At 56.4% G+C, this 42,034-nt stretch carries 31 protein-coding genes and 1 pseudogene (1 of these 32 running past the window's edge); 6 read left to right on the top strand and 26 right to left on the bottom strand.

Annotated features, from left to right (window positions below):
• The 3 genes in view from VAE57_RS00235 to VAE57_RS00245 are tightly spaced (at most 29 nt apart) and all read right to left on the bottom strand, a layout consistent with a single transcriptional unit that may run on beyond the window.
• Positions 1-2,196: the 5' portion of an FAD-binding oxidoreductase gene (locus VAE57_RS00235; protein ID WP_322819910.1), read on the bottom strand. 438 nt of this gene lie to the left of the window's left edge; the window shows 2,196 of its 2,634 coding nt (coding positions 1-2,196); its start codon is at positions 2,194-2,196; the stop codon falls past the left edge of the window.
• Positions 2,197-2,225: 29 nt separating this feature from the next.
• Positions 2,226-3,506 (bottom strand): FAD-binding oxidoreductase, encoded by a 1,281-nt coding sequence (locus VAE57_RS00240; protein ID WP_322819911.1) that lies wholly within the window; start codon positions 3,504-3,506, stop codon positions 2,226-2,228.
• Between the two features lie 5 nt (positions 3,507-3,511).
• The gene (locus VAE57_RS00245) at positions 3,512-4,960 is read right to left on the bottom strand and encodes an FAD-binding oxidoreductase (RefSeq protein ID WP_322819912.1); all 1,449 of its coding nucleotides are present in this window, start codon (positions 4,958-4,960) and stop codon (positions 3,512-3,514) included.
• Between the two features lie 598 nt (positions 4,961-5,558).
• On the opposite strand from VAE57_RS00245, the gene VAE57_RS00250 reads away from it, so the two are divergent.
• Together VAE57_RS00250 and VAE57_RS00255 are read left to right on the top strand one after the other, a co-directional pair.
• Positions 5,559-6,554 carry a small ribosomal subunit Rsm22 family protein gene (locus VAE57_RS00250; protein ID WP_322819913.1) on the top strand — a complete coding sequence of 332 codons (996 nt, stop codon included), beginning with the start codon at positions 5,559-5,561 and terminating at the stop codon, positions 6,552-6,554.
• Positions 6,555-6,618: 64 nt separating this feature from the next.
• Complete coding sequence (locus tag VAE57_RS00255; RefSeq protein WP_322819914.1) at positions 6,619-9,714, top strand: PAS domain-containing protein; 3,096 nt, start codon at positions 6,619-6,621, stop codon at positions 9,712-9,714.
• Here VAE57_RS00255 and VAE57_RS00260 read toward each other — a convergent pair.
• The 23 genes from VAE57_RS00260 to VAE57_RS00370 form a co-directional block, all read right to left on the bottom strand.
• The gene (locus tag VAE57_RS00260) at positions 9,703-10,938 is read right to left on the bottom strand and encodes a glycosyltransferase family 4 protein (protein WP_322819915.1); all 1,236 of its coding nucleotides are present in this window, start codon (positions 10,936-10,938) and stop codon (positions 9,703-9,705) included. The genes VAE57_RS00255 and VAE57_RS00260 overlap by 12 nt on opposite strands.
• A 4-nt stretch (positions 10,939-10,942) precedes the next feature.
• Positions 10,943-12,328 carry a phenylacetate--CoA ligase family protein gene (locus tag VAE57_RS00265; protein ID WP_322819916.1) on the bottom strand — a complete coding sequence of 462 codons (1,386 nt, stop codon included), beginning with the start codon at positions 12,326-12,328 and terminating at the stop codon, positions 10,943-10,945.
• Entirely contained in the window at positions 12,328-13,194 is an 867-nt protein-coding gene (locus tag VAE57_RS00270; RefSeq protein ID WP_322819917.1) for a carbohydrate deacetylase, read from the bottom strand. The genes VAE57_RS00265 and VAE57_RS00270 overlap by 1 nt, the downstream gene beginning before the upstream one ends.
• Positions 13,191-14,417 (bottom strand): glycosyltransferase family 4 protein, encoded by a 1,227-nt coding sequence (locus VAE57_RS00275; RefSeq protein WP_322819918.1) that lies wholly within the window; start codon positions 14,415-14,417, stop codon positions 13,191-13,193. Before VAE57_RS00275 ends, VAE57_RS00270 begins: the two co-directional genes overlap by 4 nt.
• Positions 14,339-15,151: a glycosyltransferase family 2 protein gene (locus tag VAE57_RS00280; protein WP_322819919.1), complete on the bottom strand. Its 813-nt coding sequence runs from the start codon at positions 15,149-15,151 to the stop codon at positions 14,339-14,341. Before VAE57_RS00280 ends, VAE57_RS00275 begins: the two co-directional genes overlap by 79 nt.
• Complete coding sequence (locus tag VAE57_RS00285; protein WP_322819920.1) at positions 15,148-16,338, bottom strand: glycosyltransferase family A protein; 1,191 nt, start codon at positions 16,336-16,338, stop codon at positions 15,148-15,150. The genes VAE57_RS00280 and VAE57_RS00285 overlap by 4 nt, the downstream gene beginning before the upstream one ends.
• The gene (locus tag VAE57_RS00290) at positions 16,335-17,690 is read right to left on the bottom strand and encodes an O-antigen ligase family protein (protein WP_322819921.1); all 1,356 of its coding nucleotides are present in this window, start codon (positions 17,688-17,690) and stop codon (positions 16,335-16,337) included. The genes VAE57_RS00285 and VAE57_RS00290 overlap by 4 nt, the downstream gene beginning before the upstream one ends.
• 12 nt (positions 17,691-17,702) lie before the next feature.
• Positions 17,703-18,608, bottom strand: a complete 906-nt coding sequence (locus tag VAE57_RS00295; RefSeq protein WP_322819922.1) for a glycosyltransferase family 2 protein — start codon at positions 18,606-18,608, stop codon at positions 17,703-17,705.
• A gap of 1 nt (position 18,609) precedes the next feature.
• On the bottom strand, positions 18,610-19,617 hold the full coding sequence (locus VAE57_RS00300; protein ID WP_322819923.1) for a GDP-L-fucose synthase: 1,008 nt from the start codon (positions 19,615-19,617) through the stop codon (positions 18,610-18,612).
• Positions 19,618-19,638: 21 nt separating this feature from the next.
• Positions 19,639-20,679, bottom strand: a complete 1,041-nt coding sequence (locus VAE57_RS00305; RefSeq protein WP_322819924.1) for an NAD(P)-dependent oxidoreductase — start codon at positions 20,677-20,679, stop codon at positions 19,639-19,641.
• Positions 20,680-20,700: 21 nt separating this feature from the next.
• A complete protein-coding gene (locus tag VAE57_RS00310; RefSeq protein WP_322819925.1) occupies positions 20,701-22,221 on the bottom strand; it encodes an efflux RND transporter periplasmic adaptor subunit in 1,521 nt (506 codons plus the stop codon).
• A 3-nt stretch (positions 22,222-22,224) separates the two neighbouring features.
• Positions 22,225-23,634 carry a polysaccharide biosynthesis tyrosine autokinase gene (locus VAE57_RS00315; RefSeq protein WP_322819926.1) on the bottom strand — a complete coding sequence of 470 codons (1,410 nt, stop codon included), beginning with the start codon at positions 23,632-23,634 and terminating at the stop codon, positions 22,225-22,227.
• A 218-nt stretch (positions 23,635-23,852) separates the two neighbouring features.
• The gene (locus tag VAE57_RS00320; protein WP_322819927.1) at positions 23,853-25,148 is read right to left on the bottom strand and encodes a glycosyltransferase family 4 protein; all 1,296 of its coding nucleotides are present in this window, start codon (positions 25,146-25,148) and stop codon (positions 23,853-23,855) included.
• 5 nt (positions 25,149-25,153) lie between these two features.
• On the bottom strand, positions 25,154-26,134 hold the full coding sequence (locus VAE57_RS00325; protein WP_322819928.1) for a glycosyltransferase family A protein: 981 nt from the start codon (positions 26,132-26,134) through the stop codon (positions 25,154-25,156).
• A gap of 3 nt (positions 26,135-26,137) precedes the next feature.
• Positions 26,138-26,827: an acyltransferase gene (locus VAE57_RS00330; protein WP_322819929.1), complete on the bottom strand. Its 690-nt coding sequence runs from the start codon at positions 26,825-26,827 to the stop codon at positions 26,138-26,140.
• Positions 26,828-26,867: 40 nt separating this feature from the next.
• A complete protein-coding gene (locus VAE57_RS00335) occupies positions 26,868-27,650 on the bottom strand; it encodes a sulfotransferase domain-containing protein (RefSeq protein WP_322819930.1) in 783 nt (260 codons plus the stop codon).
• Positions 27,651-29,360: a bifunctional sulfate adenylyltransferase/adenylylsulfate kinase gene (locus VAE57_RS00340; RefSeq protein ID WP_322819931.1), complete on the bottom strand. Its 1,710-nt coding sequence runs from the start codon at positions 29,358-29,360 to the stop codon at positions 27,651-27,653.
• 60 nt (positions 29,361-29,420) lie between these two features.
• Complete coding sequence (locus VAE57_RS00345) at positions 29,421-30,152, bottom strand: polysaccharide deacetylase family protein (protein ID WP_322819932.1); 732 nt, start codon at positions 30,150-30,152, stop codon at positions 29,421-29,423.
• A gap of 48 nt (positions 30,153-30,200) precedes the next feature.
• A complete protein-coding gene (locus tag VAE57_RS00350) occupies positions 30,201-31,100 on the bottom strand; it encodes a glycosyltransferase family A protein (RefSeq protein ID WP_322819933.1) in 900 nt (299 codons plus the stop codon).
• Positions 31,101-31,190: 90 nt separating this feature from the next.
• Positions 31,191-32,513 (bottom strand): nucleotide sugar dehydrogenase, encoded by a 1,323-nt coding sequence (locus tag VAE57_RS00355; protein WP_322819934.1) that lies wholly within the window; start codon positions 32,511-32,513, stop codon positions 31,191-31,193.
• 45 nt (positions 32,514-32,558) lie between these two features.
• Entirely contained in the window at positions 32,559-34,073 is a 1,515-nt protein-coding gene (locus tag VAE57_RS00360) for a VanZ family protein (protein ID WP_322819935.1), read from the bottom strand.
• Positions 34,057-35,325: an ABC transporter ATP-binding protein gene (locus tag VAE57_RS00365; protein WP_322819936.1), complete on the bottom strand. Its 1,269-nt coding sequence runs from the start codon at positions 35,323-35,325 to the stop codon at positions 34,057-34,059. The genes VAE57_RS00360 and VAE57_RS00365 overlap by 17 nt, the downstream gene beginning before the upstream one ends.
• Before the next feature lie 3 nt (positions 35,326-35,328).
• A complete protein-coding gene (locus VAE57_RS00370) occupies positions 35,329-36,216 on the bottom strand; it encodes an ABC transporter permease (RefSeq protein WP_322819937.1) in 888 nt (295 codons plus the stop codon).
• A 268-nt stretch (positions 36,217-36,484) separates the two neighbouring features.
• On the opposite strand from VAE57_RS00370, the gene VAE57_RS00375 reads away from it, so the two are divergent.
• From VAE57_RS00375 to VAE57_RS00390, 4 genes and pseudogenes are all read left to right on the top strand, one after another.
• Positions 36,485-38,815, top strand: coding sequence for a xanthine dehydrogenase family protein molybdopterin-binding subunit (locus VAE57_RS00375; RefSeq protein ID WP_322819938.1), 2,331 nt, complete (start codon positions 36,485-36,487; stop codon positions 38,813-38,815).
• Positions 38,816-38,818: 3 nt separating this feature from the next.
• The gene (gene glp / locus VAE57_RS00380) at positions 38,819-40,048 is read left to right on the top strand and encodes a gephyrin-like molybdotransferase Glp (RefSeq protein ID WP_322819939.1); all 1,230 of its coding nucleotides are present in this window, start codon (positions 38,819-38,821) and stop codon (positions 40,046-40,048) included.
• Positions 40,049-40,189: 141 nt separating this feature from the next.
• Positions 40,190-41,308: a 3-dehydroquinate synthase gene (aroB, locus tag VAE57_RS00385; RefSeq protein WP_322819940.1), complete on the top strand. Its 1,119-nt coding sequence runs from the start codon at positions 40,190-40,192 to the stop codon at positions 41,306-41,308.
• Positions 41,309-41,663: 355 nt separating this feature from the next.
• Positions 41,664-42,034 (top strand): annotated as a pseudogene (locus VAE57_RS00390) (site-specific DNA-methyltransferase); the annotation flags it as partial.

Genomic DNA, 42,034 nt, shown 5'->3' on the forward strand with positions numbered 1-42,034 from the left:
ATCGTGCCGGTGAGCCAGCGCGGTCGCTTCGCGCATGTGACGTTCAACCGCTGCTGGATGACCTTCGGCACGCATTGCAACCACAATGGCCTGCCTATCAGCCAGATATTCAACGGCTGTCGGCAGGAGACGACTAGCCGCCAGATGATCGATCAATGCCCAGGCTGAGATTGGCGTGGGCAGATGAGCAAGCAAGGTTGCACTCGCCGGTGGCTGTGGAAACACCTTCAGCGCTACTGCTGTAATCAGACCAAGCGTACCGGCACTACCAACGTAGAGCTTCACCAGATCGTAGCCGGTCACGTTCTTGACCACCTGTGCACCAAGACGTACCGGTGTGCCGTCGGGTTCAATCACATCGAGGGCCAACACCCAATCACGGAACGAGCCATAGCCCAGGCGTCGTGGCCCATCAACAGCGGTAGCGACCAGACTGCCTAAACTCCGCTGGGCATCGGCCACATCGAGGGGGATCATCTGACGATGTGGCGCAAGTAAGCTCTGCAATTCGGCCAGCGTGGTACCGGCGGCAACTTTGATGGTCAGGTCGTCCGGTTCGTAGACGAGCGCACCACGCCAGTGCTGCGTCGAGACGGTCACAGCGGTGGGTGATCGTGCGGTACAACCACCGGTTGGCACAACGGGAAGACCGGCGTGATGGCAGGCCCGCAGCAATTCGGCAGCAGCATCTGGTGTTGCTGGCGCGATGCACGACCCAGGGGCAGGAGCTGACGTCACACTCGCCGGATCGCGCTGTTGCAGCCGCATCGCCCGAGCCGCAGCCAGATCAGCCGGTGGCATATCGGATGGAAAGATTTTAGCCGGATTGAAGCAACCGGTCGGGTTAAAGACCTGATGAATCGTGGCGTGCAATTGCAATTCAGCAGGTGAAAAGAAACGGGGCAGATATTCACCCTTTTCCAGGCCAATCCCATGCTCACCGCTGACCACACCACCGTGCTCGATACTCAACTCGAGAACTCCGGCAGCAATTGCGTGTGCGCGCTGACGTTGATCAGGATCACGAGGATCGTACAGCACCAGTGGGTGCAAATTACCATCGCCGGCGTGGAAGACGTTACATACTTCCATACCGTATTCGGCTCGTAAACGCTCAACGTGTTCCATCATCAGCGGTAATCTGGTACGCGGTACCACGGTATCAACCAGATAATAAGCCGGTGCCAGCCGACCAATTGCCCCAGCCACCGATTTGCGCACCATCCAGACCCTGGCCTGAGTCGCCGGATCACGAGCTGGACGGATGTCGAAAGCGCCATGATGGCGACAGATGGCAATAATCTGATCCAGTTGGTCATCGAGACCGTCTTGAACGCCATCGACCTCAATAATCAGGGCTGTTGTACCGGTCGTTTCAGGTAACCCCAGAGCATACGCACTGTTCACTGCCCGAATTGCATTGTGATCCATGACTTCGAGCGAAGTAGGCAGCGAACCAGACGCAATCACAGCGCTCACTGCCGCCGCTGCAGCAACAACCGTCGGAAAGAGGGCTAACACGACACGCACCGCTTCAGGGAGTGGCGTTAGCCGCACAATCGCCGCCGTGACAACCCCCAACGTTCCTTCACTTCCAACAATCAGACCGGTCAAGTCATACCCGACCGGATCGATCACCCCATCACCTGTCCAGTAACGCTGACCGGTATGATCAACCACCTCAACGGCGAGCACGTGATTGCTGGTTACCCCATACTTCAGGCAATGTGGGCCGCCGGCGTTGGTTGCAATATTGCCGCCAATCGTGCTAGCACGCTGCGATGAGGGATCGGGAGCAAACTGATAGCCAAGGGGGGCAAGATAGGCATTCAAGTCGGCGTTTACCACACCGGGCTGAACAACGGCCAGCCGTGAACGAACATCAACGGTCGTGATGTCGGTCATGCGAGCGGTACTGATCAGCAGGCCACCACAGAGAGGCACAGCTCCGCCTGCAATACCCGTACCGGCACCACGCGCTACCACGACCAACCCTTCACGAACGGCCAAACGCACCGCAGTCGCGACCTGACCGGCATCTTTCGGTAGCACTACAAGCTGTGGCGGATGGGAGACAATCATGCTGCCGTCGGAGTCGTAGGTCAGCAATGCCTCCGGCGCAGTCACTACGGCATCAGCGCCAAGGACAGCTCGCAACTCGGCAACAAGTTTATCCGGCACGACAACCGGGGTCACGGTATACTGCTCCTTTGCCTGCATGGCCATCAGACCACAAAACGACCGGGATTCAGGAGATGTTCGGGATCGAATTCTTGCTTGATACGCTGCATCAGATCAAGATTCGCGAGCTGTGCGCCAAACACCGGCACCTCAACCACGAGGACTGCTGGCGCCGCCATGATCGTTGTCTGCGGGGCAGCCGGCAGGATGGCAGCATGCCACTCGCGCAACTGATCTACATCACCACGCACTCGCAGATAGGCAACCCCATTCAAAGCCCTGATCGACCCCTGTAACGGTACATTCAGGCGTTGTGCTGCCGTGCGCACCGTACCCAGGACGGACGACATCGTGGCGGGTAAACAGGTAATGCGGACAACCAGCTCATCTTCCGCAACCGTTGTCGTCTGCGGAATATCGTTGATCGCCGTCCAGAGACTACTATGCGCTTCATCGCGTAGCACTTCACTCCGAAGCCCAGCCTGCGTCGCGAACGAGGTTACATCGCGCAAGTGGCGTTCAACTGCGGCTGGTAAGCCCTCGCTGCGCACGGCCAGTGCGAACGTTGCGCCGGTCAGTTCAACGCCTTCAAGGTATTCCACCGCCACCGGTGTCAGTTGACTGGCAGCAATAGCATTGACCACCTTCCACAATGGTTCAGGGCTTGTGGCACGGCATAGCATACTGGCAGCCGCTCGCGGTTGGGGGATCAGCTTGAAGTTCGCGGAAGCGATAATTGCCAGCGTCCCAAAGCCGCCGAGGTAGAGCTTCATCATATCGAAGCCACTGACATTCTTGACCACCATCCCGCCGGCTTTCGAGATACGACCGGTCGCCTCGACAACCCGAATCCCGATCAACAGATCGCGCACCGAGCCGTAGCCCAACCGACGCGGGCCATCCATTGCTGTAGCCAGCAACCCACCAATCGTCGCTCGTTCAGGTAGTGGTGCATCAATAGGCAACATCTGACCGTTGGCCGCCAGCGCAGTGCTGAGTGCACCCAGCGTCATCCCGGCTTCAACTGAAATAGTTAGATCGTCGGGTGTATAGTCCAGAATACGGCTCAAACGATTGGTAAGTACAACCGCAAAAGGACGGGCAGGCGGACGGCCCCACATCTGCTGCGTACCACCACCCCACGGCACAATCGCCACCCGCTCCGCTGCCAGGCGAGCGATTGTCTGTGCTAATTCCTCAAGCGAGCCGGGGGCAACCGTTAGTAATGGCGATTGACCGTAGATTGCGTACCCAGTGGGATGATCAACTACGTATTGTTCACCAACCAGCGCTGTCAGATCAGCCAGCAATGATCCGTCATTCATCTGCGTTAACTCGACTTCAAAGCACTCCAGGCCACACCCGAACGTCGCAACGCTGCCAGTTCACCACAACCACGGCCTTTTGGAAACACCTTGCCGGGATTAAACAAATCATGCGGGTCGAAACTCTGATGCAGGCCGGCCATCGCAGCCAGATCATCGGTCGAGAAGAGCAGCGTCATATAATCCTGCTTTTCGACCCCAATCCCATGCTCGCCACTGATTACCCCGCCAAGATCAATACTCACCTGCATCACACTGGTCGCTGCCTCCAGCGCACGCTGATTCTGTGAGCGGTCACGGCGATCAAAGAGAATAATAGGATGGAGATTGCCATCACCGGCATGAAAGACATTGGCAATCGGCAGCCGGAATTCGCGTGAAATGCGACCCACTTCGTCCATGGTTTGAGGCAGTTTCGTGCGCGGCACGACCGTATCAACCAGATAATAGGTTGGCGCGAGACGTCCCATTGCGCCAAAGGCATTCTTGCGCGCAGCCCAGACCTGGTTCTGTTCAGCTAGAGTACGGGCCGGACGCACATCAATTGCTCCGTTGCGCCAACAAATCGCTGTAATATCGTTTAACAACTCATCAAGGCCGTCTTCGACACCATCCACCTCAATCAGCAGAGCAGCACCGGCAGCTTCGGGTAAACCCAGCCGGTACATATCATTCACTGCTTTAATCGCCAGGCGATCCATAATTTCGAGCGCTGCCGGTAGTAAACCACTGGCAATTACCTGCGAAACGGTATTCGAGGCACCGGCAATGTCAGGGAACAGAGCGAGCACAACTCGCACCGCTTCGGGCAGGCGAGTGAGTCGCAACCATGCGGCAGTGACAAAACCGATAGTACCTTCCGAACCGGTGATTACACCGGTCAGATCGTAACCGGGGGTATGCGCACTGCCGTCCCCCGTCCAGACAATCGAGCCATCGGGCAACACAACCTGCACAGCCAATACATGGCTGGCCGTAATCCCGTATTTCAGGCAGTGCGGCCCACCCGAATTATTGGCAATATTCCCACCAATCGTACAGGCTTTCTGAGAAGAGGGATCGGGAGCAAATTGATAGCCGAACGGCTTCAGATACTGCGACAACTCCCAGTTAATCACACCAGGCTGACAGAGCACGCGCCCATTGGCAGTATCAACCTGCAAAATCTTGTCCATGCGAGCGGTGGAGATAACGATGCCACCCTGCATTGGTGTAGCACCACCGGCCAGACCGGTACCGGCACCACGGGGCACAATCGGCATGCCAGCCCGCGCAGCCAGCCGGACAATCGCCGCCACCTGCTCGGCGCTGGTTGGCAAAGTCACTACATGCGGCTCGTGCGTATCCATCACACAGCCATCGGCGTCGTAGGTAAGCAATGCATCAGGGTTAGCCACAACACCGCGTGGGCCGAGGATACGCTCAAGCTCTGCGATTAGTTCAGCACGGTTCATTCCGCACTCCTGCGGCCAGCCGGGCCGCACCCTGTGGGGTTGTAATAGGAAATACTTTCAAAAGTAACTGATTATGTATGTAGTATACCATAAATGCGGTCTGACACCAGAGATCGCCAATAGGTCGTGGGAAGTCCAGCCTACCGCTTCCTTCCCAACATACCTTCAGGACAGGCAGCATATTTTGACTAACGCAACTTCTGCTTCATCAGGAAGACCAATCGGGGGTGAGGGCATGTAGGGCATCTCTAAGACCTGTTTGCTGAGTACGCTCCCATATTCTATTTACCATTAGCAGTGGCGTGATAGTGCAAAACGTTTAGAGTATGCGCAAAGTTCTACCCATCAATCAGCCTCGGCCCAGCGGCATTGCCATCTGCACTCCGGCCTCTGGTCACGGATGAACGGATCGCTTGTTAATCACCACCTCTCATCATTGGTATAATGCAGCACGTGCTGTGCAGAGCGTGCGGATGTATCATTGTCGTCCGTTTGTACCTTCGTCATTGGTTTGGAATAGAGATGAGTTCAATCCAGGCCCGGTGAAAAATATTTCGCTTCTGGATAGGGTTGGCCTGACCGATAGCACTGGAAGATTATGCAACTACCGACAACTCTGCAGAACGCACTGGAGCGAATGATCGCCTCGCAACCAGCTTCGGCACTTGAGCGGGCTGCGCTACAACTATCGGCCCGCTATCGCGAGACGGGTGCCGGAGCGCCGGTCATTGCCACAACACTTGAGGCAGTAGCCTACGCGGCGTGGCGCATGCCGGCCACCTACGCTGCCCTGCGTGCTGTTTTCCGCCGATTAGCCGAAGTGCAGCCCGATTTTACGCCCAGACGGATGCTTGACATTGGTGCTGGCAGCGGTGCTGCGATCTGGGCCGCGACCGAACAATGGCCTTCCCTGCAACAGGTGGTAGCAATCGAACGGCAACCGGCGATGGCGCGGATTGGTAAACAACTCACAGCCAATGCCGACCTCCCCACTATCGTGTGGCAACAGCAGGATGTGCTGAGCATGGATCACCTGGCCGAAAGTGATCTGGTAGTTACCGGATATGTCTACGGCGAAATCGAACCAACAGCCCGTACCCTTGTGCTGAGCCGACTGTGGAAGGCTGCTGGTGGCGCATTGGTATTGGTTGAACCGGGAACACCGACCGGCCACACAACCATCTTGCACGCACGTAGCGAGCTGCTCAAACGGAATGCTCATCTGCTGGCGCCATGTCCGCACACCGCATCCTGTCCATTGGCTGAGGGACAGGATTGGTGCCATTTCGCACAACGCATTGCCCGACCGGCGTTTCTTCGTCGGTTAAAAGCCGCCGAAGCACCGTTTGAAGATGAGAAATTTGCGTACCTGATCGCATCGCGCCATGAGGGCAAGCCAATTGACGGGCGAATCGTCCGCCATCCGATCATTCACAGTGGGCGGAAAGAACTCCAGGTGTGTACAGAGCGGGGACTGCAAGTGATGACCATCACCCGCAGTCAAAAAACACTCTGGCGCCAGGCCCGTGACAGTGGTTGGGGCGATCCCTGGACAGACAATCCCACCACGGGTGGAAGCGATCACGAAGACTGAGGTGATATAATAGTAGACACCCGGTGCGATCTGTCGCCTCGGTTACATATTTAAGGATACCGTTATGGCTGACGCTCGCACCCACCTCATTCTCTTCGCAGTTGACGATCTGCGTGAGCCGATTACCCAAACCCTCGCCCCCTTCCCCTCTATCAGTTACTTGTTCGCGACAACACTGCCGGAGTTGCTTGATATAATCAACCAACATCACGCCGCCATAGTTCTGTGTCGCGCAGAAGATTACGTCAATATTCCAGTTGGCCTCGCACTCATCATCCTCTGCGCAGATGAGGATGTGCCACTCGCGCATTTTGACAATCAACCGGCCATTGTAGACGTGCTATTTGAAAATCGTCTTCAGCGCCTGCCATTCATCGTCCAACGAGAGATACGGCAACAACAAGCCATTGACCGGGAAACCCGCCGGCTGCGGATGATTGTTGAGCACGCGCCACACGGTGTGATTGAAGTGGAAACGAGCAACCGGCTTATTCGCTGGACGAATCCAGCCATGAGTCAGCTCTTCGGGTATTCGGCGGCAGAAATGCGCTCGCTACGCCTTGAAGAGATACACCCGGAAGAAGAACGGGCAACTGCTGTTGAGACATTTCACCGGATGGTCGCAGGTGATGAGTCTCCCATGCTGAACGTGATCTGTCAACGACGCGACGGTTCCACCTTTTACTGCAACATTGCCCCAGGAGGTGTATATGGCAATGGTCAGCGACTGATCTTTATCTTTTTTACCGATGTTACCGACGAATACCAGAGTCTGCAAACGCTACGGGTAAACGCCTATCGGCTGGAACTGGCTTTACGTGCTGCCAATCAGGGACTATACGATATCGATGTGCGCAGCGGGTTAACCGTTGTCAGCGACGAATATGCCACGATGTTGGGGTACGATCCAGCCACATTCACCGAAACAAACCAGCATTGGCGCGAACGGCTACACCCCGCCGACGCGGCGATGGTGTACCAGACGTATCTCGACTATCTTGCCGGACGAATCCCTGAATATCGGGTGGAATTTCGCTCGCGGATGCAACAGGGTGGTTGGAAATGGATTCTCTCGGTTGGCGCTATTGTCGAGCGTGATGCTCAGGGTCAGCCATTACGTATGCTCGGTACACACACCGACATCAGTGCATTGAAGCGTCTGGAATTTCAGGAACGTTTGCGGGTTCAGCTCTTCACCAGCCTGCTAGGAGGTGAAAGTTTGGAGAACCTTATGGACATTCTGCTAAAGGCTTTTGAGGTGGAGCAGCCCGACACGCGCTGTGCCCTCGCCCTCTTCGATACGACGAGTCGCCGACAAACGCATGTCATCGCCTCAAACCTGCCATCAGGGTTGAACGAGCTGCTTGAAGAGGAGTTACGACAACCATCACAATCGCGCTGGCAACCTCTTCTCGCCAGACAACAGCTCTGGATACCGGATTTACGACTCGATCCGCAGTGGACAGCGTATGCTGCCTCTGCTCAACGCCACGGTTTCACAACCCTCTGGGCAGAACCGATTTCCGGGGCAGGTGGAACAATCATCGGTGCATTTACCGTCTGGTCGGCACGCAACACACTGCCACAGCGCGAAGATCAAATGCTTCTCCAATTTGTCGGGCATCTGGCCGGGCCGGTGATCGAGCAGCACATGATCGCCGAACGCCTTCGGCTCAGTGAAGAACGCTACACACTGGCCGAACGGGCCGTACAGGATGGGGTATGGGATTGGGATATTATTAACGGCGTTACCTACCTTTCGCCGCAGTGGAAAGCGCTCTTCGGCTTCGGTGAAGATGAATTACCGAATGCGATTACGACCTTTTTCGAGCGCATTCATCCCGATGACTGGCCAGAGGTAACCAAAGCCCTCGACCGTCACTTTGCCGGATACGAACCATTCCACATGGAATTTCGCATGCGTTACCGTGATGGCAAATATCGCTGGGTGCTGGCACGCGGTGAAGCATTGCGCGACAATGAGGGAACTGTCACCCGCATGGTTGGTGCATTGAGTGATGTTACCGAACGCAGACAGCTTGATGAACGAATCCGTGAGACCCAGAAACTGGAAGCTCTCGGCCTGCTGACCGGTGGTCTGGCCCACGATTTTAATAATCTGCTCGGTATTATCATCGGTAATCTTGATCTGTCGCTGAGCGACTGGCAAGGGGATGAAGCAACCCGCCAGGCCATTGGCTCTGCGCTGCAAGCAGCACTTCGTGGTGCCGAATTAACCAAAAGCCTGCTGGCAGTTGCCCGTCGCCAGCCGCTGGCCCCGACCAGTATTGATGTATTGCAGGTTATCCGCGAGTTTTTGCCGTTGATTCAAGTTACAGTTGGATCGGCGATTAAGGTTCAGTTGATCGAGCAAGCCACCAGCCCGGCTCGTGCCGACCGGGCCGGCTTTGAAGCCGCAATCCTTAACCTCGTCATCAATAGCCGCGATGCCATGCCGCAAGGTGGCTCACTGACTATCAAAATCAGAGAGCAGCATGTGACGCCAGAAGATACCATGTTGCTGGCGATCCTGACGCCTGGCTGCTACGTCTCTATCGATGTCACCGATACCGGAACGGGTATGACCCCGGAAATTGCCGAACGGGCATTTGAACCGTTCTTTACGACCAAAGAGCGCGGACGCGGCACCGGGCTTGGCCTGGCAATGGTCTACGGCTTCGCCCGTCAATCAGGGGGGACGGCGCAAATTTATTCGACATCTGGACTGGGTACCACAATCCGGTTATACCTGCCGTGTGCCCGAGGGGTCGTGCCGGAAGTTGCGTCGCCCGTGCCACTCGCAGCACGGCGTGAGGCGCGGATCCTGGTGGTTGACGACGACGCCGATCTGCTTCAGATCACCGCAACTACGCTCCACAATCTGGGCTACACTGTCTTCACAGCTATCTCCGGCAAAGCTGCGCTAACGATTCTGCGAGAGGAAACGATTGATTTGCTCTTGACCGACGTGGTTATGCCTGAAATGGATGGTCGTATGCTGGCCGCAGCAGCCCAACAGATCAGCCCACCCCTTAAAGTACTGTACATGAGCGGTTTTGCAGCATTGCAAGGCACCGACATGAGCAATCTGGCGGTTATTGAGAAACCGTTTCGCGCCAGCACCCTCGAAGTTGCCGTGCAACAGGCGCTAAACGCATAGCTCTTGATGGACTGCCGCCTCTAACACGGCCAGCACCTCGGACGCCAATCGGCGACGATCAAAGCGCTGTTCGGCCAGCAGGCGGGCATTCCGCCCGGCCTGTCGGGTATATTCTGGATGGTCACACATGTACACTATCTGCGCCGCCAGGTCAGTGGGATCGCCGGCGCGTGCGTAGCGACCACATTGATGTTCAGTGACGAGCTGTTGCAGCCACCCCGGTGTGTTGACAATGACCGGTTTCCCTGCCGCCAGTGAGTCGAATAGCTTGTTAGGCGAACAGGTTGCCAGTACCGGAATAGCTTTGAAGATAGTCAGACAGACATCAGCCGCCGCTACCAGATCAGCAACCTCATCCTTGGGGAGTGGATCGAGGAAGCGCACATTACATAAACTGTAATGATCACTTCGTTCCTCCAACCACGGGCGCTGGCGCCCCTGCCCGGCCAGCACAATCAAAATGTCGTCCCGCTTCTGATGTTGCAACACCCGTGCCGCATCTATCACCTGACTCAAGTCGTTAGCTTCACCCATCGTACCGAAGTAGAGCGCCAGGAACGACGGATTTCCAAGCTGCTGCCGCCAGTGTCGGCCATCACGCTGAGGATGAAAGAGATCAAGATCAGCTGCATTCGGAATAACACTAATCTTTTCCGGGATCACCCCGGCATCGATCACCCCTTGCCGCATGCCAGGCGAGAGGGCAATGATATGTTGTGACCGCCGATAAATGGCTCGTTCGAGCCAGCGTGCAGCCAGAATGAGGAGAGGATGCCGCAGTACACCCATTTGGATTGGTGCCTCTGGCCATAGATCGCGTACTTCAAAGACCAGTGGCACGCGATGCCAGCGACTGGCCAGCATACCGGGAATTCCAATCGTCAGGGGAGTGCTGGTAGCAAACACCACATCGGGACGTTCCACCCGCACCACTGCAATCAGGCTGGCCAGAGCAAAGAGTAGAAAAGCGATAATGCGTTGGCCGTAGCTGATCGCCGTGCCCCGGCTATAGTCGGCATAGCCGGCCCGTAGCTCAATCACGTTGATCCCATCAACTACGCGCCGCCGCCACAACCCGCCAGACCATTGCTCCTGGCGGTTGGCAGCAGTAACCATGGTCACCCGATGGCCCTGCTGAATGAAGAAGCGCGCAAACTCATACGAACGTGTACCGCCTACCCCGGTGCGGGTTGTGAAGTATTGATGGAGATAGAGGATGTGCATCGCCCTACACCTCGATCTCGCGCACGACGTGCCGCAATTTACCGGCACGGGTGCGCGGCAGGCGGTCAACCAGTTCCCAGTCAATCTGCATCGTTGGCCCCAAATAGCGACGCGCTGTTTCGATAACAGCTTCCATCGAAGCCGGAACAAAATCAGATGCCGGTACCACGCGAATCACGATGCGATCATGAGCTACCTGAGCAATCTGGCTCTCTTTGATGCCCACCCCTGGTTTGGTCACATGGCTCAGTCGTCCAATCCAACGCCCATCAGGCGTCTTGATCCGGTCATCAATCCGCCCTTCAATCGCCAGCCACGAGGGACTATGCCGGCCACAGGGACAATCATCGGCAGCGAGGGTCGCCAGATCGCCAGTTTGATAGCGAATAAACGGCGTACCAGAACTGGCAAATGAGGTGACAACAATCTGCCCGGTTTCACCAGGAGCAACCGGGTATCCCTGCTCATCAACTACCTCGGCGATAGCCGCTCGACTCAAGACGTGATAACGGTGGTGCTCGCATTGCCACGCAATCTGTCCAACCTCACCGGTACCGTAGGTCTGAACGACCGGACAGCCAAACGCCTGCTCGACGACGGCTTGCTGTTCGAGCGAGATACCTTCGCTATCGGTGATAATTGCTCGTAATGCCGGTGGCCGATCACCACTTTCTAGAATGTACGTTGCCAGCAGATGCCACGACGTTGGATAGCCGGTGCCATACACAACTGCATGGTCACGCAGCGCTTGCAGATAGTGCGGATAATATGCTGGAGCGAGATGGTAGGCCGAGCATTGTAATTGACGGTAGAGATCAATCCAGACCCAAAATGGTGGTTTTGTCCGGGTGTACGGGGTCACGTAAGCACCAGAGAAACGGGCACGTGATTGCCTAAAGTGACACCCTAGCGCTGCCAGCATCGCATCAGCCGGAGCCTGGTGATTCCGCGTTGCTTCGCGGTCAAGGTAGAAGGTCAGTGGTGTTCCGGTGGAACCACTGGTTTTACGTGGCCAAAGAGTACGGCGATTGAGATCGGGGGCTACCAGGGCGAGAGGATTGCGCCGAACCTGCTCCTTGTTGAGCATTGCTAAACTGCTCAGATCAGCAAGACTGGTCAATGGGCGATCCGGCAAAATATCACGGTAGAATGGCACGCGCTGGCGAACCTCTGCCAGCAAGTGATTTAGGCGATGAAGTTGCCATTCCTCCTGCTCAGAGCGGGAGCGAAAATACCAGGCCGGATTATGTTCGGCAACCAGATGCCGGTAATCACCGTGACGGCGAAACCATTCGCGACGAACGGCTTCCGCATTCACCAGAATCCGTTGCAACCAGCGGGGTGAATGATCGTAGAGTTGTTGCTGAGAGGGAAGTAGCATCAATCGCATCACAGCACCTCGAAACCAACCGTCTGCACCCCCATTGCGGCCAATCGCTCAACCAATGTCGGGTCACGAAAGACTTCAAATTCGCGCAGGCGAGATTCGGTTAGACCACCGAAGAGTCCGGGAATAACCCGCGTTGCCGGATGGATAACCAGTTCGGCGGGGAGACGACGCGGCCAGGGGATGCGCGCTACGATCTGATCGATGGCAGCCTTACCCGGTCCAAAGCCTGGCGTACTCACCACCCCGGCCGGCATCCGTAAACCTCGCTTTTCCGCCGCAGCGGCCCAACGCGCAATGACTTGCCCCTTTAACCAGTAGATTGGATGGGTAAGATAGTACCGCAACGTCGAACTATAACGAGGCGCTGTAATCCGTCGGTGTGAACGCATAGCTGGAATACCGAGTTGATGGGCCAGATCAACCACCAGTGGGAAGAGGCGAGGCAACACATGCACATTCTGGTGAGTATTCCAAAATGCGGGCTGTCCGGTCAGTTCTACAAATCGGGTGTACTGAGCTTGCAATTCAATGACAACCTGAGTTGGTGATATGCGGCGCGACAACCAACGTCGCCGAAACTCTGCTGCCGGCCAGAATTGCCCATTGGGGGCTACCAGATCAGGCACTTCAGACAACGGTGCTACCGGCGTACCTGCTGTCAATGTCCAGTGGATTCCAATCGAAGCAGAGGAAAAATTCTTCGCCAGGCGATCAGCATCGGTATATGCCGGCATATTGGTCATAACACAAGTCGCTCGTAATGCTCCGGCAGCAAGGCATTCTTCAATAGCTCGATTCACTTCAGGACACATGCCATAATCATCGGCAGTGATGATCAACTGATGGGGATTGCGATAGTTGCTCATAATAGCTCTGCGTATAATGCCAGCAAATATTGTGCTTCACGTTGCCAGTTATATTCATTAATTACCCGTCGCCGACCCTCAGCCCCCATGGTCTGCCGTAATACCGGGTCATCGAGTAAGCGCAGGATAGCGCTAGCGTAGGCTTCGCTATCGTCGGGTGGAACCATTATTGCACAACGACCATCACCAACGAAAGGACGACTCGGTGGCAGATCGCTGAGAACCACCGGCATACCGAGGGCCATGAACTCAAACAGTTTGGTCGGAATATTGTGTTGGAACTTCGGCAGATCGGGAAGCGGAATAAAACCGATCCGGGCCTGTCGCACGCGGGGTGCCACCTGATCGTGTGGCACAGGATCGGGATCGATCACGAAATCGTCTTGCAGACCACGGCGGGCTAACTCTTCCCGCGCCCACCCGATCTCCGGGCACCGCCCGAAAAAGAGCCAGCGCACACAACGACCTCGCCGCCGTAATGCTTCGGCGACTGCGAACGTCACTTCGAGATGGTAGCGCGGGATTGTCCCGTGGTACACCAGATCGAACGGTGCATCTTCAGACGGGGGTGGCTGTTGGAGGAAGAGATCGAGCTGGGGAAAATTATGCACTGTGACTACCCGCCTGGCCCGAAATTGCCGCAGGTAGAGATCGGCCACACCGCGATCAGCCGTAATAATCGCATCGAAGGCCCGTGCAGCCAGGCGCTCAAGCGTGGCTATGCCAAGTTCTAATCCCTTGCGCAGCAGAGGATTGACATGATGCTTCTGGCGGATATACGCCGTGTTATTTTCGTGGCAATCGAACACCACACGTGCGCCAGTTGTGACTTTTAACCACAGCCCAAGCGGGATCAATTCGGGATCGTGCAGATGATAGAGATCGGCCCTAAGCTGTCGCGCCAGGGCAGCCGCTCGCTGCATGCGTTGCCAGCGACGTTTCAATGCCAGCTCTAACCGTTGTTCGGCAGGTACACCGACACTGCGCAGGTGAACCGCCTGGCGCTCCAGTTCAGTTACCGGCAACGGTACCAGGAGATGAGTCTCGTAACCGGCTGACGCCAGGCTTGCACATTCACGATAGAAGATGCGTTGATCGAACGGTGGATGTACAGTCGAGATATGCACAACCCGATGGCGAGCGATCAAAGACCGCTCAACCGGGCGCGCCACCGTTCGGGCAGCAGCGGTATCATCGGGTAGATAAGAGTGCGGTTGAGCCATCGCATCCCCCCAAAGATAGTCTCATATAGACGCAATTCCCACGGCGCGTAGACCGTTTGCAATGCTCGCTGCCGTTCGGCATAGAAAAGTGCTGAACGTTGACTACTAACCCCACCACCGTCGAAGATTGCAACCTCTTTCGTGACGTGTTGATAACGCACACGCCGCCGCAGGATCATGTCGAGCAGATAGGCGTAATCGGCCAGAATCCGGTAATCAGTGGCAAAGGGTTGGGCAAGATAGATTTCACGACGGACAAACCAAACCTGCTGACAGATCATTTTGCGGTACAGCCAGAAGCGATTAAGCCGATCAGGGTACGTAATCAACCGACCGGCACCGGCACGCCCGGTTCCCAGATGCGGATGCTGGACAAATGAGCGTACATCACCGTAGAGAAAATCGGGTTCGCTACTGCGAGTGATCTCCTCTGCCACTGTCGAGAGGACATCTGGCCCGGCAAACCTGTCACCGGCGTTAAGAAAACAAATATACCTTCCCTGCGCCTGGGTAATCCCCTGATTCATTGCATCGTAGATGCCAGTATCAGGAGAGACGATCACCCGTACACCGAGAGACTGGAGGTGCTCAGCCGTACCATCGGTTGAACAACCATCTTTCACCAGGTATTCAACGTCCGCAAAATCTTGTGCCAACACGCTACGTGCCGTCTGCTCGGCATCTACTACACAATTTAAGGTAATCGTAATAATGCTGAACAGGGGTTGCTTCACATTGCGTCTCCTGAACCAATTGAACGCTGATAGCGTGCCCATTGCGCTCGATAGCGCCGACGATGTTCTGGAATAAATTTGGCTTGCAACGCCGGCGGTAATCGTTTCACTAACGCTGGCGGAGTCTGTTCCCGTACCAGTTGAATCAGACGGGATCGTGGTCGCCACCAGATCAAATATGCCAGATAATCTCGCCAGGCCCGTAACCGTTCCTGTCGCCGGGCTGCCTGCACCATCTGCACATAGCGCGGATCGGCGAGCAGACGCTCAATATCGTCGGTACGCCGTTGTTCAACGACTACCCTCCCGGCTGCTATATCGGCCCGCAACGCTTCGATAGGCTGTGGATGGCGGCCATCAAAACGACACAACCAGTTGCGAGTACCGTACTGATCCATAATCCGCAGGCCGTTTGTCAGATTTACTTCGCTAAGCAGATCGAGATTCTTCTGCAAACGACCACGCTCGCGTTCCCACGGTTGATTCTGGTAATACGCCCCTTTACGGGTATACTGGTGCGGAAACACCATGTAGTAGTGATACATCCACACCCCAAACGCATCAGCATGTGCAATCCGACGCCGGGTCACATTCCGCCCGCGTTCATCCACAATCGTCGGCGGACGATGGCTGTCGTAGCGGTACCCCGGCCGCCAGCGGAAGACTCGCCGATAACGGCCCCACGGCTCGCCCTGGTATTGTCGATGCCAGAAAAAACCACCATCGGTCAGGTAATCAAAGCCACCCCAGAAATGATAGGCCCGAAAACAGAGACAACTGGTTTCGGGATGCTGGTGGAGATACGCTGCTACCCGGGCAATATCGGCGGGATGGTAAAACTCATCAACATCAATCTGCCACAACCAATCACCGGTTGCCCGTTCAGCATACGCCCGACTCTGTTCGTCCTTCTCGCCCGGCCAGAAGCCGTTAGGATGCCCACACATCTCGGCAGTGACGATGATCAATTTGTCGTCGGGGTCTTCTTCCGCTTTGAAGCGGTACAATGTCTGTAACGTACCGTCAAGTGAATGACCATCAGGGGTGGCCGAGTGGGCTGCCTGCGGACTGGCCCCTTCTGCCACAATGATCTGATGCGCATAGGGGTAAATGGCACGCAAATTGTAGCGTAGAAATGGCTCACCATTGAGCACAATCATGCCGAACGTGATCCGCGGGTAATTCATTGCTGTACCCCTGCTGTAACTGCGCACTGACGTACTCGCAATAGTGCCGGCAATGGTTGATGGGCAGGAGCCGTCGCTACACCGATACTGAGTGCCCACACTGCCCACAGCGGCCAGTGCAGATGAGCGGTTGACATTGTATTTCCCGATGCCTGGCCGTGTACCACCGCGAAGAGAAACAAACTGAAGAAGACAACCCGCCAAATGGATCGATCATCGTTGGGAGTCTGCGCCCAAACCGCCGGCAACCGACGCAATGCCCAAACGAGATAGCCAATCAGGAATGCCATCCCAACCAGCCCCTGATCGGCCAGAGTACCAATAAAGATATTGTGTGACCAGAGTTTCTGTTCAAACCCCCACCCCCACACCGGTGAAGCGAGAAAATAGTTCCAGCCAATTAACCACAAACCCCCGCGATCCTCAAAGATGTTAAACGACTCTTCCAGACCACTCTCACCTTCACGCACTACCAGATGGGGAGCGACCTGGTACAGAAGAACGACAATCACCACAATTGCAGCTATCGCTAGCGGTACTCGCCAGGACTTCTTGCCAGAACGCGACAATGCCCAGGCGAAGATCAAACTGGCGGCTAATCCTGCGCCGCTGAGTGATTGCCGGACACCGGTAAGGAACACCCCGTAACCACAAAAGAGCGCGAGGGCAAGTACGGCTATCATCGACCATAAATGACGAGCCTGGAGGAAAAGACCAAGTCCAAGCAGAAACGCAATACTTAAGTGGTGGGAGAAGAAGTTGTATTCACGAATACCAAGGTTCCGATACGGCAACGATGAAAGACCAGGATCACTTAATAGATAACTGAGCGGAACATCGATGAAGCGCAGCGCTACATATAACCCATAGGCGCTGGTCAACAGGTAGGCGAGTGCAAACCGTCTGGCTGCACCAGAGTCACGGATCACCATCAAGGCAACAAGCGACCCAGTGATGATGAAGAGTAACAGCGGGTGCGAAATTGACATCTTATTCGGCAAATCGAACTGGAAGAGCACACAAAGCGCCCAGCCCCACCACAATCCCATCCACGGAATGATCCACGAATCGGTAGTTGGTATCAGTTGACGGGTGGTTACATCGAGTCGCTGTGGCAGTAACGACCACGGTCGCACGACGTGGAGATACCGGATGAGGGCCAGTACAATCGTCATCAGCAACGGCCAGGTCGCCGCACTCGGCCCCACGAAGACCGTGCGGGTCCAGAGTGATACCGACAAATACATCGCCAGCGGAATCTCTGGTCGCCCGCGCCAGACCGCGTAAAGACACACCAATCCGAGCAATACCAGTTCTATCGGGTTGAGCGTGATTGAGCCGGTAACAACCATCGTATCGCCTTACTAGCACTCTACGCCATAGGCGCGATAAAGCCGATTCCGCACACTGGCGTGTTTTTGCCAGAGCCACCAGAGCATGCGCAGGCCGGCATAGCGGTATATACCAACCGGTTGACCATAACGCCGCTGGAGCAGGGCATGCTCGCGCTGCCAGACCGCATGCAGAGTGGCAGTTTTCGCTTCTTCATGCAGACGGAAGTCACCGAGCGGTGGGCCGGGTAAGCGGCGACTGGGACCGGCTGCGCTAAGACGAATGAAGAGATCGCGATCCATGCAGAAGCGCAACTGGCGATCAACTCCACCTACCCGTTCATACACGCTGCGTCGCCAAAAACACCCTTGCTGCGGCCAGCGATGCACACCCAGGAGTGCAGTCAGGGTCGGATTAGGCGGTAACGCAAAAATCCGGGCTGTTACCTGTCCTTCAGCATCGATGAAATTCACATCACCGCTGGCGAAGGCCAGCCAGGGCCGTTCGGCAAAGAAGCGACCGACTCGTTGCAGCGCACCGGGCTGCAACCGATCATCAGAATTGATCCAGGCCAGAATCTCACCGGTTGCCCGCGCAAAACCGTCGGCCAATGCTGCTGATTGACCACCGTCTGGCTTAGACTGCCAGTAGCTCAGCCACGGCGCGTAGCGGCGAATGATCTCAACACTGCCATCACAGCTCCCGCCATCCATCACAATGTATTCAAGGTTCGGGTAACCTTGCAACAACACCGAGCGAATTGCCTCTTCCAGGTAGGCAGCCTGCTGATACGACGGTGTTACAATCGTAATACGCGGCCACCCACCTGGCCGCTGAGGAGCCGGTGGCGTTACGACCGTCCACGGCCAGCCCGACCGGTTAGCCGGTGGTGGTGGCAGATCAGTAATTGCCGGTGCCGAACCATGTACCATTGTCATATCAGTGCGCCTCACCAACTGCTCGCATTGCTACCAGTGACTCACGATGGCTGCGATACCATTCAATCGTTGCCCGCAGACCATCGGCAAACGTTGTTTCGGCCCGGAAGCCAAACCGCTCCCACGCCCGGCTCACATCGAGCTTACGGCGCGGTTGACCATTGGGCTTCGTCGTATCCCAGACAATCCGTCCGCGAAAGCCGGTCAGATCGGCAATCAAGGTCACCAGATCGCGAATGCTAATTTCGTAACTACTACCAATGTTCACCGGTGCTGGATCGTTGTAACGCTCACTCGCCAGCAAGATACCTTCAGCAGCATCAGCGGCATAAATGAACTCGCGGGTCGGCGAACCGTCACCCCAAACCACAATCTCATCGTCACCGCGTTCGGTGGCTTCGATACATTTGCGGATCAGGGCAGGAATCACGTGCGACGTTTCTAAATCGAAATTATCGCGTGGGCCGTAGAGATTGACCGGCAACAGAAAGATTGAATTGAAACCGTACTGCTGGCGATACGCCTCACCCTGCACAAGCAACATCTTCTTCGCCAGGCCATATGGCGCGTTCGTCTCCTCTGGGTAGCCGTTCCAAAGATCATCTTCCTTAAACGGCACCGGCGTATATTTAGGATACGCACACACCGTACCAATCGTCACGAACTTCTGCACGCCAAACCGCCAGCTCTCGTGCAAAAGCTGCACGCCCATCATCAGGTTATCGTAGAAGAACTCTGCCGGATGATCGCGATTGGCACCGATACCGCCAACCCGGGCCGCCATATGGATGACAATATCAGGTTGCGCATCGATCAGAAGCTGGCGAATAGCCTCAAGCTGGCGCAGATCGTATTGGTGCGAACGTGGGACAACAATCCGCCGGGCACCACGCTCGTGCAGCTTTTCGACCACATACGAACCGAGAAAGCCGGCACCACCGGTCACCACAACCGACTTGTCCTGCCAGAACTCATAGCTATCAGGCCAGTGATGATTGTTGAGATGCATAGAAACCTCACAGAGCAGGGTTTACTGGACGATGAACTGAGCGTTGCGGTACTGGCTATCGAGTGCGTCTTTGATCACACCGTTCGTCAAAACACTGGCCACCTCGCGAATACCCTGTTCGACGCTAATCCGCGGTCGGAAACCAAGGCGTTCCCGGATTTTGGCAAACGAAACGCGAATATCGCGCATATCGCCACCGAAGGTCAGGTCTTTGTACTCGACCACAGTCCCCTCGACATGTCGTTGCACCAGGGCCACAATTTCATCCTTGGTGTAATTCCCCTCATCGCTCCCCACATTAAAAATCTCGCGATTGACGACCGTTGCCGGGGCTTCCAGACCCAGCAAGATCGCATCACACACATCACGCACGTGCACGAACGAACGTGCATAACCGCGCTGATAGATGATCAGCTTGCGGCGCGTGATCGCTTCGAGGACGAACTGGTTAATGATGAGATCAAAACGTGTGCGGGGCGACACCCCAAACAGCGTGGCGAAACGGAAGAGAATCGGCATGGTCGCTGCCCCAGCCGTGTTTTCGCGCAGAAACTGCTCGGCCGCAATCTTCGTCTCAGCGTAGAGTGATTGCGGGTTCAGCGGCGACTCTTCAGTGACCGGCTTGCCATCGGGTGAGAGGCCGTAATTGCTGTAGGTGGAAGCAAAGACGAAACGTGCAACCCGTCCGGCATCGGCAGCAGCAAAGACCCGTTTGGTTCCTTCAAAGTTATACCGCCAGGCGACCTGCGGCCCTACCATCTGGCAGGCCGGAAAACCGACAATGGCCGCCAGATGAATTACTGCATCGAACGGTACTGGCGGTAAATCACCGACGGCAATGCCATCGCTGGTGGCACGCAGTGTTGCTGGATCACAAATATCGCCTTTAGCAAAGCGGAAGCGCGGATGGTACCAGTAGCCTAACAGAGACGCACCACCAAAGATAAGGTCGTCTACCACTGTTACCGACCAACCCTGATTCAAGAGTACGCCGGTTAGTAAAGAACCAATATACCCTGCGCCACCGGTAATCAAGGCATGAGGCATCTTCGCACTCGTCATTTGCTTCCTCCTCCAGGATGGTTACTGAACGGCCGAAAAGACGACCTGCGCATTCATATTCCAGCGCAACCGCTGATCCCAGTTGTCGGGAATAATGCGCACGGTATACGTCGTACCGATGCCAGTCTCCTGACCAATCGGTTCGATGTAGCTGACTCTCCCGCTCAGACGCAGATCAGGGAGAGCGATAAAGCTGATTGTGACGGGATCGTTTTCCTGGATCAGACTAACGTGAATTTCACTCAGGTTAGGAACCACAATTTGCCACTGATCCAGCGTTGCCAGGGTGATAACCCGCTGATTAGCTTCAACCGTCTGGCCGGGTTGCACCGTTACTGCGACTACCGTCGCATCAATCGGCGCTCGAATCTGGTACCGTTCGCGGTTCAATTCAGCCCGCCGCATCTCAATTTCAGTGCGCTCGATCCGTGCCTGCGCAATCGCGATCTGGGCGCTGGTTGGTTCAGCTATCAGACGGGCGTAATCAGCTTCGGCCTTGCGCAGTTCTGCTTCGTAGACGGCAACTTCATTGGGATGATTGATGGTCAGTTGCGCCAATCGTGCCTCGGCCTGCAAAATTCGCTTCTCGGCAGCCGCAATCTGATCAGGTGTAGCCGGGCGTGACGCATCAGCCAGTAAAGCCTCGGCCTGTTCTACCTCTGCCCGATAGACCGCAATCTCGCTAAACTCGTTCTGACGCACCGTCTCTAAAGCCACCCGCGCTTCTTGCAGACGACGCTCGGCATTTTCGACAGCTCGCAACAGCCGAGTTTCATTATCGATTTGCGCCTGGGTCAATTCACCGCCATTCGCCACAATCTGCTGATTGGTCCACGCCGTGCGCGAATAGTCATCCTGCGCATTGCGCAACTCGTTCGCCAATCGTTCAATCTGCGACTCGAGCTGGGTCTTTTCACCGGCCAGCGTATTAATGCGGGTTTGTAAGCGAGCTTTGGCTTCGGCTACTGCCGCTTCCAGACGGGCACGATTCTCTGGCGTAATGCCCTTCTGCAAGCGATCGAGTACTGCTCGCGCCTCGCGTAATTCAGCCTGCACAGCGGCAATATCGCTTTGAGTGACGTTTGTCCGACTACCAGCCAGCCGGGCACGCGCCCGTTCAATCTCGGCTTCAGCCTGGGCAATTTGCTCGGGAGTAGCTCCACTGCGCAACTGCTCATAATTCGCCTGTGCCTCTGCCAGTGCTACCCGCGCTTCAGCCAGTGTCAGATCGAGCGCCCGAATATCAAGACTTGCCATGACATCGCCAGCCCGCACCCGATCCCCGGGTTTAACCAACACCTCGACAACTGATCCGCCATTGACAAAACTAAGATCGAGCACGGTCATTGGCTGAACACGCCCGTTAGCGATCAATGTACCATTGACAATGGTTGGGGCAGCAGTTGCAGCAGGCACTGGCGATGATTCAGTTACCTGCGGCGTCGCCACAGCCACCGCTTCGGTATCAGGCATCGTCTGCTGAGTACATGCACTTAGCAGGAATGCCAGCATGGTGATCAACATCAACCAGAAACGTCGCATAGGTCAATCTCCTGCATCGCCAACGGTCTCACTGCGGCTAGCCACCACCATCGCAGGCGTCGATTCGGTGCGACGTGCAACTGGAAGAGCGAATCGGCTGCGGCGTTTACGAAGGCCATTCAACACGATCCCCAGACAGGCGATACCGGTCTGTTGCAGCAGCTCCAGCATTTGCCGCAGATCACCCTCAGTCGTTTGGCCGGATCGCACGACGGCCAGTGTCGTATCCACTGCACGTAATAACAGGGTAGTATCGGCAAAGGTTAAGAGCGGGGCAGTATCGATGATGATGACCTCAGCACACTGACGCAGTCCGCCCAGTACCTTCTCCAGAGGCACCCCACCCAGCAACTGAGCCGGCAATCCCAACACATTACCCGCTGTCAATACGTAGAGATTTGCCTGTGCGGTAACCCGGAGAAATGGCTCAATAGCCTGCGCAGTACTGCTGAGCAGATTCGAGAGACCACCCTGATTTGGCAGGTCAAACAAGGTGTGCTGAATTGGATTGCGCAGATTCGCATCAACCAGGATCACGCGCCGTCCGGTTTGCGCCAGCGCTACCGCCAGGTTAGCCGCTGTCAGGCTTCGCCCTTCACCGGCTACTGCACTGATAACTGCAATCACTTGCGGACGAACGTCGGCTGCCAGCGCATCAAGATGCAATCGAAACATGCGATATGCTTCGGCATCGAGCGATGCCGGTTCCCTGAGCGTCACCAATTGGGCTGCCGGCGTTGATCCTTTGAGCCTGCCAATGGTAGCCAGTGGCCGCCCACCACCACGCCGACCTAAATCGCCCTCATTGCTGATCCGGGTATTGAAATAATCGTAGAGAAAACCAATGACAAGTGCAATCAACACAGCAATAAAGGCGCTGAGGATGATGTTGCGGGTATAATCCGGGCTGACCGGATTGCGTTTTGCATACGCCGGATCGACGACGATCAGGGTCGATGCCTGCGCGTAGGGATTATCGAGCAGATCACGCTCCAGAGCCTGGAACGAGGCAACAATCGCATCGGCCAGTTCAACAGCACGTTGCCGATTGGTATCACGCACCGAGAGGAGAAATAGCTCTGTCTTCCCAACTTCAGTTGTGCTGGTACGTGCCGCCAGTTGCGCAGGCGTCACTCCTTCAACCATTCCAGCCGCACGCTCCAGCACTGGCCGTACCAGCAGTAATTCACGGACTGTCAGTGCATACCGTTCACGTGCCCGGAGATCTTCCAGGGTTGGTGAAGGACGGGCAAAGATGCCCTGATCCTGGTTCACCATGAGCATTGTTGAAGCTTCGTAAAGGCGGGGCTGGGTCTGGGAATAGGCATAGCCTATACCGCTACCAGCAAGCGCAAACAGGATAATCAACCATGCCCAGCGCCAGATAAAGAGCAGGTAGTTTTTGAGTTCCAAGTGCCCCTCCACACGGTGCGTGCAAGAGACCTCTTGCACGTGCCAGATACAACGAAATCCCTCACGATCATCTGGTCTGTGGCGTGGAGCAATGTGTAACCGGGGAAACAGACCGTTTGACAATCATTATACAGAAGCCCTACCACATCGCACTGTAGTTGTAGCCGGAAAACGTGACAGTGAGATGTCACCTATAGAAGATCGTTATAACAAAACGTTCATCGTTGCAGGTGTACCGCAGGATCGGTGTGAGCTGGTATTGTAATTTGGTGATAGAGTTCAAGATAGCGCTGCGCCTGCAATTCCTGGCGGTATTCGGCCAGGGCAATCGCCCGACCCTGTCGACTCATCATCTGGCGCTCATCGGTGTTATCCAACAGGCGCTGCATTGCTGCTCGTAACGCTACCACATCACCAACCGGTGCCAGCCAGCCGGTTTGCCCGGGACGCACAAGCTCGCCGATGCCACCGGTATCAAAACCAACCACCGGCGTACCACACGCCAACGCTTCTAACACTGTACTCGGCATATTGTCTTGCAACGAAGGAATGACAAAAAGATCAGCCGCACTATATACCAGGGCCAGTCTGGTATCTTCATCAATCACACCCAACGGCCGATGCGCTATTGGTGCAGCTATCGGCGGCGGATTACGCCCAATCGAAACCAACAGCAGATCTGGCTCATCACTCATTCCGGCCAGGGCCGCAGTTAGCTCGGCAAAGCCTTTGCGTCGGTTTGCCACCGAAACTGCTACAAAGAGGACGATCTTCGCTTGTTGAGGCAAACCCAGGGATGCCCGGGCATACGCTTGATCGAAGGGGGCAAAAACGGTTGTGTCGAGACCATTGGGAATGATATGCACCGGTAAGTGACCAAATAGTGAACTACGCTGTACTTCAGCCGCCATCCAGCGGTTGAGAGCGACGATATGCAGACGTCCAGGCGGCACGGCGGCTAACGCGGTGCGCTTGCGCCGCCAGATTTGATGCGAGAGATCATGGTCGTTGTGCGATCCGAGTTGTGGACAGGCACCACAGGCCGCCGTATAGCGCTCACACCCCTCGTTATAATGACATCCACCGGTGAACGGCTGCTGATCAGATAGTCGCCATACCACCGGCACCCGCCGGGGCACGGTGCGAAAGAAGCTGGTATAGTCAACCAAACCGGCTACCCAATGCAAATTGATGACGTCACACGGCGGCAGCGCCTGCACCAGCTCCGCCCCGTAGCGACTGCGATCATCACTGAATGGTTCCAGACCAGACGGTCGGGTCTGGAGGTATGGCTTCATCGCCTGCCGGATGCGCCAGCCCCGCCAGCGCCGTTGCCAGCGACGGATAACACTCACGGCAGCAGGTAAAGTCTGTACGGTCGGATCATCACTACGTCGGTTTGCCACCAGCATCTGTGACCGACAGCCCGCTGCAAGTAAGGCCCGATGAAGACGATAGGCTGCTCTGGCCGCACCGCCACTTATATCGTTGGTGCTGAGATGAACCACGTCCATATCCGTCACCGTGCCGGTAAACGTCGGCGAGCCAGCGTCCCCACTGCCGGTAATGAGTAGAGCATTTCAGGCAGTGCTCGCCGGTAGTATGCCGGGATAAACGGTAGAGCAAAACCAGCTTTCAGCCAGTCAATGTATCGTTCCCGCCCACGGTAAATCTGTCGCCAACGTCCGTAGTACGTTGTCCAGATCACGCGCGTAATGGCATCACGACAGACAGCCCATTCGTGCGGATGTTGGCGGGCGTATGCACGCAACACCGGATGCTGATGCAGAAACATTAGAAACTGCCGTGATGCCCGTGCCAGGCTGGATACACTCACCGATTTGCCAAAACTGGTGTCGTAGATGCGATGGCGAAACACCGCTTCATCGCAGTAGACAATGCTGCGATCAATGCTGAGGACAACGAGGAGAGCGTTATCTACCCCATTACCACCATCGAAATCGGGGTATCCCCCAACTACCCGCAGATCGGCGGTACGCGCCAGATTGGTGGTAAAGCAGACAAATTTGTGTTGGTTATTACCCCAGCGCCGGATCCAATCAGGGCCACGCATCACCCGCGGCGGCAACGGTCGGTCGGCAGTCGAAGCCACGACCCGGTTCTGTTCATCGAGTACTTCAACCCGTGAAATGGCAGCGGCTGCCCCGGCCTGCGACTCCAGGGCTGCCACCATCGCTGTTAGATAACCCGGGGCCAGTTCATCATCATCACTCAGCAGGACAAAATAATCACCGCTGGCGGCGGCCAGCAACTGATTGAAGTGCGGCACAATCGGCACCGACGTCGGGTTCTGACGAAACACAAAGGGGCGCGGATAATGCTCACGCACCAGATTCAGCACGGCATCACCATTACAGCCATTATCGGAAACAATCAACTCGATAGCCGGATAGTCCTGATCGGCTACTGATCGGATGGCCTGGGCGACGTAGGTTAGTCGCTTGTAAACCGGGATTGCCACCGTTACCGTCGCTACCATTGTTCACCTCGCACGTTCCACATCCTGCTCAGTTCGCTCGCGCACAATACGCGCCGGAATACCAGCGGCAATTACCCCTGCCGGCAGACTGCGGGTTACGACACTCCCGGCCCCCACCACCGTTCCACTACCAATTGTGACCCCCGACAGCACCACAACCCCGTAACCCAACCAGACATCATCTTCCAGCACGATAGGCCCCTTGCTGGTAAGAGGCTGGCTCCCTATCGGCTGACCGGGAGCTGTACCGTGGTCGTAGGGGTAGAATGCACATTGCGGTGCAATCTGACAACCTCGCCCGATGACAATCTGTTCAACATACGCCGATAGTTGACAGCGGGGCTGTATACCGGTTCGTTCGCCAATACGCAAGCTACCACCACGACCACATTCGATGATCGTATCGCGGTGGAGTTCTACGTAATCATCCAGATCAATCTGGTCGCCATCCTGACGCTGATAGATCACAACGCCATCACCAACGAAGACATGCCGTCCTCGGCGGATACGACGACCACTCAGTTGAGCCGATGGCGCAATGTAGCCCTGTGGATAGCGATGAGCGAGCGCAACCCGTGCTTTGTAAGGAGCGTGCGGCCACGCTGCCAGCCACGTCGCCACTTTCCCCCAGCGCCCAGGGCCAGCCTGTCGCATCCACCAGTCAGTCCAGAGCCGTATCAGTCGTTGTCGCATAACGACTTCTCCCGTGATATTCAGGCCGCTCGATTGATATTCAGGCCGCTCGATCACCATAACCGGCAGCCAGCATACCCGCACGATGGCATTGCCAGAACAGATCTTCATCGGCGGGTGAGAATAGATTGCGCCAGTCACCAGATCCACCTTTGCGCACAAAGAATGGCGTTGCAGCGCCATTGGCAGCCTGTTCCTTTGCGCGCATGCGCTCGAACGACGAGGCGGCAACCGCTGCCGCGATCTGGTCGTCAGTGGCCTGAATCTGGCAGAAATCGAGGATACGGCGCACCTGTGCGGGCGTATCAGCGTAGAGATCTTCGTACTTCACCACCAGCAACTCGGCGTCGCTGTTCAGCCACCCCAACACGTGATCCGACCAGCGTCCCCAGTAGATGTCACCCACAATGATCTCGCGCAAACTTACCGGCTTATCCGACCGCCGGTTGCGCCAGTGATAGTACGATGTCATCGCATCACGACCATCGCGCACGATGTAGATGGCCCGCCGAAACACCGGTCGGTAGTGCAGATGGGTCTTCACAAACCGCGGGCGCATCTGGTTAAAGGGGGTTGTTGGATCGGCCATGTAGACCAGATCGCCTTTGATATGGCTGTCTGGAACGTAGCGACCAAAGCCCTGGAGTCCTAATTCCTGGCCGGCCAGTAGGTTGGCCAGCAAAAACCGCACCCAGGTATTCCCCGACTTGGGGAACGAGGCCAGATAGTAAAAATCGGGTTGCGGTTTAAAACCTAAATCGGCATGTGGGCCTTTCAACCATCGCCGTAGTGTGCGTCGGGCTTGTACGAAGACATCTCTCATCTATCCCTCCAGGAATCCCTTCTCTTCCAGATAGCGAATGATCTTGCGTGCATTCTCTTCGGGGGTCACATCCGTGGTGGTCAGGGTCAACTCAGGGTTGACCGGCGGTTCGTACGGATCATCAATGCCGGTAAAGCCACGCAGTTCACCACGCCGGGCTTTTGCGTATAGCCCCTTGACATCACGCTGCTCGCACACTTCGAGCGGGGTATCAACAAACACTTCGATGAACTGATCGCTGCCAATCATTGCCCGACACTCATTGCGTGCCGCCCGGTAGGGGCTGACCGCCGCACAGATGACCGCACCACCGGCTTTCACCACGGCACTGGCAACAAAGCCAATCCGCAGAATGTTGGTATCACGATCTTCCCGCGAGAAACCCAACCCCTTCGACAGGTGGGTACGCACAACGTCACCGTCTAGTACCGTTGGTGTACGGCCCCGTTCCAGCAAGAGCACGTTCAAGATGGCGGCAATGGTCGATTTTCCGGCCCCACTCAGACCGGTAAACCAGACACAAAACCCTTGCCGATGGCGAGGTGGATACATCTGGCGGAGTATCTCGGCAGTTTCCGGGCGCGTAAACCACTCAGGCAGGAGCCGCCCTTTCGCCAGGTATTCATCGCGCACCTGTGTACCTGAAATAGAGGCAATTTCGGCCCCTGGTGGCACCTCGTCAATTGTGACATAACGCCCTTCCCGCTTGAGATACACCAGCTCGGTGAACGGGATCATCGTTACACCTACTTCGTGCGCATAATGAGCCAGGAGCTCCTGCGCCGCATACGGCCCATAAAACGGCTTACCTGTACTGTCGTTCCCAGGGCCGGCATGGTCACGGCCAACGATGAAATAATTTGCACCGTAATTGCGGCGGATGATGGCGTGCCAGACCGCTTCCCGCGGGCCGGCCATGCGCATCGCTAACGGCAACAGACTGAGCAGAGTACGACCAGGATCGTAGTATTTTTCGACCAGTAAACGGTAACTACGGACACGAGTGAAGTGATCGACATCACCGGGTTTGGTCAGGCCAACGACCGGATGGATCAGCAGGCTGCCATCTACCTGTGCTGCGGCCCGCTTGGTCAGCTCTTCGTGGATGCGGTGCATCGGGTTGCGCGTCTGGAAGGCAACCACATTTGGCCGACCCATAGCCTGTAACAGACGCCGCACTTCAGCCGGGGTACGACGGAGATCGGTAAAGTCGTAGTAGCGGGGGAGATTAACAACGCGCAGACGACCGGCAGCGTAGAACCTGCCCCAACGGGCCATTTCAGCTACCAGCGGATGGCGTGGATCAGTCGTACCCAGGACGGCCAGCGCTTCACGTTCGGCATCCCACCGGTAGATGTCACTTACCTCCATAATGGCCAGGGGATTGTTATGAACATCGCGTAGGACGATGCGGTCGCTACCGAAATGGCTCTGTTCAACCGGCAGCGTCACTGGAATTGGCCAGAGGGTACCATCCGCCAGCCGCATCTCTTCCAACACACGCTCGTAATCTGCCCGCCCCATAAAACCGGTTAGCGGTGAAAAGCCACCGGTAGCCAGCAGTTCCAGATCGCACATACTGCGCAGCGAAATTTGAATCGAAGGTAGGCGTGAGGCTTCGGCAAGTACGTCGTCACGCTCTTCGGCTGGCACGCACAGATCAATCAGACGACCACCATACGGTGAAATGAGAAGATTGTCGTTGGGCATAGGACTCCTTAACGTGGCAAAATCAATCAGCGCGTCCACAATAGTCGCGCCTCACAATTATTACAATGCCGGACGAAACCAGGGCACCCGCACTGGTGTTCCGGCACGGATCAACTCGGGCACTGTGACAAAGCGATAGGTACGTTGCAATTCGGGTAAGGCCATAGCCAGTGCCGACACCAGACTGGTACGGTCGGCAGCCTGGGGATCACGTGGATTCGCCAATCGGTCATGAAGTAAGACAATACTCCCAGGTCGCACCTGCTCTACCAACCGTGCAGCCAGTTGCGCGGCCGGTTGCGCAAGCCAGTCTTCAATATGAAATGTCCAGCCCACAACTTCACACCCGAACAGGAAGGCATCGAAGCGTGAACCGTAAGATTGCCCGCCATAGGGTGGGCGAAATAAACGTACCCGGTACGGTGCGAGTACCTGCTGCGTCCGCCACAATTCACGCCAGCGTTGCCAGCGCCGGGTTTGCGGCATACGAATATGACTGAAGGTGTGGTTCCCAATCGCGTGACCGGTGGCTACCATTCGTGCCACCAGATCACGCTGATCGACAGCGTGTTGGCCTAACAGAAAAAAGGTTGCCCGAAGCTTATACTGTTCACACAGATTGAGAATCTGCGGCGTAAAGACAGGATGTGGCCCATCATCGAAGGTTAACGCGACCAGCGGTTCAGTCGTCTCTACCCGCACCAGCGTCCCGAAGAGACGCCGACCGATTGGGGCGAACCAGCGCCGGAGCTGCCGGCCAGACCCGTATGTGACAAAAGATCGAGGACTCACAGCAGCCTTTCACGCACTGACTAGTGAACAGCGAAACGATTCTCACACCTAAATCGCCAGCGGCGGGCAGCGGTATTGCAGACTGCCCTGTAACAAACCGATCAACCAGGCATTCATGCGCAACCATTCGGCGAAATGTTCACGTTGTCGAATCCGAACAACCCGCCCTACCTGACGCAACCAGCGCCGCGCATACGAGAGCCAGGGTGAAAGTGATCGGCGTGGTGTGTCCGCCAGATGACTGTAGCGACGGGCCAGGGCTACATTGGCAATTGCCCGTTCCCTGGTCTGACGCAGCATACCGGTCAGCGTATCGCGATAACGCACGTAGACGAGGGCATCCGGCACAAACGTCAGTGGCACCTGGCATTGCAATTGCACCCGAAAACAGTAGTCGGTGTCCATCAGACGCGACAGGGTCTCATCAAAACCACCGATCTGATCGTGTAGGGTGCGTTCGATTGCCAGTCCCGAACCACCGGCGTGGGGCAGATATGGTGGATAGCTCACCCGCTGCAAGCCATCGGCCTGTGGGTTGCGCCGTGTTCGGCTCAGCCACGATTGATGATTCAGACGTTCGATATCAAATCGAGAAGCAACAAAGGGAAAGGTATCAAGTGCCCGGCCAATTGCTGCTACCCAGTCCGGTGCCACCACATCATCTGCATCGACGAAAGCCAGTGCCGTGCCACGTGCATGGCGTGCGCCCTCATTGCGGGCAAACGCTCCGCCACGCCGGGCACCAGCATCGATAATACGCAGATTCGGTATACGTACCAGAAAATCCGCCGCTACTCGTCGTGATTCGTCGCGTGAACCGTTATCAGCGACGATCACTTCCCAGGGTCGATCCCATCGCTGGCTTGCGAGCGCCGCCAATTGTTCACCCAGTGTTGTTGCCGCGTTGTAGCACGGAATGATGATACTGAGACGCACTTCACGCTGCACGGTCTCCCTCCTCGTCACTCCCCATCGTTCCGTACTACCGTTATGCCAACACCGGGTGAATCAATGATGATTGGCATACCGATGTTCAGGCTACAATACTGTAATCTTTGCCCGTAAATCACCCTGAATATTTCGGGTTGCGTTGCGTGTATCCACGATTGCCGGAGCCAGCGTCACGATCCGGTCGTAGTCAAACGCCCGATGATTGGTGATAATGACCGCGCAATCGCACTGACGGAGCAACTCGTCAGTTAATGGCACTGTTTGCATACACCGACCATCGTGCAGCTCAAATTTGGTAATATGCGGATCGCAGGGAATCACTGTTGCGCCGTCGGCAGTCAGCAGATCGTAGACCTTAAATGCCGGTGATTCGCGATAATCATCGACATCCGGTTTGTAGGCAATCCCAAGCAGCAGAATAGTACTCCCGTTCAGCGGCTTACGGGCACGATTAAGCGCCCGTACAACCAGATCATGAACATGCCGTGGCATTTGACTGTTGATTTCACCGGCCAGCTCAATAAACCGGGTCGTCAGATCATACGCCCGCGCCTTCCACGTCAGGTAGAACGGATCGATGGGAATACAGTGACCACCCAACCCAGGCCCAGGGGTAAACTTCATAAAGCCGTAGGGCTTGGTCGCAGCGGCATCGATCACTTCCCAGACATCAATGCTCATTCGGTCGCAGAGCAACGCCAGTTCGTTGACCAACGCAATATTGACGGCGCGAAAGATATTCTCAAACAACTTCGTTAGCTCGGCAACATCTGGTGAGCTAACCGGCACCACCCGACTGGTGATATAGCCGTAGAAGGCACCGGCCAGTTCAGTGCAGTGTGGTGTCACTCCACCCACCACCTTCGGCGTATTCTCAACACTGTAGCCCTTGCTACTCGTCTGACCAGGATCGATGCGTTCGGGTGAGAACGCCAGAAAAATCTGTTCACCAACCTTCAAGCCTGAACGCTCGATCCGGGGCATAATCAGCTCGCGGGTGGTACCAGGGTAAGTAGTACTCTCCAGGATCACCAGTTGACCGGACCGAATGCTGGCAGCGACATCTTCACTCGCCGCCTCGACATAGCGCATATCCGGCTCGCGCGTTGCGTTGAGCGGGGTAGGAACGCAGATGACCAAAATATCACATTCGGCCATCCGATGGACATCGGTTGTCGCCTCAATCCGGCCCGCTTCGCGAAGCGTCGCTAACGCATCACTGGATACGTCGCCAATGTAGCTCTCGCCGCGATTGACCTGCGCAACACGCATTGGACTGACATCAAAACCAAGCACAGAAAACCCAACCCGCCCGGCACGCTCGGCGAGCGGCAAGCCGACATACCCTAATCCAATGACACCGACTTTCGCAGTGCGGCCGTGGATGCGATTCATCAATTCGTGGAACATGATGGTACAGACTCCGTGTTATCTGTTGAGAAGCTCAATCTGACATTATACGTGAGACGATAAGACACTGGTATACGAGCGTGGCTTCCTGGTCAACCAGAAAACAATCAGCCCACTCACAACAATAGTAAGCATGCTACTCAACAACATCCACCCACTCAACGGCTGGGCGATGACCAGCCAGGGCGCACTGCTGATGAGCAGTGGCCCTACTATCGCGACGGTGATCGGTGGCCAGCGCCTACCGCGCCAGGGCAAGCCCGCCAGTGCCAGCGGCAGACAGATCGCTCCGGCCAGCGCAATCGTCCAGCCCCCAATCTGATGCGTTTGAACCGGGAGCCAGCGATTGATCAGCGCCTCGCCCGGGCCAAAGGCGTACCATTGCGGGTGCGCCTGACCATCAACAAAGAGACGGGCAACGGCACCGTCATAACTCAGCACCAATAGCCGGGGTTGCCCGTCAGGGAAGACATGACTAAAGCGTAACGGTGGCCGGTCATCGGCTACGCGGGTCAGGGGCAACCGCATCCGTACCAGCAGATCAGTACCTGCCTGAATCAAACTGATGTTGTGTCCATCAATGCCACGGCCAAAATTGACGATCAGGCCCTCTGTGGTGCGATCTGGTTCGCGGGCAGCCACCTGAGCGACCAGTGTAAATGCCCGTGTCCGGGCAATCTCTGCTGCCACACCACGCAATGGCTCACTGCTCATCAGCCAGCGCTGATAGCCCACACCTACCCCGGATTCGGTGAGGGTGGGCCGACCCTGAGCCACCAGCGGGCGCACAAATGGCCCATTCCCAGCCGGCGGCAACCCACTGAAATCGTAGGCGAACAACGGTTGCCTGGCAATTGCGTTGCCCGGTGTCCGTACTGCTCGTGCATCATCTACGGTAAAGGCCCGATTGTAGAGCGCGGTAAAACCCACATAACCCGGCCAAAAGCGCCGCCCATCATTGGCAGCGCCGATCTGAAGCGTGTAACGATCCGACCACGTCGTTGGCAGTGTCGCCCGTTGCCAGCGCGTGACCATCCACGTGCTGCCGGCCAACCAGATCACTAATCCAACAAACACGACCCACGCTGGCGTCATCCGCACACCCTGATCCATCCAGAAACCGAGTCGCTCGACTCGGGGGAGCATTGGCTGCGCCAGCCACCACGCTCCCAAAACAGCACCCAAAGTGTTCGCAACCACATCCAGCAGCGCGGCGGTGCGACCGGGAATTATCAGTTGGGCAACCTCGACTCCAAGCGCGACAGATGCGCTCAGCACGATGACACCAGTGCGCTGCCCCGGTAGAGGCACGCCACAACCGGCCAGCAACCAGTGCAACGCAATGCCTAAAGGAATAAACAGAACAATATTTTGCGCCATATCAAACGCATGGCTCAGACCAGTCACCAGCACAAAGATGGGATTAGCCGGCCATGGTCTGGTGAAAGCAAAGGGATATAAGGTCAACATCCCGACAAGCAGGATGGTTGGCAAGAACAACGCGACCCCATAGCGACGCAAAGCATAGCGGCGACCCATAGATTCAGGCTGACGGCTCATAGATCGTCGTCCACGGTAAGAGTGGTCGCACCACACCGGAAAGATTGCCAGTCCAATCGCCGCGTGCTGAGTCACCTTCCAGACTATCAATCACCTGAAAGGCGACCGCATCTCGTTCGGCGAATTGACCAATCGGCGGATCGAGGGTGGTCAGCGCTGCTTCGACGTACAGTGACCCCTCAGCCAGAAAATTACCGGGAATGGTCACCCTGGAGACATAGCGACCCGGTGGTCGTGGACGCTGCCGCCATTCAGGATCAAGATCGAGGGTGGTAAACACGGCGATATTATCTTCGTTGTAGAGGCGAAAGTGCGGCATCAATACATAACCGCCGGTCGTGACTACAAACTCCATCTCAAGCGTTACCGGTGTCCGAATATCAATGGTGTCCGCGACATCACCATCAACATCGCGGACACGCACTGCCCGCAGGTGAGCAATCTCTTTGCCCGGCGCACTTGCCCGATCTGACCAGACCCGTTCCGCAATTGAATGTGTGCCCTTCCCCAAATAGACACCAACCACTTGCTGTGCCGGCCCATCAGCTACCACCTGTCCATGATTGAGTAGAATGGCCCGCTGACACATGCGCAGGATGGATTGCATGCTGTGCGAGACAAACAAGACGGTTCGGCCCTGCTGGCCCACATCCTGCATCTTGTTGAGACACTTTTTCTGAAAGCGCGCATCGCCAACGGCCAATACCTCATCGACAATCAGAATTTCTGGCTCAAGATGCGCGGCAACGGCGAAGGCCAGTCGCACATACATGCCCGATGAATAAAACTTCACCGGCGTATCGATAAACTTCTCTACCTCGGCAAACTGGACAATTGCGTCAAAATTGCGATCAATTTCGCGTTTGCGCATGCCCAGAATGGCACCGTTGAGGTAAATATTCTCGCGCCCGGTCAATTCTGGATGAAAACCGGTGCCAACTTCCAGCAAAGAAGCCACCCGACCGTACAACTCGGCTCTGCCTCGGGTTGGTTCGGTAATGCGCGAGAGCACTTTCAGCAGAGTGCTCTTCCCGGCACCATTACGCCCGATGATCCCAACCACTTCCCCTTGCTGAACATCAAACGAAACGCCATTGAGTGCCCACAGCTCAGTCGTCGTCGCTTTCTGCGTGCGACCACGCAGGCGCTCGGCAATGGCATCGCGTAGCGTGACATATCCCATATCACGCTGCCTGATCGCACCAATTCGATACTGTTTCGCTAAATCACGGGCCCGAATTGCGTAGTGCATAGGCTAGATAATATCGGCAAACTTACGTTCCACCGCCTGAAAGTAGAACAAACCGGAACTGAAAATCGTTACTGCCATCATGACCGAGATCAACATCAAGAGACTGGGAGGTTGCGTGCCCAGCAATGCCCAGCGAAAACCTTCGACAACGCTTACCATCGGGTTGAGAGCGTAGAGAAACTGCCAGTATCCTTCCACCAGATTACTCGGATACACAACCGGCGTGGCAAACAACCAGAGCTGAATGAGAAACGGGGTAGCGTGCCGTACATCACGGTAGCGGGCGTTAATCGCCGAGAGCCAGAACCCTACGCCCATGGCGGTAAACATCGCCAGTAACAGAAAGAGCGGCAAGAGGAAAATCGCCGGGGTTAGCGGCCACCGGTACCACACCATCAATGCCAGTAGGATGAGAAAGGACAAACCAAAATCAACCACGCCGGCCAGCACACTGGCGGTAGGAATTGCTAATCGGGGAAAGTAGACTTTGCGCACGATGCTGGCACTGCCTACCAGACTATTGGCTGCCTGCCCAACTGTGTTGGCAAAGAACTGCCACGGCAAGAGGCCGGCCAGATTGAAGAGAGGGTAAGGAATACCATTCGTATTAACACCGGCCAGCCGTCCAAAGATGATCGTGAAGACGACAAGCTGTAGCGTTGGTTGGATGATAGCCCAACTGGCACCCAGCAGTGTCTGCTTGTAACGCACTTTAACATCACGCCAGACCAGAAAAAAGAGCAGTTCGCGGTAAGCCCAAAGGTCGCGCCAGTTGATGTGCCACCATCCCTTGCGCGGCTCGATGATCGTTGGTGCCTGCACATCGTCTGCTGAGGAATGTGCTGTAGAGGGGTTGACTGCCGACGTGCTAGAGGGTTCAAGAATTGCCATAGCGCTCACATCATCCGTAACATACATCTGCGCAATGCCAGAGCAGTAGCGAAGAGGTATTGTAGCAGCGCATTCTTCGTTTACATTGGTTAGAACTTCCCCCTATCTAGCATAGTCGGTTTACGGCCATCTTGCAATTACAAATTCTTCAATCAGACGCATCCCATCGAGCTTCTTCCATTCGCCAGATAAGGCTACAAATTCTGGTATCATGCCTGTAGTACCTGAGAAAGTTTCGTTGTTAACAAAAAGAAAGGCAGGTCGAACGATGGCCTATGCAGCCCTGATCGGTGCTGAAGTCAAGCGCCGGGAAGACCCGCGTCTCGTGCAGGGGCAGGGCACATATGTGAGCGATTTGCGCTTGCCGGGAATGCTTTATGTGGCAATTGCCCGTAGTCCGTACGCTCATGCCCGCATTCTAAGTATCGATAAAGCATCGGCACTGGCGCAGCCCGATGTTGTTGCTGTTTACACCGGTACCGATCTCCTCGATCTCTGTCAGCCACTGCCGTTAGCCAGTTCTGGCGAAGGTGGCAGTAGCCCCCAGCGCTATACCGGTCGCATTCGCTACGTGCTGGCCGTTGAACGAGTTCGTCACGTTGGCGAGGCAGTTGCTGCCGTGATTGCCCGTACCCCAGAAGCAGCACTCGATGCAGCATTGGCCCTGGCGATTGAATGGGAACCTCTCCCGCCAGTGGTTGATCCGCTGGTCGCCATCGACCCGGCAGCGCCGGTAATCTTTGAAGACCTCCCGGATAACATCGACCACCGCCGACGCCGCCAGAAGGGTGATGTCGAAGCTGCATTCGCGTCTGCCCATCGGGTTGTGCACCAACGGATGGTCAATCAGCGTTTGCTCGGTTTTCCAATGGAAGGCCGTGCTGTTGTGGCTGCCCCCGATCCGACGAACGACGGCGTAACCCTCTGGACGAGTACGCAGACCCCACATCAGGTACGCGGCGATGTCGCCAGGGTTATCGGGCTTGATGAGAATCGGGTGCGCGTCATCGCCCCCGATGTCGGTGGTGGCTTTGGGGTCAAGATCGGCATCTATCCCGAAGAGGCATTACTGGCCGCGTTAGCTCGCCAGCTTCGCGCTCCCCTACGCTGGGTTGAACATCGGCTTGAACACGTACAGGCCACTACCCACGGTCGTGGTCAGGTGTGTGACATTGAAGCTGCCGTCACGGCAGAGGGTGAGATCACCGCATTGCGGATGCGCATCGTCGCCGATCTCGGTGCCTACCCGCTTGCCCCCGGATTGCCCGACCTGACCACCGCAATGGCTATCGGGGTCTACAAGATTCCCGCCGTTGATCTGGAAGCGGTATGCGTGTATACCAACACCACACCGGTGGCTGCCTACCGCGGTGCAGGCCGCCCAGAAGCCGCCTACTACATCGAGCGTCTGATGGATCTGGTCGCCGCCGAGCTGAATCTGGACCCGGCAGAGGTGCGTCGGCGCAATTTTATCCCCCCGGACGCATTTCCGTACAAAACCCCGACCGGTCTGACCTACGATAGCGGTGAGTATGAGCGGGCGCTGACTAAAGCGCTCAGCCTGGCCAATTACGAGCAATTACGCGCCGAGCAGGCCGCCCGCCGGGCTGCCGGTGATCGGATGTTGCTCGGTATCGGAATCGCCTGTTATGTCGAAATGTGTGGCTTCGGCCCTTATGAGAGTGCCCAAATCAAGGTAGAGCCGGGTGGTACCGTTACCGTTACCACCGGTATTTCACCGCACGGTCAGGGAACGGCCACGACCTTCGCCCAGATTGTCGCCGATCAGATTGGTGCCGACTTCAACCGCATCGTTGTCAAACACAGCGACACTGCACTGACACCAATGGGTATCGGCACGATGGGATCACGCTCGCTCGCCGTGGGTGGTGCTGCGCTGGTACGTGCTGCCACCAAAGTGCGCGAGAAGGCTCGCCAGATTGCGGCTGCAATGCTCGAAGCGAATGTGGCCGACATCGAGTTCCACGAAGGCCGGTATGTCGTCCGGGGTGTCCCTGATCGTAGTCTAACGCTGACCGAGATCGCCCGCCGCGCCTACAGTAACAAATTGCCACCAGAGCTTGATCCCGGTCTGGAAGCGGTTGATTATTTCCGCCCCGCCGATCTAATCTACCCCTTCGGCACGCATGTCGCTGTCGTTGAAGTTGATAGCGAGACCGGCCACGTCCGTATTCGAGCCTACTATTCGGTTGATGATTGTGGGCCGCGGATCAGCCCACTCATTGTCACCGGCCAGGTACACGGCGGTCTGGCTCAGGGTATCGCCCAGGCCCTCCTTGAAGAGGTGGTGTACGATGCCAATGGTCAGTTGCTGAGCGGGACGCTCATGGATTACGCTATACCACGGGCCGATCTCTTCCCGCCGTTTACCGTTGACAAGACAGAAACGCCGACCCCCCTCAATCCCCTCGGCGTGAAAGGGATCGGTGAAGCAGCCACTATCGGCTCAACACCGGCCATCACTAATGCGGTGATTGATGCGCTTCAACCATTTGGTGTGCGACATATTGATATTCCGTTGCGGCCCGAAAAGATCTGGCGGGCAATCAATAACGGACGTAGCGAAAAAGGAGAGTGATCGATGGCTGAGATGCTCCGCGAATCGCCGTATCCCATGGTCAGCATCGCCGAAGCCACGGCGACGATCATGGCACACACTCGTCCGCTGGCGAGTGAGGAGATTGAGACGTTCTCTGCACTTGGTCGGGTATTGGCCGGCGACATCACGTCACCGGAAGATATTCCTGACGTGCCCAAATCGGCAATGGATGGCTATGCCCTCCGCGCTGCCGATGGTCTTGCCCCGCGGCGCGTAGTGGGTGAATTGACCGCAGGTGGTTTCGCAGAGGTCATGCTTGCGCCCGGTGAAGCCACGCGCATTATGACCGGTGCCCCACTACCACCCGGTGCCGATGCAATGATCCCGGTCGAACTGACTACAGAACGCGATGGGTTGCTCTACATCCAGCGCGAGCTACAACCCGGCGATTACGTCCACGTTGTCGGTCAGGATGTCAGACGCGGTCAGACCGTCCTGACCACCGGTACTACCATTGGCGCCGCCGAGATCGGCATCTTAGCGACCCTTGGCATCACCCGGATTCCCGTGTATCGCCAGCCCCGGGTCGCTATCCTGGCAACCGGTGATGAAGTGGTCGAGCCGGGTAGTCCCCGTCCTGCCGGTGCCGTTCGCGATAGCAACCGGTATGCGTTGATGGCCGCAGTCCGCGAAGCCGGCGGCATCCCGGTCTCGCTCGGCATTGCCCGTGATGATCGTGATGTACAACGTCAGGCGATCCTGCACGGCCTGGATCAGGCCGATGTCCTGATCACCAGCGGCGGGGTTAGCATGGGAACGCGCGATCTGATCAAACCGTTACTGGCCGAACTCGGCACCGTCCATTTTGGGCGGATTGCTTTCAAGCCGGGAAAACCAACCACCTTCGCCACCATCGGCGGCAAGCTGGTTTTCGGCTTACCGGGCTATCCGGTCTCTTCACTGGTATCGTTCGAGGTCTTCGTCCGCCCGGCGCTGCGGGCGTTGCAAGGTGATGCCTCACCGTTCCGTCCCCAGATCGAGGTCACATTGGCCGAACCGATCCGCCCTTCACCTGATCGCCCTGAGTATCAGCGCATTATCGTGCGTTATCAAGCAGGACGCTTCACCGCAGTCACCACCGGTAGCCAGAGCAGCTCGCGCCTGCTCTCGCTACGTGGTGCCAATGGACTGCTGCTCGTACCGGCTGGCGACACGGTATATCCTGCCGGTAGCACCTTGCCCGCACTCCTGACCGGTCCGCTCATTGTGTAGAGGATAACACTCGTGGAATGGTTTCTGCTCCAGACCGTCGAACCGTGGCCCGGTCCACTGACGTATCTTGGTATCGCCCTTTTACTGATTGCGGCGCTGATGACGATCATCAATCGGTGCCGCAAACCCTGACAGCGAACAATGATTACAACCACGCTCACAGTTACGACCAGCACAACATCCTACCCGGTCATCGTTGGCGCAGGTATCTTGTCCAACCTTGCCGACTACCTGGCCGAACGTGCCCTGCGCGGGACAGCCTGGATTGTCGCCGATGAACACCTGACCGCCATTGCCGATCAGACAGCAGCCCATCTGCAAGCAGCCGGATACCGCGTTCACACGATCAGCGTACCATCAGGTGAACAGAGCAAATCGTTCGGCGAACTAAACCGACTGTACGACTGGATGATCAAACACGGGATCGAGCGCCGTGATGTCGTTCTGGCCCTCGGTGGTGGTGTGGTTGGTGACCTGGCAGGTTTTGCGGCAGCGACCATCTTGCGCGGTGTGGCCATCGTCCAGATACCGAGCACGCTCCTGGCGATGGTTGATGCTGCGGTAGGTGGTAAAACCGGTATCAACCACCCGCTGGGCAAAAATCTGATCGGAGCCTTTCATCAACCACGGCTGGTGTTAGCCGACACCGACCTGCTGGCAACACTACCGGCCCGCGAGCTACGCGCCGGCTGGGCCGAAATGATCAAACACGGCGTCATTCGCGATGCTGAATTGTTTGACGCCCTGGAAACACTCGCCGCAACTCAACGCTGGCACGCCGATAACCCGGCCATATGGGATGCGACCGATCCGGTTCTCATCAGTGAACTAACCGGCATTATCGCCCGTGCTGTTGCGGTCAAAGTCGACGTTGTATCACGTGATGAATTTGAACGCAGCGAACGCATCACTCTCAATTACGGTCATACCATTGGTCACGCCATCGAGCAACTGCTTGGGTATCGCCTCCTGCACGGCGAATGCGTCGCCATCGGCATGGACGCCGCTGCGCGGATTGCCATCGCCCTGGGCATCTGCCCGCCGGCCCTGGTTGAACGACAGCGTAACCTCCTCGCCGCCTACGGCCTATCAACCACACTGCCGGCAGACCTTGACCGAAGTGCGATCCTGACCCTCATCGGTCGCGACAAAAAGGTACAGGCCGGAGCTGTGCGCTGGGTCTTGCCAACCGCTATCGGTCGGGTCGTCGTGCGCGCCGACGTGCCGCTTGAGGTGGTTGCAGCGGTGTTGGCGGGGTAATGCGGTGAGCGATACCGCCACTGCACGCCGTGCCACGTGCTATGATGTTAATCCAATTTGCTACCTATGCTGTAAGCAGGCTAGGGAGGCTGACTGCCACCACGAACAGCACGACGTTGCGCACAACACCGTGCGGCGTATCTGCATATGTGGATGGCATCCAGTTTCCATCGACGCGCTACGTCACACCTTTCGGTAGCAACTCAGGGTATAACCGTCCTTTGTGCCTCTGTGGTGGTACAGATCGCAACGTAGATTATAATATTACGTGTTTACTCGTTGCAGAAAGCCGGCGACTCCCGTGTACAATGCCGTATCGACCAGGTTGTGTATGCCGAAAGGGATTGGTCTGGTTATGACACCACGCGAACGATTTCAGCAGCTCCTCTACGACCTGTTTCAATATGACCTCGCCGATCTTGATTTTGGTATCTACCGCCTCATGAACTACAAACGGCAGGTCATCGAGCGTTGGATTCAGAACGATCTCCCGCAGACGATTGCGCACGAACTCAACCAAGACGCACTCGCCGCGCAGGAGGAAGCAAACAAGGCGCTGAAAGAAATTCGCCACAGAGTACAGGAGACACTCGGTACATACGCTATTGACGCCGAGGGCAACCTGGCCGAGACGTATGTCAACACGCCGCTGGGCAAAGACTACCTGACAGCCCGCCAAAAAGCTGCGCATGCCCAAAGCAGCCAAGCCCTGGAAGCCGCCGTCTA

Source organism: Chloroflexus sp. (assembly GCF_034434295.1).
Classification (GTDB): domain Bacteria; phylum Chloroflexota; class Chloroflexia; order Chloroflexales; family Chloroflexaceae; genus Chloroflexus.

What these genes read in the sequence shown, in the direction of transcription:
- VAE57_RS00240 (WP_322819911.1), bottom strand. Translation starts at nt 3,506, where the DNA reads ATGAATGACGGATCATTGCTGGCTGATCTGACAGCGCTGGTTGGTGAA.
- VAE57_RS00245 (WP_322819912.1), bottom strand. Translation starts at nt 4,960, where the DNA reads ATGAACCGTGCTGAACTAATCGCAGAGCTTGAGCGTATCCTCGGCCCA.
- VAE57_RS00250 (WP_322819913.1), top strand. Translation starts at nt 5,559, where the DNA reads ATGCAACTACCGACAACTCTGCAGAACGCACTGGAGCGAATGATCGCC.
- VAE57_RS00255 (WP_322819914.1), top strand. Translation starts at nt 6,619, where the DNA reads ATGGCTGACGCTCGCACCCACCTCATTCTCTTCGCAGTTGACGATCTG.
- VAE57_RS00260 (WP_322819915.1), bottom strand. Translation starts at nt 10,938, where the DNA reads ATGCACATCCTCTATCTCCATCAATACTTCACAACCCGCACCGGGGTA.
- VAE57_RS00265 (WP_322819916.1), bottom strand. Translation starts at nt 12,328, where the DNA reads ATGCGATTGATGCTACTTCCCTCTCAGCAACAACTCTACGATCATTCA.
- VAE57_RS00270 (WP_322819917.1), bottom strand. Translation starts at nt 13,194, where the DNA reads ATGAGCAACTATCGCAATCCCCATCAGTTGATCATCACTGCCGATGAT.
- VAE57_RS00275 (WP_322819918.1), bottom strand. Translation starts at nt 14,417, where the DNA reads ATGGCTCAACCGCACTCTTATCTACCCGATGATACCGCTGCTGCCCGA.
- VAE57_RS00285 (WP_322819920.1), bottom strand. Translation starts at nt 16,338, where the DNA reads ATGAATTACCCGCGGATCACGTTCGGCATGATTGTGCTCAATGGTGAG.
- VAE57_RS00290 (WP_322819921.1), bottom strand. Translation starts at nt 17,690, where the DNA reads ATGGTTGTTACCGGCTCAATCACGCTCAACCCGATAGAACTGGTATTG.
- VAE57_RS00295 (WP_322819922.1), bottom strand. Translation starts at nt 18,608, where the DNA reads ATGACAATGGTACATGGTTCGGCACCGGCAATTACTGATCTGCCACCA.
- VAE57_RS00300 (WP_322819923.1), bottom strand. Translation starts at nt 19,617, where the DNA reads ATGCATCTCAACAATCATCACTGGCCTGATAGCTATGAGTTCTGGCAG.
- VAE57_RS00305 (WP_322819924.1), bottom strand. Translation starts at nt 20,679, where the DNA reads ATGACGAGTGCGAAGATGCCTCATGCCTTGATTACCGGTGGCGCAGGG.
- VAE57_RS00310 (WP_322819925.1), bottom strand. Translation starts at nt 22,221, where the DNA reads ATGCGACGTTTCTGGTTGATGTTGATCACCATGCTGGCATTCCTGCTA.
- VAE57_RS00320 (WP_322819927.1), bottom strand. Translation starts at nt 25,148, where the DNA reads ATGGACGTGGTTCATCTCAGCACCAACGATATAAGTGGCGGTGCGGCC.
- VAE57_RS00325 (WP_322819928.1), bottom strand. Translation starts at nt 26,134, where the DNA reads ATGGTAGCGACGGTAACGGTGGCAATCCCGGTTTACAAGCGACTAACC.
- VAE57_RS00330 (WP_322819929.1), bottom strand. Translation starts at nt 26,827, where the DNA reads ATGCGACAACGACTGATACGGCTCTGGACTGACTGGTGGATGCGACAG.
- VAE57_RS00335 (WP_322819930.1), bottom strand. Translation starts at nt 27,650, where the DNA reads ATGAGAGATGTCTTCGTACAAGCCCGACGCACACTACGGCGATGGTTG.
- VAE57_RS00340 (WP_322819931.1), bottom strand. Translation starts at nt 29,360, where the DNA reads ATGCCCAACGACAATCTTCTCATTTCACCGTATGGTGGTCGTCTGATT.
- VAE57_RS00355 (WP_322819934.1), bottom strand. Translation starts at nt 32,513, where the DNA reads ATGTTCCACGAATTGATGAATCGCATCCACGGCCGCACTGCGAAAGTC.
- VAE57_RS00360 (WP_322819935.1), bottom strand. Translation starts at nt 34,073, where the DNA reads ATGAGCCGTCAGCCTGAATCTATGGGTCGCCGCTATGCTTTGCGTCGC.
- VAE57_RS00365 (WP_322819936.1), bottom strand. Translation starts at nt 35,325, where the DNA reads ATGCACTACGCAATTCGGGCCCGTGATTTAGCGAAACAGTATCGAATT.
- VAE57_RS00370 (WP_322819937.1), bottom strand. Translation starts at nt 36,216, where the DNA reads ATGGCAATTCTTGAACCCTCTAGCACGTCGGCAGTCAACCCCTCTACA.
- VAE57_RS00375 (WP_322819938.1), top strand. Translation starts at nt 36,485, where the DNA reads ATGGCCTATGCAGCCCTGATCGGTGCTGAAGTCAAGCGCCGGGAAGAC.
- glp (WP_322819939.1), top strand. Translation starts at nt 38,819, where the DNA reads ATGGCTGAGATGCTCCGCGAATCGCCGTATCCCATGGTCAGCATCGCC.
- aroB (WP_322819940.1), top strand. Translation starts at nt 40,190, where the DNA reads ATGATTACAACCACGCTCACAGTTACGACCAGCACAACATCCTACCCG.